The 57,671-nt window shown below is 32.4% G+C and carries 51 protein-coding genes, 20 tRNA genes and 1 riboswitch (1 of these 72 only partly in view); of the genes, 64 read left to right on the forward strand and 7 right to left on the reverse strand.

The genetic code is table 11. The annotated features are described in order from the left end of the window. Positions 1 to 225 precede the first annotated feature (225 nt). The 29 genes from ACREWB_RS06150 (at position 226) to ligA (ending at position 32,572) form a co-directional block, all read left to right on the forward strand. Positions 226 to 351 carry a hypothetical protein gene (locus tag ACREWB_RS06150; protein ID WP_431546604.1) on the forward strand — a complete coding sequence of 42 codons (126 nt, stop codon included), beginning with the start codon at positions 226 to 228 and terminating at the stop codon, positions 349 to 351. Positions 352 to 366: 15 nt separating this feature from the next. Beyond that, positions 367 to 888 (forward strand): dCTP deaminase, encoded by a 522-nt coding sequence (gene dcd / locus ACREWB_RS06155; protein WP_431546605.1) that lies wholly within the window; start codon positions 367 to 369, stop codon positions 886 to 888. A gap of 23 nt (positions 889 to 911) precedes the next feature. After that, positions 912 to 1,409 carry a GNAT family N-acetyltransferase gene (locus tag ACREWB_RS06160; protein WP_431546606.1) on the forward strand — a complete coding sequence of 166 codons (498 nt, stop codon included), beginning with the start codon at positions 912 to 914 and terminating at the stop codon, positions 1,407 to 1,409. 133 nt (positions 1,410 to 1,542) lie between these two features. Continuing rightward, positions 1,543 to 3,105 carry a MutS-related protein gene (locus tag ACREWB_RS06165; RefSeq protein ID WP_431546607.1) on the forward strand — a complete coding sequence of 521 codons (1,563 nt, stop codon included), beginning with the start codon at positions 1,543 to 1,545 and terminating at the stop codon, positions 3,103 to 3,105. A gap of 90 nt (positions 3,106 to 3,195) precedes the next feature. Then, positions 3,196 to 3,663 (forward strand): tRNA (cytidine(34)-2'-O)-methyltransferase, encoded by a 468-nt coding sequence (locus ACREWB_RS06170; RefSeq protein ID WP_431546608.1) that lies wholly within the window; start codon positions 3,196 to 3,198, stop codon positions 3,661 to 3,663. A 56-nt stretch (positions 3,664 to 3,719) separates the two neighbouring features. Then, positions 3,720 to 4,559, forward strand: a complete 840-nt coding sequence (locus ACREWB_RS06175; protein WP_431546609.1) for a DegV family protein — start codon at positions 3,720 to 3,722, stop codon at positions 4,557 to 4,559. A 175-nt stretch (positions 4,560 to 4,734) separates the two neighbouring features. Then, positions 4,735 to 4,885, forward strand: a riboswitch (glycine riboswitch). A gap of 181 nt (positions 4,886 to 5,066) precedes the next feature. Beyond that, positions 5,067 to 5,444, forward strand: a complete 378-nt coding sequence (locus tag ACREWB_RS06180) for a GrdX family protein (RefSeq protein WP_431546610.1) — start codon at positions 5,067 to 5,069, stop codon at positions 5,442 to 5,444. Between the two features lie 20 nt (positions 5,445 to 5,464). After that, positions 5,465 to 6,391, forward strand: coding sequence for a thioredoxin-disulfide reductase (trxB, locus tag ACREWB_RS06185; protein WP_431546611.1), 927 nt, complete (start codon positions 5,465 to 5,467; stop codon positions 6,389 to 6,391). A 117-nt stretch (positions 6,392 to 6,508) separates the two neighbouring features. After that, the gene (locus tag ACREWB_RS06190) at positions 6,509 to 6,838 is read left to right on the forward strand and encodes a thioredoxin family protein (protein ID WP_431546612.1); all 330 of its coding nucleotides are present in this window, start codon (positions 6,509 to 6,511) and stop codon (positions 6,836 to 6,838) included. A 12-nt stretch (positions 6,839 to 6,850) separates the two neighbouring features. Further along, entirely contained in the window at positions 6,851 to 8,137 is a 1,287-nt protein-coding gene (locus ACREWB_RS06195) for a glycine/sarcosine/betaine reductase component B subunit (RefSeq protein ID WP_431546613.1), read from the forward strand. A gap of 26 nt (positions 8,138 to 8,163) precedes the next feature. Then, positions 8,164 to 8,640, forward strand: coding sequence for a glycine/sarcosine/betaine reductase complex selenoprotein A (gene grdA / locus ACREWB_RS06200; protein WP_431546614.1), 477 nt, complete (start codon positions 8,164 to 8,166; stop codon positions 8,638 to 8,640). Positions 8,641 to 8,758: 118 nt separating this feature from the next. Next, positions 8,759 to 10,066 carry a glycine reductase complex selenoprotein B gene (grdB, locus tag ACREWB_RS06205; protein ID WP_431546615.1) on the forward strand — a complete coding sequence of 436 codons (1,308 nt, stop codon included), beginning with the start codon at positions 8,759 to 8,761 and terminating at the stop codon, positions 10,064 to 10,066. A gap of 119 nt (positions 10,067 to 10,185) precedes the next feature. Further along, on the forward strand, positions 10,186 to 11,718 hold the full coding sequence (grdC, locus tag ACREWB_RS06210; protein ID WP_431546616.1) for a glycine/sarcosine/betaine reductase complex component C subunit beta: 1,533 nt from the start codon (positions 10,186 to 10,188) through the stop codon (positions 11,716 to 11,718). Positions 11,719 to 11,768: 50 nt separating this feature from the next. After that, a complete protein-coding gene (gene grdD, locus ACREWB_RS06215) occupies positions 11,769 to 12,932 on the forward strand; it encodes a glycine/sarcosine/betaine reductase complex component C subunit alpha (protein ID WP_431546617.1) in 1,164 nt (387 codons plus the stop codon). Between the two features lie 351 nt (positions 12,933 to 13,283). Beyond that, complete coding sequence (locus tag ACREWB_RS06220) at positions 13,284 to 14,393, forward strand: BMP family lipoprotein (protein WP_431546618.1); 1,110 nt, start codon at positions 13,284 to 13,286, stop codon at positions 14,391 to 14,393. A gap of 210 nt (positions 14,394 to 14,603) precedes the next feature. Continuing rightward, a complete protein-coding gene (locus tag ACREWB_RS06225) occupies positions 14,604 to 16,145 on the forward strand; it encodes an ABC transporter ATP-binding protein (protein WP_431546619.1) in 1,542 nt (513 codons plus the stop codon). After that, positions 16,138 to 17,244, forward strand: a complete 1,107-nt coding sequence (locus ACREWB_RS06230) for an ABC transporter permease (protein WP_431546620.1) — start codon at positions 16,138 to 16,140, stop codon at positions 17,242 to 17,244. Before ACREWB_RS06225 ends, ACREWB_RS06230 begins: the two co-directional genes overlap by 8 nt. Further along, entirely contained in the window at positions 17,237 to 18,169 is a 933-nt protein-coding gene (locus tag ACREWB_RS06235; RefSeq protein ID WP_431546621.1) for an ABC transporter permease, read from the forward strand. The genes ACREWB_RS06230 and ACREWB_RS06235 overlap by 8 nt, the downstream gene beginning before the upstream one ends. Before the next feature lie 162 nt (positions 18,170 to 18,331). Next, a complete protein-coding gene (gene rpoN / locus ACREWB_RS06240; protein ID WP_431547154.1) occupies positions 18,332 to 19,702 on the forward strand; it encodes an RNA polymerase factor sigma-54 in 1,371 nt (456 codons plus the stop codon). A gap of 144 nt (positions 19,703 to 19,846) precedes the next feature. Next, the gene (locus tag ACREWB_RS06245; protein WP_431546622.1) at positions 19,847 to 20,881 is read left to right on the forward strand and encodes a sugar-binding transcriptional regulator; all 1,035 of its coding nucleotides are present in this window, start codon (positions 19,847 to 19,849) and stop codon (positions 20,879 to 20,881) included. Positions 20,882 to 20,959: 78 nt separating this feature from the next. Beyond that, on the forward strand, positions 20,960 to 21,967 hold the full coding sequence (gene gap, locus ACREWB_RS06250; protein WP_431546623.1) for a type I glyceraldehyde-3-phosphate dehydrogenase: 1,008 nt from the start codon (positions 20,960 to 20,962) through the stop codon (positions 21,965 to 21,967). 160 nt (positions 21,968 to 22,127) lie between these two features. Further along, positions 22,128 to 23,324, forward strand: a complete 1,197-nt coding sequence (locus ACREWB_RS06255; RefSeq protein ID WP_431546624.1) for a phosphoglycerate kinase — start codon at positions 22,128 to 22,130, stop codon at positions 23,322 to 23,324. Between the two features lie 40 nt (positions 23,325 to 23,364). Beyond that, entirely contained in the window at positions 23,365 to 24,111 is a 747-nt protein-coding gene (gene tpiA, locus ACREWB_RS06260) for a triose-phosphate isomerase (protein WP_431546625.1), read from the forward strand. 24 nt (positions 24,112 to 24,135) lie between these two features. Next, positions 24,136 to 25,668 (forward strand): 2,3-bisphosphoglycerate-independent phosphoglycerate mutase, encoded by a 1,533-nt coding sequence (gene gpmI, locus ACREWB_RS06265; RefSeq protein WP_431546626.1) that lies wholly within the window; start codon positions 24,136 to 24,138, stop codon positions 25,666 to 25,668. 117 nt (positions 25,669 to 25,785) lie between these two features. Further along, complete coding sequence (gene eno, locus ACREWB_RS06270; protein WP_431546627.1) at positions 25,786 to 27,081, forward strand: phosphopyruvate hydratase; 1,296 nt, start codon at positions 25,786 to 25,788, stop codon at positions 27,079 to 27,081. 221 nt (positions 27,082 to 27,302) lie between these two features. Beyond that, positions 27,303 to 27,539 carry a preprotein translocase subunit SecG gene (gene secG / locus ACREWB_RS06275; RefSeq protein WP_431546628.1) on the forward strand — a complete coding sequence of 79 codons (237 nt, stop codon included), beginning with the start codon at positions 27,303 to 27,305 and terminating at the stop codon, positions 27,537 to 27,539. 171 nt (positions 27,540 to 27,710) lie between these two features. Next, complete coding sequence (locus ACREWB_RS06280; protein ID WP_431546629.1) at positions 27,711 to 28,013, forward strand: YerC/YecD family TrpR-related protein; 303 nt, start codon at positions 27,711 to 27,713, stop codon at positions 28,011 to 28,013. Between the two features lie 179 nt (positions 28,014 to 28,192). Beyond that, entirely contained in the window at positions 28,193 to 30,442 is a 2,250-nt protein-coding gene (pcrA, locus tag ACREWB_RS06285; protein WP_431546630.1) for a DNA helicase PcrA, read from the forward strand. Positions 30,443 to 30,577: 135 nt separating this feature from the next. Further along, positions 30,578 to 32,572 carry an NAD-dependent DNA ligase LigA gene (gene ligA, locus ACREWB_RS06290; RefSeq protein WP_431547155.1) on the forward strand — a complete coding sequence of 665 codons (1,995 nt, stop codon included), beginning with the start codon at positions 30,578 to 30,580 and terminating at the stop codon, positions 32,570 to 32,572. Positions 32,573 to 32,841: 269 nt separating this feature from the next. On the opposite strand, the gene ACREWB_RS06295 is transcribed toward ligA, so the two are convergent. Next, entirely contained in the window at positions 32,842 to 33,090 is a 249-nt protein-coding gene (locus ACREWB_RS06295) for a hypothetical protein (protein ID WP_431546631.1), read from the reverse strand. 218 nt (positions 33,091 to 33,308) lie between these two features. Here ACREWB_RS06295 and ACREWB_RS06300 point away from each other — a divergent pair, with 218 nt between their 5' ends. After that, positions 33,309 to 34,919 (forward strand): peptide ABC transporter substrate-binding protein, encoded by a 1,611-nt coding sequence (locus tag ACREWB_RS06300; RefSeq protein WP_431546632.1) that lies wholly within the window; start codon positions 33,309 to 33,311, stop codon positions 34,917 to 34,919. 19 nt (positions 34,920 to 34,938) lie between these two features. On the opposite strand, the gene ACREWB_RS06305 is transcribed toward ACREWB_RS06300, so the two are convergent. After that, the gene (locus ACREWB_RS06305; RefSeq protein WP_431546633.1) at positions 34,939 to 36,318 is read right to left on the reverse strand and encodes a hypothetical protein; all 1,380 of its coding nucleotides are present in this window, start codon (positions 36,316 to 36,318) and stop codon (positions 34,939 to 34,941) included. A gap of 93 nt (positions 36,319 to 36,411) precedes the next feature. On the opposite strand from ACREWB_RS06305, the gene ACREWB_RS06310 reads away from it, so the two are divergent. The 23 genes from ACREWB_RS06310 to ACREWB_RS06420 all read left to right on the forward strand — a co-directional run bounded on the left by ACREWB_RS06310 (position 36,412) and on the right by ACREWB_RS06420 (position 40,553). Beyond that, positions 36,412 to 37,386: an AIR synthase family protein gene (locus tag ACREWB_RS06310; RefSeq protein ID WP_431546634.1), complete on the forward strand. Its 975-nt coding sequence runs from the start codon at positions 36,412 to 36,414 to the stop codon at positions 37,384 to 37,386. A gap of 36 nt (positions 37,387 to 37,422) precedes the next feature. Then, positions 37,423 to 38,019 carry an XTP/dITP diphosphatase gene (locus ACREWB_RS06315; RefSeq protein WP_431546635.1) on the forward strand — a complete coding sequence of 199 codons (597 nt, stop codon included), beginning with the start codon at positions 37,423 to 37,425 and terminating at the stop codon, positions 38,017 to 38,019. A 38-nt stretch (positions 38,020 to 38,057) separates the two neighbouring features. After that, a complete protein-coding gene (locus ACREWB_RS06320) occupies positions 38,058 to 38,528 on the forward strand; it encodes a metallophosphoesterase (protein WP_431546636.1) in 471 nt (156 codons plus the stop codon). Between the two features lie 189 nt (positions 38,529 to 38,717). Next, positions 38,718 to 38,793, forward strand: a tRNA-Pro gene (locus tag ACREWB_RS06325). Between the two features lie 14 nt (positions 38,794 to 38,807). After that, a tRNA-Gly gene (locus ACREWB_RS06330) sits at positions 38,808 to 38,881 on the forward strand. A gap of 31 nt (positions 38,882 to 38,912) precedes the next feature. Then, positions 38,913 to 38,989, forward strand: a tRNA-Arg gene (locus tag ACREWB_RS06335). 4 nt (positions 38,990 to 38,993) lie between these two features. After that, positions 38,994 to 39,069 (forward strand) — tRNA-His (locus ACREWB_RS06340). A gap of 8 nt (positions 39,070 to 39,077) precedes the next feature. Continuing rightward, positions 39,078 to 39,152: transfer RNA gene (locus ACREWB_RS06345), tRNA-Gln, on the forward strand. Between the two features lie 4 nt (positions 39,153 to 39,156). Beyond that, a tRNA-Lys gene (locus ACREWB_RS06350) sits at positions 39,157 to 39,232 on the forward strand. Between the two features lie 15 nt (positions 39,233 to 39,247). Further along, positions 39,248 to 39,331: transfer RNA gene (locus tag ACREWB_RS06355), tRNA-Leu, on the forward strand. A gap of 28 nt (positions 39,332 to 39,359) precedes the next feature. Continuing rightward, positions 39,360 to 39,434, forward strand: a tRNA-Gly gene (locus ACREWB_RS06360). A 27-nt stretch (positions 39,435 to 39,461) separates the two neighbouring features. After that, positions 39,462 to 39,538, forward strand: a tRNA-Arg gene (locus tag ACREWB_RS06365). 4 nt (positions 39,539 to 39,542) lie between these two features. Beyond that, a tRNA-Lys gene (locus ACREWB_RS06370) sits at positions 39,543 to 39,618 on the forward strand. A 15-nt stretch (positions 39,619 to 39,633) separates the two neighbouring features. Beyond that, positions 39,634 to 39,709 (forward strand) — tRNA-Pro (locus ACREWB_RS06375). Between the two features lie 14 nt (positions 39,710 to 39,723). Next, a tRNA-Gly gene (locus ACREWB_RS06380) sits at positions 39,724 to 39,797 on the forward strand. A 31-nt stretch (positions 39,798 to 39,828) separates the two neighbouring features. Further along, positions 39,829 to 39,905: transfer RNA gene (locus ACREWB_RS06385), tRNA-Arg, on the forward strand. A gap of 4 nt (positions 39,906 to 39,909) precedes the next feature. Continuing rightward, a tRNA-His gene (locus ACREWB_RS06390) sits at positions 39,910 to 39,985 on the forward strand. 8 nt (positions 39,986 to 39,993) lie between these two features. Next, positions 39,994 to 40,068: transfer RNA gene (locus ACREWB_RS06395), tRNA-Gln, on the forward strand. A gap of 4 nt (positions 40,069 to 40,072) precedes the next feature. Further along, positions 40,073 to 40,148: transfer RNA gene (locus ACREWB_RS06400), tRNA-Lys, on the forward strand. A gap of 15 nt (positions 40,149 to 40,163) precedes the next feature. Next, positions 40,164 to 40,247 (forward strand) — tRNA-Leu (locus ACREWB_RS06405). A gap of 28 nt (positions 40,248 to 40,275) precedes the next feature. After that, positions 40,276 to 40,350: transfer RNA gene (locus ACREWB_RS06410), tRNA-Gly, on the forward strand. 5 nt (positions 40,351 to 40,355) lie between these two features. Continuing rightward, a tRNA-Gly gene (locus tag ACREWB_RS06415) sits at positions 40,356 to 40,429 on the forward strand. A gap of 47 nt (positions 40,430 to 40,476) precedes the next feature. Next, positions 40,477 to 40,553, forward strand: a tRNA-Arg gene (locus tag ACREWB_RS06420). Between the two features lie 115 nt (positions 40,554 to 40,668). Here ACREWB_RS06420 and ACREWB_RS06425 read toward each other — a convergent pair. From ACREWB_RS06425 to ACREWB_RS06435, 3 genes are all read right to left on the reverse strand, one after another. Next, on the reverse strand, positions 40,669 to 43,251 hold the full coding sequence (locus ACREWB_RS06425) for a cell wall-binding repeat-containing protein (protein ID WP_431546637.1): 2,583 nt from the start codon (positions 43,249 to 43,251) through the stop codon (positions 40,669 to 40,671). Between the two features lie 194 nt (positions 43,252 to 43,445). Beyond that, complete coding sequence (locus tag ACREWB_RS06430; RefSeq protein WP_431546638.1) at positions 43,446 to 43,571, reverse strand: hypothetical protein; 126 nt, start codon at positions 43,569 to 43,571, stop codon at positions 43,446 to 43,448. A 28-nt stretch (positions 43,572 to 43,599) separates the two neighbouring features. Next, positions 43,600 to 44,274: a YARHG domain-containing protein gene (locus ACREWB_RS06435; RefSeq protein WP_431546639.1), complete on the reverse strand. Its 675-nt coding sequence runs from the start codon at positions 44,272 to 44,274 to the stop codon at positions 43,600 to 43,602. Between the two features lie 189 nt (positions 44,275 to 44,463). Here ACREWB_RS06435 and ACREWB_RS06440 point away from each other — a divergent pair, with 189 nt between their 5' ends. The 8 genes from ACREWB_RS06440 to pyrE all read left to right on the forward strand — a co-directional run bounded on the left by ACREWB_RS06440 (position 44,464) and on the right by pyrE (position 51,596). Next, entirely contained in the window at positions 44,464 to 45,525 is a 1,062-nt protein-coding gene (locus ACREWB_RS06440; protein WP_431546640.1) for a hypothetical protein, read from the forward strand. A gap of 329 nt (positions 45,526 to 45,854) precedes the next feature. Further along, the gene (pyrB, locus tag ACREWB_RS06445; RefSeq protein WP_431546641.1) at positions 45,855 to 46,781 is read left to right on the forward strand and encodes an aspartate carbamoyltransferase; all 927 of its coding nucleotides are present in this window, start codon (positions 45,855 to 45,857) and stop codon (positions 46,779 to 46,781) included. Beyond that, complete coding sequence (locus ACREWB_RS06450; RefSeq protein WP_431546642.1) at positions 46,781 to 47,212, forward strand: aspartate carbamoyltransferase regulatory subunit; 432 nt, start codon at positions 46,781 to 46,783, stop codon at positions 47,210 to 47,212. The genes pyrB and ACREWB_RS06450 overlap by 1 nt, the downstream gene beginning before the upstream one ends. A gap of 31 nt (positions 47,213 to 47,243) precedes the next feature. After that, positions 47,244 to 48,446, forward strand: a complete 1,203-nt coding sequence (locus ACREWB_RS06455; protein WP_431546643.1) for a dihydroorotase — start codon at positions 47,244 to 47,246, stop codon at positions 48,444 to 48,446. 37 nt (positions 48,447 to 48,483) lie between these two features. Next, complete coding sequence (gene pyrF, locus ACREWB_RS06460; RefSeq protein WP_431546644.1) at positions 48,484 to 49,359, forward strand: orotidine-5'-phosphate decarboxylase; 876 nt, start codon at positions 48,484 to 48,486, stop codon at positions 49,357 to 49,359. Positions 49,360 to 49,451: 92 nt separating this feature from the next. Continuing rightward, on the forward strand, positions 49,452 to 50,135 hold the full coding sequence (locus tag ACREWB_RS06465; RefSeq protein WP_431547156.1) for a dihydroorotate dehydrogenase electron transfer subunit: 684 nt from the start codon (positions 49,452 to 49,454) through the stop codon (positions 50,133 to 50,135). Beyond that, complete coding sequence (locus ACREWB_RS06470) at positions 50,122 to 51,018, forward strand: dihydroorotate dehydrogenase (RefSeq protein ID WP_431546645.1); 897 nt, start codon at positions 50,122 to 50,124, stop codon at positions 51,016 to 51,018. Before ACREWB_RS06465 ends, ACREWB_RS06470 begins: the two co-directional genes overlap by 14 nt. A gap of 8 nt (positions 51,019 to 51,026) precedes the next feature. Then, the gene (gene pyrE, locus ACREWB_RS06475) at positions 51,027 to 51,596 is read left to right on the forward strand and encodes an orotate phosphoribosyltransferase (RefSeq protein WP_431547157.1); all 570 of its coding nucleotides are present in this window, start codon (positions 51,027 to 51,029) and stop codon (positions 51,594 to 51,596) included. 39 nt (positions 51,597 to 51,635) lie between these two features. Here pyrE and pflA read toward each other — a convergent pair whose 3' ends face one another. Continuing rightward, positions 51,636 to 52,385 carry a pyruvate formate-lyase-activating protein gene (gene pflA, locus ACREWB_RS06480; RefSeq protein ID WP_431546646.1) on the reverse strand — a complete coding sequence of 250 codons (750 nt, stop codon included), beginning with the start codon at positions 52,383 to 52,385 and terminating at the stop codon, positions 51,636 to 51,638. Positions 52,386 to 52,433: 48 nt separating this feature from the next. Then, the gene (pflB, locus tag ACREWB_RS06485) at positions 52,434 to 54,662 is read right to left on the reverse strand and encodes a formate C-acetyltransferase (RefSeq protein ID WP_431546647.1); all 2,229 of its coding nucleotides are present in this window, start codon (positions 54,660 to 54,662) and stop codon (positions 52,434 to 52,436) included. A gap of 472 nt (positions 54,663 to 55,134) precedes the next feature. Between pflB and ACREWB_RS06490 the strand changes: the two genes are divergently transcribed. From ACREWB_RS06490 to clpP, 3 genes are all read left to right on the forward strand, one after another. Further along, positions 55,135 to 55,953, forward strand: coding sequence for a hypothetical protein (locus ACREWB_RS06490; protein WP_431546648.1), 819 nt, complete (start codon positions 55,135 to 55,137; stop codon positions 55,951 to 55,953). Positions 55,954 to 56,157: 204 nt separating this feature from the next. Beyond that, positions 56,158 to 57,450: a trigger factor gene (tig, locus tag ACREWB_RS06495; protein WP_431546649.1), complete on the forward strand. Its 1,293-nt coding sequence runs from the start codon at positions 56,158 to 56,160 to the stop codon at positions 57,448 to 57,450. 153 nt (positions 57,451 to 57,603) lie between these two features. Continuing rightward, a protein-coding gene (gene clpP / locus ACREWB_RS06500) for an ATP-dependent Clp endopeptidase proteolytic subunit ClpP (RefSeq protein ID WP_291643603.1) crosses the window boundary here: on the forward strand, positions 57,604 to 57,671 show its 5' end (the start). It continues 517 nt past the right edge of the window; only the first 68 of its 585 coding nucleotides appear in the window; its start codon is at positions 57,604 to 57,606; its stop codon lies beyond the right edge, outside the window.

Genomic DNA, 57,671 nt, shown 5'->3' on the forward strand with positions numbered 1-57,671 from the left:
TAAGAAATTCTAATAGTCCCTTCGCTTCGCATTGCAAGCCACTGCTGAGAAATGTAATACACTGTAATATCTCTACAATGAGATGAGAAAAGATTTTTTGAAAATACGAAGGGAATTTATTTTTGTTAGCATCATCTAAAAAAAATATAATTTATTATTAATATAAATATAAACTGCTTTTAGTAGAATCGTAGAATATTAAATACAAATAAAGGGGGGTAAAAAATGGCTGGATTGGCTTCTTTGGGCATGATTTATGTACTGTTTTTGTTAGGAATGATAGGGCTCGGAATATACACAACACTTTTATTTATTAAAGCTTTAAGAATATATATCAATAAAAATTCCTAAAGGAGAGATGAACATATGATATTATCTGGAAAACAGATTAGGAGTAAGCTGGGAGAAGAGATTAAAATACAACCATTTAATGAAAATCAATTAAACCCTAATAGCTATAACCTAAGATTGTATAATGAACTTCTTGTATATGAGGATTTAACTTTGGATATGAAAAAAGAGAATATGTGTAAAACTCTAGTTATACCACCTGAGGGGATAGTTTTAGAGCCTAATAAACTTTATCTCGGTAGGACTATAGAATATACAGAAACGGATAATTTTGTTCCGATGCTTGAGGGGAGATCTTCAGTAGGAAGACTTGGTCTATTTGTACATGTGACAGCTGGCTTTGGAGATGTTGGATTTCGTGGATACTGGACATTAGAAATTCATTGTATTCAACCTATAAGAATATATGCTGATGTTGAGATATGCCAAATATACTATCATTGTATAAAGGGTGATTATGATAAATATACAAGTGGTAAATACCAGAATAACAAGGGAATTCAACCGAGTTTATTATATAAGGATTTCGATAAGTAAGCATGAAATGAGGGGATATATCTATGATAGAAACGAAGCGTCTATATATATTAGATGCAATAGAAGAGGATATTGAAAATATTATTAAGTTGGAAAGCCATAAGGATAATCAGGATTTCGTATGGAGTGGTACATTTGAGGAACATAAAGCTGAAATTTACGATAAAAATCACTTACTTTTTGTCTTCAAACAAAAATATGATAATTTAATTATTGGATTTGCACTTATAAGATTAGATTTTAAATCTGAAATCTTTGAACTTCGAAGAATTGCTATTTCTCATAAGGGAATAGGATATGGAAAGGAAGCGCTTGCTGCATTATTAAAATATGCATTTGAAGAACTAAAGAGTAACCGCTTTTGGTTGGATGTATATCCGGATAATGTCATAGGAATTAAACTTTATGAAAGAATGGGAATGTATTGTGATGGAGTACTAAGGCAGAACTATAAATCTGAACGAGGGTATTTGGATCAAGTCATATACTCTATGATAAAAAGCGAATACTTTAAATCATGAATAAGTGAGTATTTTATTTCACTATAGTATATAATTAATATAAAGAGAAATATTATAAAGTCCCATTATTAAATTATAGTGGGGCAATTTTTATGATTGAATTTCAAAATATGGTATGAGGGAGTATATTTAAATGAAGCAAATGGTTTTAAATTCAATAAGAAGTGAGTATCACAAAGATTTGGATAAGAAAAGAGATTTTGTGAAGATTAAAAAACTTTTTACTCTGAGAGAAAAAAATGACTTTACTTTAGATGATCAAACTTGGAGCGATTTAGATATGGATAAGGTGTATGAAAAATTAGATAGAGCTTATAGCAGTCCGGGAGAAGCAGCACTATATTCAATTCTGAGAAACCCTTTAATGGAGGAGAAAAAGTTAAAAATAAGAGGGGGGTTAATTGATTTATTTGAAAAAGATGGTAAGTTAAGGGAAAGTCTTCAATGTATTTTTTTTAACTTAAATAATGATTTTAAAAATTCTTTTCTTGACATGATAGAGAACCATCTTATTATAAATAAAGCTAAACATTATATATACACTGTTCTAGGTAAATTAGTACCAATGATATTGATTCTACTTTCAATATTTGTAAATACAAAATATATGATAGCGCTAGTTGGTATGGCATCTATTAATATGCTTATAAACAATAGTGAAGTAAGGTCCATTAAATCTAATGGAATATTTTATTTGAGGAAGAATATTGTGGCTGCTAAAAAAATTGCAAGTATAGATAATAAAGATATTATCTATTATACTGACAAGATAAAAGGAATACTTAAGTCTATAAAAGATATAGACAGAGGTACTAGATTAATAGGGTTTGTAAATATGTGGGGAGGGTTTTTTGAATCTGTTTCTGTAATTTTTCTGTTGGAAGAAAGTGCATATTATTCTATATCTAATAAAATAAAAGAGCAAAAAGAAGTATTGATGGATCTTTATTATACGGTTGGAGAATTAGAAGCATTAATCTCTATTTCGGGGTATAAGCATAATCTAGGGGAGCAATTTGTAAAACCTAAGTTTATAAAGGATATTACTTTAGATATAGTGGAAGGAGTACATCCTCTTATAGAGAATGCTGTTAGTAACTCTATTAACATAGAAAATGGAGGTATTGTACTTACAGGCACAAACATGGCTGGAAAGTCTACTTTTTTAAGAATGCTTGGGGTGAATATAATTTTAGCCCAAAGTTTTTATTTTGTTTTAGCTAAAGATTATCATGCACCTTTCTTTAACATAGTTTCATCAATTAGCCCCAGCGATGATGTAACAAAAGGGAAGAGTTTCTTTATGGCTGAGGTAGAAGCAATTCTTCGGATAATTAAAGCTTTAGAAAAGGATGTGCCACTATTCTGTCCTATAGATGAAATCTTTAGGGGGACAAACCCAATAGAGCGAATTTCTATGTCAGCAGAAATATTAAAATATATAAACAATGGGAAAACCATTTCAATTGTAGCCACTCATGATAGAGAATTAGTGCAAATTTTAAAAGAAAACTTTAAATTTTATTACTTTAGTGAAAATGTTAATAAAAGTAAAGGGTTGTGCTTTGATTATAAAATTAAAAAAGGTGTATCTCAAACAAGAAATGCTATTAAACTTTTAGAATACATGAGTTATCCAAAAGAAATAGTAGCAAAGGCATATAAGAGGGCTGAGATAATAGAAAAGGTAATGTAGTTTTTTATATTAATTTGGTATATCTTTATTATTTAATGTAAATAGGGTAATATAGCTTTAGGGACTTGAAAGAAGTTGAGGAGGAAGATTGTGAATTTAAATATAGTTTTATTTCAACCAGAAATTCCACAAAATACTGGAAACATAGGAAGAACTTGCGTGCTTACTGATTGTAAGCTTCATCTTATAAAACCATTAGGATTTAGTTTAGAAGATAAACAGGTTAAAAGAGCGGGACTCGACTACTGGCCTTATTTAGATTTAGAAATACATGAGTCTTATGAAGCACTTAGAGAAAAATATAAGGACTCTACATTCTACTATTCTACAACAAAAGGTTCGAAATTTTATTCGGATGCAGAGTTTAAAAGTGGAGATTTTATAATCTTTGGGAGAGAGTCCTCAGGGCTTCCAGACAGTGTTCGGGATAGTGACCCTGAAAGATGCATAAGAGTGCCTATGATAAGTAGCTCAACAAGATCGCTTAATCTTTCTAATACAGTGGCTATTATGACATATGAAGCTCTTAGGCAGATAGGGTTTCCCGCAATGAAATAAGTAATTTAAAATATAATAATTATTTTATCCCCCACAAGCAATTAAGGAGGAGTTAAATGCAAAAGATTAAAATAATAACAGATAGCACCTGTGATTTGAATAAAGGTGTTATCGATATGTATAATATAGAAGTTTTACCGTTACTTGTAAAGATAGAGGATGTAACTTATAGGGATGGGGAGGATATTGATCTTCAAGAATATTTAAATAAAATGAAGAATTCTGACGAGTTTCCCACTACAACTCAGGTAATCCCACATAGGTTCCAGGAGTGTTATAAAAAATATATAGATGAAGGATATAAGATAGTTTCCATTCACTTGTCTTCAAAAATGAGTGGAACGTATCATTCAGCCTGTATGGCTAAAGACATTTTAGAGACAGAAGATATTGTGGTAATTGATAGTTTAAATGTTACTTCAGGTCTTGGAATATTAGTTTTAAAAGCTTGCAAATTAAATGAAGAAGGGTATAATATATTTCAAATAGAAGAAAAAATAAAAGAAGCTGTACCCCATGTAAAAAGTGCCCTTGCGTTTGACTCATTAGATAATTTAGTTAAAGGTGGTAGACTTTCTAAAACTGCTGGAGCTATAGGAGGATTACTTGGGATAAAATTAATTCTAACTATAAAAGATGGCGAAATGGCTGTAATAGATAAAGTTCGTGGGAGTAAAAAAGCAATAAAAACCATTTTAAAGAATTTAGATAAAACTGGAATCAAAAGCAGAGAAACAAGTATTTTGCTTAGAGCTAGTGATAAGAATATTCTAGAGAGCTTAAGATTACATATGAATGATCGGGAAATAGATTTTATAGAGTGCGAGGTTGGATGTGTTGTAGGAACACACGCTGGTGAAGGTGCCTGTGGTATATTTTATGTAGAAGATTATTAAGGTTTGTTAAAAAAATTATTATACAAAATGCAATTATTAGAGTTTTACTTTTTAAAAAAGATCTACATAAATGATAAATAAATAGATAATATTTCGAAATGTATGGTTGAAGTTAAAAAAGTAGTATATAATGTAGATATATGATTGTTAAAAATAAAATTAAATATACAAATGGATGATATTTTAGGGAGATAATCTTAAAAAAACAATGTTGAACCTTTATAAGCGTAAAATATAAAGATCTAACTATTTTAAGATAGCCGTAGGAGTAAGTTTTGCAGCCCATGCAACATGAATCTCTCAGGCACAAGTACCAAAAATGGACATACCTCTGGAAAGCGAATAGCACCGACGGAGTAAACCTCTCAGGTAAAAAAGACAGAGTATAAAGGCACATGGGGCTTTTATACCTGTCTTTTTTGGTGCAATAAAAATATAGGCTATATTTACATGAGCATAACAATCATTAGTTCTTATTCTCATAAATAGTGATAAGGAGGGAATGAATTGATAGAACCACTAATTATTGTAACCAATAATCCAATGTCAAAAGAACAATTTAAAAATAAATATAAGATGATATTTATTGAAGGGACAATGATGGATATTTTAAAAAATGTTAGGAATAATATTCATGAAGGGCATAAATTATTAACGCACCCTTTAATGAGTAGTGTAAAGCCTAATGAAACACCCTATAGAACAATTTGTATTTCTAAAGAGAAATTGTGTGAAGTAGATCTGCAATCGTTAACTATAATAGAGGAAAGTATTATGAGCACAGAAAAATTTTTAAATGATTTTAAAACGCCAGAGTGGAATGAAAGAATATTACAAGATTTTCAACTTATAGATTATGATTTAATATATCATGCGTTAAATTAAGGGAATGAGGAGGCTTTATTATGGAACATATTTACGATACTATAATTATAGGTGGAGGTCCTGCTGGATTATCTGCTGGACTTTATGCATCGAGATCAAGAATGGACACTTTAATAATAGAAAGAGCAAAGTATGGTGGTCAAGTGACTACAACAGATGAACTAGATAATTACCCAGGTTCTATTGAAAATTGTACAGGAGCATCATTAAGCAAAAGAATGAAGGAACAAGCAGAAGAATTTGGAACACAATTTGTAAAAGAAGAAGTTATTGATGTTCAACTTGAAGGTGACATTAAAGTGATAAAATGTAAAAAAGCAAATTATAGTGCTAAAACTATTATAATAGCTACAGGAGCTTATCCAAGACTTGGTGGATTTAAAAATGAATTAGAGCTAAGAGGAAAAGGTGTTTCTTATTGTGCAACTTGTGATGCTGACTTCTTTACAGATTTAGACATTGCAGTACTAGGAGGCGGAGATTCAGCACTGTCTGAAGCTATATATTTAGCCAAGTTTGGTGAAACTGTTACAGTAATACACAGAAGAGATGAGCTTAGGGCTACTAAGTCACTTCAAGAAAAAGCTTTCAAAAACCCTAAAATTAAGTTTATTTGGGATTCAGTAGCGCAGGAAGCTGTAGGCGAAGAAATTTTAGAAGGATTAGTTATTAAAAATGTTAAAACAGGAGCACTTAGTGATTTAAAAGTAGATGGTTGTTTTGTATTCGTAGGATATCTTCCGATTTCGGAATTATTTAAAGGGAAAATTACTATGAATGACAGAGGTGACGTTATTACTGATGAAGAAATGAGAACTAATATAGAAGGTGTATATGCAGCAGGAGACATAAGAGAAAAATTACTAAGACAAGTAATTACGGCAACGGCAGATGGGGCAATTGCAGCAACCCATGCAGAACACTACATTGAAGATAAATTTAACTAGATTATATTAAAACATATAATTGTTTTATGTAATATATATCCAATAAATAAGATTTCAGGAGGCATAAAGATTAATAATCTTTATGTACAGAATGAAAAAAACAGGAGGTAATTAGTAATGTTAGAATTAAATAAAGATAATTTTGAAGCGGAAGTATTACAATCAGAAAAGCCAGTATTCGTTGATTTTTGGGGCGATAAATGTGAAATTTGTGTAGAACTTATGCCAGGAGTGCATGCCTTAGAAGAAAAATACTCTGATAAAATTAAATTCGCTTCTTTAAATATTGGCGGAGCTAGAAGGACAGCTATAGGCCAAAGAGTACTAGGCCTTCCAACAATGATTTTATATAAGGGTGGAGAAAAAGCTGCTACAATAACACCAGATAAAATATCTTCATTAGATGATGTGGAGACTTTTATAAAAGATTACTACAATAAATTATAGGAGGTGAATGTTTTGCGTCTAGAAATTGGAAACATATTTATTAAAGATATTCAGTTTGGACCAGAAACAAAGGTTAAGGGTGGAGTTCTTTATGTAAATCAAGAGGAGTTATTAAAAGAAATATCTGGGGACGAAAGGCTTCAAAGCATTAGTTTTGATATAGCAAGACCTGGTGAAGAAGTGAGGATAATTCCAGTAAAAGATGTAATAGAACCAAGAGTTAAAGTTAGTGGTAGTGGTGGAATATTTCCAGGGTTTATTAGCAAAGTTGATACAGTAGGTTCAGGAAGAACTCATGTACTTAAAGGTGCAGCTGTTGTAACCACTGGTAAAATCGTTGGATTCCAAGAAGGAATAATTGATATGTGTGGAGAAGGAGCTAAATACACACCTTTCTCAAAATTAAATAACTTGGTAATTACTTGTGAGCCAAAAGAGGGGACTTTACAACATGATCATGAAGAAGTTGTAAGAATGGTAGGATTTAAAGCTGCTACTTATCTTGGGCTGGCTGGAAAAAATATTGAGCCCGATGAAGTGAAAACGTTTGAAACATTACCAATACTGGAGCAGGTTAAAAAGTACCCTGAATTACCAAAAGTAGTATATGTATACATGCTTCAAACACAAGGACTACTACATGATACTTATGTTTACGGAGTAGATGCTAAGAAGATAATACCTACTTTTATGTATCCAACAGAGATATTTGATGGTGCAGTAGTAAGTGGTAACTGTGTTTCAGCTTGTGATAAAAATCCAAGTTATGTACATATGAATCATCCAATAATTGAAGATTTATATGCAAGACATGGAGTGGATTTTAACTTTTTAGGATGTATCATAACAAATGAGAATGTATACTTAGCAGATAAAGAAAGATCTTCAAATATGGTTGCAAAATTAGTTGAATTCATGGGAGCAGATGCTGCAATAATTTCAGAAGAAGGGTTTGGTAATCCAGATGCTGACCTTGTTATGAATTGTAATAAGATAACTGCAAAAGGAGTTAAAACTATACTTTTAACTGATGAATATGCAGGTCAAGATGGAAGTTCTCAGTCACTTGCTGACTCAACATCACATGGTGATGCAGTTGTAACTAATGGAAATGCTAATGAAGTAATTACTCTAAAACCAATGAAGAAAATCATTGGACATATAGAATACGCTGATATAATAGCTGGTGGACATATGGGAAGTTTGGGAGCAGATGGCTCTATATATGCTGAAATTCAAGTTATTACAGGTGCAACTAGTGAAGTAGGATTTAACAATTTAACAGCAAAAGCATACTAAAAATAAAATATGAAAATGAGAGGAAGATGAAAATGTTAGAAGGAAAAAAAGTTATAGTTATTGGAGATAGAGATGGAATACCAGGACCTGCAATAGAAGCTTGTGTGAAATCTGCTGGAGCAGAGGTAGTGTTTGCATCAACAGAATGCTTTGTCTGAACAGCTGCGGGAGCTATGGATCTGGAGATCCAACAAAGAGTAAAAGACCTTACCGAGAAATTCGGTGCGGAAAATATGGTAGTAGTTATTGGTGGAGCTGAAGCAGAAGCATCAGGACTTTCAGCAGAAACGGTTGCTGCAGGGGACCCAACATATGCTGGACCACTAGCTGGAATTGCATTAGGACTTGCAGTGTATCACATAGTTGAACCAGAAATAAAAGATTTATGCGATGCGACGATTTACGATGAGCAATGTGGAATGATGGAAATGGTTTTAGAAATAGATGAAATAATTGGAGAAGTAAAACCAATTAGAGAGGAATTTTCTAAATATAGTGTTTAATTCATAAATTTAATCTGAATGGTAAATTAGTATAAATACTATAAGATTGTCAATTGCAAATTATTTTATCGAAAATAGTTAAAGATTGTAAATTGACGTTAGAAAGGTGGAGAAATACTTGTTAAAAATCGTTCATTATATAAATCAATTTTACGCAGGAATAGGTGGAGAAGAAAAAGCAAATATTAAACCAGAGATTAGAGAAGGCGTTGTGGGACCTGGTATGGGATTAAATGGTTTATTAAAGCAGGGTGGCGCAGAAATAGTTGCTACTGTAATCTGTGGTGACTCATATTTTGCTGAAAACATAGATGAGGCTAAAGCTGAAATAATTGAAATGGTGAAGAAATACAATCCGGATTTATTTATAGCAGGACCTGCTTTTAATGCAGGAAGATATGGTATTGCTTGTGGAGCTATGGCAACAGAAGTAAAACAGAAATTAAATATACCTGTTATGTCTGGAATGTACGTTGAAAATCCAGGTGCTGATATGTATAAAAAACAATTATACATTGTTTCTACTAGAAACAGTGCAGTTGGTATGAGAGACGCGTTGCCTAAAATGGTATCATTAGCACTAAAATTAGCTAAAGGCGAAGTAATAGGAATGCCATCTGAGGATAATTATATTGAAAGAGGTATAAGAAAGAACTATTTTGCTGCTGAAAGAGGATCAAAAAGAGCAGTTGATATGCTTGTTAAGAAGTTAAAAGGAGAAGAATTTGTTACAGAATTCAAAATGCCTAGCTTCGATAGAGTTGAGCCAAATGATCCTATAACTGATATAACTAAAGCTAAAATAGCAATAGTTACGTCTGGTGGTATAGTTCCAAAAGGAAATCCAGATCATATAGAATCATCAAGTGCTTCTAAAATATGCAAATATGATATAGAAGGAATAGATGATTTAACTTGTGAGACTCATGAAACAGCACATGGTGGACACGATCCAGTATATGCTAATGAAGATCCGGATAGAGTTATCCCAGTAGATGTATTAAGAGATTTAGAAAAAGAAGGTAAAATAGGATCTTTACACAGATATTACTATTCAACAGTGGGTAATGGTACTGCAGTTGCATCATCTGTGAAATTTGGAAAAGATACTGCTAGAGAGTTAATTGCTGATGGAGTAGATGCGGTTATATTAACTTCTACATGAGGAACTTGTACGCGTTGCGGAGCAACGTTAGTTAAAGAAATAGAAAGAGCTGGCCTCCCAGTAGTTCATATGTGCACTATTACACCAGTTTCAGTAACCGTTGGTGCTAATAGAATTGTACCTACAGTAGCTATTCCACACCCACTTGGAAATCCTGCACTTAGCAAGGAAGATGAGTATAAATTAAGAAGGAAGTTAGTGGAAAGAGCATTAGTTGCTCTACAGACACCTGTAGATGGCCAAAAAATATTTGAAGATTAATTTTTAAATTGCAATAGATAAAATAATTAGGGGACTCTTATGTTCCCTAATTATTTATGTACATAATTAATAATTGTTATGTGTTGTCAACAAGGAAGAAATAAGGAGGATGAATAATTATGAATTTTCCAGTTATAAAAAAAGCATCTTATATATTAGTTAATACACCAGATATGGTAATTCACAATGGAAGTACACAAACAGTAGAGAGAAAGGCGAACCCAGATTCTGAGTATTTAAGAGATATGAATAGCCATTTAAGAGGATTTGAAGAGGTTATGGCATATGCGCCTAACCAAACATATATAGGAAACTTGACTCCAGAAGAATTAACAGAACTACCAAGACCTTGGTATGGAAAAAACATTGAAAGTGCAAATAGATTTGGTAAATTTGGTGAAATTATGCCGCAGGATGAATTCTATGGTTTAATGAAAATTGCAGATGTATTTGATCTTGTATTATTAGAGAATTCTTTTGCAGAAAAAGTAAAAGAAAAATTATCCGAACATCCATTATTAGAGAGTAAAGTTGAAAAAATAGTTGGCGAGAGTTTAGAAAAAATAAACGACCTTGTTTTAAATAGTGCTGCAGAAGGACTATTTGAAGGGACACATTTAGTAGGTTGCGTAAGACGTGCTCATGAATTTGACCCCAACCTGTCAGCACATTATATGTTAGAAAACATAGCAGTTAAAGCTTCAGGCGTTCTTGCCGGACTACATTTAGTTGATAATTTAGATGTAAAAATAGAGGAAATTGGATACATATTTGAATGTTCAGAAGAGGCTGTAGGAGATATGAATCAAAGAGGCGGCGGAAATTTAGCTAAAGCTATAGGCGAAGTTGTTGGACTTACTGGCGCAACTGGATCGGATATAAGAGGATTTTGTGCAGCTCCAGCTCATGCAATAGTAAACGCTGCGGCACTCGTTAAAGCAGGAATATTTAAAAATGTAGTAGTTATTGCTGGAGGAGCCACTGCAAAACTCGGTATGAATGGTAAGGATCATGTTAAAAAGGGATTATCGATACTTGAGGATTGTTTAGGTGGATTTGCTATACTTATATCAGAAAATGATGGAGTTAGTCCGATTCTAAGAACAGACGTAATAGGAAGACATACTATAGGACATGGAGCGGCTCCACAAGCGGTGCTAGAAGCATTAGTTATGGACCCATTAACTTCTATTGGACTTAAAATTACAGACGTGGATAAATATGCACCAGAAATGCAAACTCCAGATATAACTGAGCCTGCAGGTGCTGGTGATGTACCAACTCAAAACTATAAAATGATTGGTGCATTGGCAGTTAAAAAAGGCCAATTGGATAGAAAAGAATTACCAAACTTTATAAAAGAACATGGATACCCAGGATTTGCACCTACTCAAGGACATATACCATCAGGTGTGCCTATTGTTGGTCATGGTATAGATCGAATTAAAGAAGGTGTGCTCAAAAACTTTATGATAATCGGTAAAGGAAGCTTATTCCTAGGAAGAATGACTAACTTATTTGATGGCATTTCGATTTTAGTAGAAAAGAACACAGGAAAAGTAGAAAGTAAATCAGAAGTTAGTAAAGAAGAAGTTAAGGCTATGGTGGGAGACGCAATGAGTGATTTTGCTAATTATTTAATGACTAAATAAAGCAGTGCCAAAGGTAATGATTAATTTAGTGTTAGAAAAGGGGTGTAGATATGAGTGAAAACGCAACTAAGCAAATGATTGCTGAAGTATTTAATGATATAGCTTACGGCATAAAGAGTGGGAAATTTAAAAATAATGTTAGAATAGGATTAACCCTACTTGGATCAGAGCATGGTATAGATGAAATGGTAAAAGCAGCAGAAATAGCTAAAAATAAATATGATGATTTTGAAATTGTCTTAATAGGACCTAAAGTGGAAGCAGACTTTGAAATTATAGAAGTCCAGACTGCAGAGGAAGGTCATAAAAAAATGACTGAACTTTTAGAGAATCATAATTTAAGCGGATGTGTTACTCAACATTTTGATTTTCCAATTGGAGTGTCTACTGTTGGGAAAATAGTAACACCTGGTAAAGGTCGTGACATGATACTTGCTACTACTACCGGGACTACATCTGTAAATAGAGTAGAGGGGATGGTTTTCAATGCGATTTCTGGTATTGCAGCGGCTAAAGCTATAGGTATCAAAAATCCAACCCTTGGAATATTAAATTTAGATGGAGCAAGACAAGTTGAAAGAATATTAAAAGAAATACAAACTAATGGATATGATTTTAAATTTGCAGATTCATTAAGAGCAGATGGAGGTTCCGTTATGAGAGGGAACGATTTACTTTCTGGAACACCAGATGTTATGGTTTGTGATTCGCTTACTGGTAACCTTTTAGTTAAAACTTTCTCAGCGTTCACTACAGGGGGTAACTATGAAACTGTAGGTGCTGGTTATGGACCTGGTGTTGGAGAAAATTATGATAAACTTGTAAACATAGTATCGAGATCCTCAGGAGCTCCATTAATAGCTGAAGCTTTAAAATATTGTGCTATTTGTGCAGAAAACGCAGTTTTAAGTATAGCAAAAGATGAATTTGCTAGAGCTAATAATGCAGGTTTAAAAGATGCTATAAATAAGGTTATTAAAAAAGAAGGAAATGTAGCTAGTGAAGAGCAAATAGTGATGCCAAAGAAAGTGGTTGTAACATTTGCTATCGCTGGAATAGATATACTAGAGCTTGAAGATGCATGTAAATGCTTATGGAAAGAGGGAGTCTATTCAGAAAGTGGCATGGGTTGTACAGGACCAATAGTTTTAGTTCCAGAAGAAGCTGGAAGCATAGCAATTGAAATTTTAAAAAAAGCTAAATTTATGGACTAAAAATTATTTAGAGTTTTAATAAATTGAAATTATAAAAGGAAACTCAAACTAAACTAATAGTGACAGTTTCTTTTTATTTTACAAAAAAAATGTTGAAATAAAAATATTTTAATATTTATATAATAAGTAGTTGCTATTAATAAAAAACTCGTATATAATCTAATTTAAGTAGTAGAAGGAATATATTTATAATTTAAATGTTTTGAAAAATAAGTAACCGTTAACATGTATAAAAAATTAAAAAAATTTATGTAAATAAAGAGGATTTTTTTAACTTTTATAGAATAGTATAGTTGCTACACAATAACATGTTTTAATCATCAATTAATTATTTATAGGGGGGAAATTATTATGAATAAGAAAAAGGTAATTGCAATACTAACAACGGTGGCTCTAGTTGCAACATTGTTTGTGGGATGTGGAACAAACAAGGAAGATCCAAAAACAGAAACACCAAAAGTAGAAGAGAAAAAAGCAGCAGGAGATGGTATAGTAATAGGACTTTCTACTGATGAAGGTGGATTAAATGATAAATCATTTAACCAATCAGCAAACGAGGGTGTTAACAAGGCTATGGCTGAAGATGGTTTCGCTTACAAGCCTATCGAGTCTAAAAAGAAAGAAGATTATACACCTAATTTAGAAGCATTAATTGAAGAGGGTTCAAATTTAACTTTTGCAATTGGATTCCAAATGTCAGATGCAGTGACAGAGGTTGCTAAAGCTCATACTGACAAAAACTTTGCAATTATAGACTCAGTTGTTGAATTGCCAAACGTAGAATCAATTGTTTTTAAAGAGCAAGAAGGTTCTTTCTTAATGGGAGTTATTGCAGGAAAAATGACTAAAACTAATAAGATTGGATTTATTGGTGGAAAAGATTTCGATTTAATAAACAGATTTGAAGTTGGATTTGCAGCTGGTGTTAAATCAGTTAATCCAGAAGCTGCTAAAGGTTTATTAAGCGCAGATGGCAAGAGTACAGGAACAACTGTAAAATATGCAGACAGTTTCGATGATACAAATAAAGGATATGAATTAGCAAAATCACTATATCAAGATGGTTGCGACGTAGTTTATCATGCAGCAGGTGGTGTTGGTATTGGTTTATTCAAAGCTGCTAAAGAATTAACAGATGGTGGAAAAACAGTTTGGGCTATCGGAGTTGATATGGATCAATCATTAACAGTTCCAGAATATGCTTCCGTTATACTTTCAAGTATGATGAAAAGAGTTGACACTGCAACTTATAACGCATCTAAATCTATAGTTGATGGTACATTTAAAGGTGGTTCAGTTATTACTCTAGGATTAAAAGAAGAAGGCGTAGGAATAGCTGCAACATCTGATAAAAACGTACCAAAAGATGTTTTAGACATAGTTAAAACATATCAAGATAAAGTTATAGCTGGAGAAATAGTTGTTCCAGTAAATAGACAAGAAGCAATGGATTTCAAATAAAAATAATATTGCAGCATCGCAGATGATGATTTAATATCCGATAAGAGCTAGATGTCTTACATCTAGCTTTTTCTAATAACAATGCTGGATTAATAATATTACAGTACCAAAGGTGATGATTAGATTTGTTTGAAAATAAAATCCTCCACCTCTACAGGTGGTGATGGCAGCACCGTAGGTGATAATTAATCTTTTTAAGGAGGAAAGCAAATGGAAAAGGTAGTAGAAATGAAGGGCATAACCAAGGTTTTTCCAGGAACCATTGCTAATGACAATGTAGATTTCGAACTATTAAGAGGAGAGACACATGTTCTTCTTGGTGAAAATGGTGCAGGGAAAACAACTCTTATGAATATTCTTTATGGTCTATATAAACAAGAAAAGGGAGAAGTTTATGTAAGCGGTGACCTAGTAAATATAACAACTCCAAATGACGCAATAAAACTCGGTATAGGAATGGTTCATCAACATTTTATGCTTGTACATAATTTTACCGTGACGCAAAATATAATTTTAGGCATTGAACCTAAAAAAGGTTTGAAAATTGATATGGAAAAAGCTATACACGATGTTAGAGAAATTTCAGAAAAATATGGTTTTGCTATTAATCCGAGTTCTATTATAGAAGATATTTCCGTAGGACAACAGCAAAGGGTAGAGATACTAAAGGCACTATACAGAGGTGCTGAAATTCTAATATTGGACGAGCCTACAGCAGTTTTGACGCCTCAAGAAATTGAGGAACTGGGTACTATAATTAAAAATCTTGAAAAAGAAGGGAAATCAGTAATACTTATAACACATAAGTTAAAAGAAGTTATGAGTATGAGTGATAGAGTTACTATAATAAGACGGGGTAAGGTAACGGGCACAGTAAAAACTAGTGAAACAAGTATAGATGAATTAGCTGAACTTATGGTAGGTAGAAAAGTTAACTTAACTGTAGATAAGAAGCCGGCCGTAATCAAAGGAGAAATATTAAAAATTGAAAATCTTTGTGCCAATGATCAAAGAGGACTACCGGCTGTAGATAATTTGAAATTATCAATATATGGTGGAGAAATTCTTGGTATAGCTGGTGTTGATGGCAATGGTCAATCTGAATTTTTAGAGGTTCTAACTGGGCTTAGGAAACCTAAGAGTGGAAGCATTACAATAAATGGTAAAAGCATATATGGCAAGTCACCAAGAACTATTATGTCGGCAGGTGTTGGTCATATACCAGAGGATAGACAAAAAAGAGGGCTTATATTAGATTATTCTCTATTTGAAAACTCAGTGCTTGGAATCCATAAGAATGCACCTTTTAGTAAAGGTATAGTCATGAATTATAGTGAAATTAGAAAACACTGTGATGAACTTATTCGAGAATTTGATGTTAGAACTCCAAATGCAGACGTAAATGCGGAATCGCTATCAGGTGGTAATCAACAAAAACTTATAGCAGCTAGAGAAATTTCGAAAAATCCGGAACTATTAATAGCAGCACAGCCTACAAGAGGACTTGACGTTGGTGCAATTGAATATATTCACAAAAGATTAGTACAGGAGCGTGATAAGGGCAAGGCAGTGCTTTTAATGTCCTTAGAACTTGATGAAATACTATCGTTATCAGATAGAATAGCAGTAATGTATGATGGCAAAATAGTGGATATACTTGATAGGTGCGATGCCACAGAGAAAAAACTTGGTATACTTATGGCTGGTGGTACTCTTCAGGAAACACCGGAAGGAGTTAAAGATAATGAATAAAGTAGAAAATAAAAATAGTACTTTTATAAATTTAGTAAAGAATGCTCTTAAATCTCTTGCGTTTCCTTTTTTTTCTATAATAGTTTCCATATTTGTTGCTGTGTTCTTTGTAATGTGGGCAAAAGGGTACTCTATATTGCAGTATTTTTCAGCTCTGGGAGATTTATTTGGACTTATATATAAAGGCGGGTTTGGTAATGAGAGAGTAACCTTTGTTACTGTTTCAGAAGTTACTCCACTAATATTTACAGGAGTTGCAAATGCCGTAGCATTTAAATGTGGCCTATTTAATATAGGTGTTGCTGGTCAATTTATACTTGGAATGCTAGCAGCTGCATTTGTAGGAACTATCCCAGGACTCACTCCAGTAATTCATATATCATTAATGATTATTGCTGGGTTTGCAGCCGGTGGATTATGGGGAGCAATCCCAGGATATTTAAAGGCTAAAGTAGGTACTCATGAAGTTATTAATACAATTATGATGAATTATATATCTATGGCCCTGGCTAATTTCCTTATTCTAAGAACTAGTTTTGGAGTGGCAGGGAAAGCAAGTACACCTACTATACAAGATAGCGCACAGCTTCATAGGTTTGTTTCGGGTAGTGGAGCTAATATTAGTATATTTCTTGCAATAGCAGTAGCTATCTTTATATTTTGGTTATTATGGAAATCCACTGTTGGGTATGAAATAAGAGCAGTTGGTATAAATCCACATGCAGCAGAGTATGGTGGAATTAATGTAGCAAAAAATACTATTTTGGCTATGGTGCTTTCTGGTGGAATAGCAGGAGTGGGTGGAGCAACACATGTAGCAGGTGTTCTTCATAATGTAAAAGACTTTATGGTACTTCCTTCTTATGGGTTTGATGGTATCGCTGTTGCACTACTAGCTAAGAGTAATCCTATTGGGTGTATAGCCTCAGCTTTATTATTCGGCACATTAAACAGTAGTGCTAGAACTCTTCAACTAAATGGAATACCAAAAGACATAGTTTATTTAATCCAAGCTATAATTATTATATTTGTAGCCACAGATTATATTGTTAAATACTTCTCTGAAAAGAAAAAGAAGGGGGCGATTACAAATGAGTAGTGTTATTTTAATAAATTTGTTAGCGCAAACCTTAAGAATAGCTACACCTCTAATTTTTGCTGCCCTGGGTGGTATATTTTCTGAAAAATCAGGTGTGGTAAATATTGGTCTTGAAGGTATGATGGTAATAGGCGCATTCTTTGGAGTATACGGAAGCTATGTTACTGGAAATCCAGTAGTAGGGATAATTTTCGGTGTGGCAGCTGGTGGGGTTTTAGGGCTATTGCATGCAGTGCTCAGTATACATTTGCGTGCAGATCAAGTAATTTCTGGTACAGCCATAAATCTTTTGGCCACGGCCCTTGCTAGTTTCTTAATATTTAAGTTATTTGATGGTAAGGGTGGACAAACAGATATAGTAAAAGGGCTTTCATATAACATACCAGAAGGAATTAAAAATATACCATATATAGGTAAATTTATAGCTGGTTTAAATTGGTTTGTTGTATTAGCAATTATTTTAGTATTTGTTTCGCATTATATACTATATAAAACACCACTGGGACTAAGAATTAGAGCTGTAGGAGAGCATCCAAAGGCTGCTGATACACTAGGAATAAATGTTTATAAAATAAGATATATGTGTGTAATTTTATCAGGAATGCTTGCAGGTCTTGGCGGAGCAGCATTATCCCTTGGAATAACTCCACTTTACAGAGAAGGTATGGTAGGAGGACGTGGGTTTATTGCCTTAGCTGCTGTTATCTTTGGTAATTGGAAACCTTTTGGAGCTCTAGGTGCTAGTTTATTATTTGCCTTTGGACTTGCATTTAATATTTTTGCACAGGGACTTAGTTGGAATTTACCTTCAGAAGTATATTCGGTTATACCGTATGTACTGACTATGCTTGCACTTGCAGGATTTGTTGGGAAAACAACAGGACCTTTAGCTAGTGGTAAGCCATATGATAAAGGATCAAGATGATGATTTAACTTTAATGATTAAAAGACTCAGTATAAGTTTCTGCTACGTCAGAAACTTATACTGAGTTTTTTTAATTCTAGCTTGTAGCATAATCTATATTTATGTTATGGGCTATGGTATAATTATTTATATTGGTCAAGATGGGGTGAAGGATGAATGAACATTAATTTTGGTTTGAATTTAATCCAAGAACAAAAATTAATAATGACGCAAGAAATGCAGTTATCAGTTAAACTTCTTCAAATGTCCTCATATGAGCTAGGGCAATATGTGGATAAAGAGATGCAAGAGAATCCGGTACTTGAAGAAAAAGATGTTGAAAATAACAAAAACAATAAAAATGATGTAAAGGATTTTAAAGAAATAATTAAGTACCTTGAGCAAGATGATTATAAAGGAAAGAATTACGGTGTAAAGATTGAAAAAGAAGAAGTTTCACCCTTTTATTATATTGCTCAGGAAAAATCACTTAAAGATTATCTTAATGAACAAATAGGTCTAATCACTGAGAAAAATAATGTATTGAATATATGCAAATATATGATTGAAAATTTAGATTCAAAAGGGTATTTACCTGTAAAATTATCTGATATATGCAGTGAAATGGCAATATCAATTGAAAATGCTGAAAATGCACTGAAAATTCTTCAGTCTTTAGATCCACAAGGAATTGGAGCTAGGGATTTAAAAGAATGCCTTAGGATTCAATTATGCAATCTGGGTAACAATGATGAGAATATTTATAAAATTGTAGATAATTATTTAGAACTTTTGGCAGAAAATAAATATACTGCTATAGCAAAGTTATTAAAAGTTACAACATCTGATGTTCAAAAATATGGAGATATTATAAAAACACTAGAGCCTAAGCCATCAAGAGGATTTTATACTGGGGAGACTGTTAAATATATTATACCTGATGCCTACATAAATAAGATAGATAATGAGTACTTTATTTCTATGAATGAAGATGTGCTTCCAAAATTAAATATAAATTCATTGTACAAAGAAATTATTAAAGAAGAAAAAGATGTGGAAGCTGTAGAATACGTAAAAGATAAACTTAATAGCGCAATGTTTCTTATTAAAAGTATTGAACAAAGAAAAAATACTGTATATAGAGTTTTAGAAGAAATTTTATCAACACAAAAGGATTATTTTGATAACGGCGCAGAATATTTAAAACCAATGACACTAAAAATTATTGCTAATAATTTGGAAATGCATGAATCGACTATAAGTCGCGCAATTAGAGAGAAATATGTAAGCGTAAATAATGGTAAAATAATCAAAATAAAAGATTTATTTATTAATGGAATAGCATCAGCTGTAGGTGGAGAGGATATATCTACAATTAACATTAAGACTTCTATTAAAGAGATGGTGAATAATGAGGATGCAAAGAAGCCACTATCGGATCAAATTATTTGTAATCGATTAAATATAGAAGGAATGAATATTTCAAGAAGAACTGTAGCAAAATATAGAGAGGAACTTATGATTAAAAGTTCAAGTAAACGAAAAAGATTTTAAATATATGCATACAAAAGGGATCCGTTAACAAAATGTTAACATGTTTTTTCAAATACTAATTTAAAAAAGTTAGTATTTGAGTTATAATATAGGTGGGAGCAAAAATTGTATGCTGGGACTCATAAAGTCCAGAGAGGTGTTTAAGTGCAGGATATATTAAAATTACAGCAAAAGGTAGTGCCAGAATTAATAGAACTTCTACAAAAAAGATATAACATACTAAGGACCATATATTACAATCAGCCCATAGGACGCAGAATCTTAGCAAGTGATTTGTGTATAGGGGAAAGAATAGTAAGAAATGAAATAAATTTTTTAAAATCTCAGAACTTAATTGAGATTAATGCGTCTGGTATGTTTGTTACAATTGATGGAGAAGAAATAATAAGTAAGCTAAAAGATTTTATTCATGAAATTAAAGGATTGTCTAAAATTGAAGATTTTATTCAGAAGCATTTAAAGCTTTCGCAAGTTATAGTTGTTCCCGGAAACGTAGAAATTGATAAAAGTGTACTTAAAGAACTAGGTAAGGCAGGTGCAAGTTATGCTTCGAGTATTATAAAAGATAATACTATAATTGCATTAACTGGCGGATCCACAGTTAAGGAAGTTGTTGAAAATTTTCCTAAAACAAGTAAATTTAATAACGTCTTAGTGCTTCCAGCAAGAGGTGGTATGTCTAGAGATGTTGAAATTGAGGCTAATACCTTAGTTTCAAGACTTGCAAATAAGATTTGTGGAAATTACGAATTACTTCATGTACCTGATAATTTGAGTAATGGAGCACTGGAAACCATATTAAATGAAAAAGGTATAAAAGACATAATGAGTAAAATTAAAAATGCTGAAGTTCTTATTTATGGTATAGGAATTGCTAAGGATATGGCTATGAAAAGAGGACTTTCTGAAGAAATTATAAATGAGCTGGAAACTTTAGGCGCCGTAGGAGAAGCTTTTGGTCATTACTTTGATGAATCAGGGAAAATAGTTTATTCTACTCCTACTATTGGTGTAAAAAACGAAGATATTAAAAATATCAAAATATTAATTGCAGTAGCGGGTGGAAAAAATAAAGCTAGAGCTATTATAGCAACTGAAATCAATGCGTCAAGCACAGTTCTTATAATTGATGAAGCAGCAGCAGAAGAAATCATAAATATTATTGAGAAAAGAGAGTAAACTATGTAATGCTTTGATTTTAAAGAATTATATATTTACATATAATTATTTTATTAAAACATAGGAGGTTTTATCAATATGATAAAAGTAGGTATTAATGGATTTGGAAGAATAGGAAGAAACGTATTTAAAGCACTAGTTGCAAACTATGCTACAGAATTACAGGTAGTAGGAATCAATGACTTAACAGATGCTGCTACACTTGCACATCTTTTAAAATATGATTCTCTTTATGGAAAATTTAACGGAACTGTAGAACCAAAAGAAAATTCAATAGTTGTTAATGGAAAAGAAATTAAAATATTTGCAGAAAGAGATCCAAAAAACATTGATTGGAATTCTCTTGGAGCAGAAATAATAATAGAATCTACAGGATTCTTTACAGATGCTACTAAAGCAAATGCACATTTAGGTGGAACAGTTAAAAAAGTACTTATATCTGCACCAGCTAAAAATGAAGATATAACAATTGTTTTAGGCGTTAACGAAGAAAAATATGATGCAGCAAAACATAACATAATATCAAATGCTTCATGTACAACAAACTGTTTAGCACCTTTTGCTAAAGTTTTAGATGAAGAGTTTGGAATAGTTAAAGGTCTAATGACTACAATTCATTCATATACTGGAGATCAAAGATTATTAGATGCTCCACATAGTGATATGAGACGTGCTAGAGCAGCAACTGTATCAATGATTCCAACTACTACAGGAGCAGCAAAAGCAGTAGCATTAGTTTTACCACAATTAAAAGGAAAATTAAACGGATTTTCATTAAGAGTTCCAACTCCAACAGTTTCATGTACAGATTTAGTTTGCGAACTTTCAAAAAATGTTACTGCAGAACAAGTAAATGCAGCATTTAAGAAAGCTTCTGAAACTACAATGAAGGGAATTCTTGGATACTCTGAAGAGCCTCTAGTTTCAATTGATTACAGAGGAGATGAAAGATCTTCTATAGTTGATGCAATGTCAACTATGGTTATTGGAGATAACATGGTTAAAGTTGTTTCTTGGTATGATAACGAATGGGGTTATTCAAACAGATTAGCAGATTTAACTAAATTTGTTGCAGATAAACTATAAAATTTAATTTTTTTTCATAAAATTTAATTTTACCATAAAACTGTAAATATAATATCAAGGACTGGTTTTATAGTTACTCTATGGAACCAGTCCTTTTTAAATGTATTTTGCAATAAATACAAATATAATGTAAGATCTACCACAAGAGAGGAGACTGTGTATGCAATTCAATAAAAAAACAATTGAAGATATTGAGGTTAAAGGTAAAAAGGTTCTAGTGAGATGTGACTTTAATGTACCATTAAAAGATGGGGCAATTACAGATATAAATAGGTTAGTAGGAGCAATGCCTACAATAAACTATTTAGTTGAAAAAGGTGCAAAAGTTATTTTATGTTCACATCTTGGGAAACCAAGTGGACAGCCAAAGCCAGAGCTTTCACTAGCGCCAGTTGCTAAAAAATTAAGTGAAATGCTAGGAAAACAAGTAGTTTTTGCTGCAGATCCAAATGTAGTTAGTGATAGTGTGAAATCGGCTGTATCAAAAATGAAAGACGGAGATGTATTACTATTAGAGAATACAAGGTATAGAAGTGAAGAAACTAAAAATGGTGAAAATTTCTCGAAAGAATTAGCATCTCTTGCAGATATATTTGTAAATGATGCCTTTGGAACAGCTCATAGAGCTCACTCATCTACAGTTGGCGTAACGCAGTTTATTAAAACTTCGGTATGTGGATACTTAATTCAAAAGGAATTAAAATTCTTAGGAGAAGCAGTAGATCATCCTGTTAGGCCTTTTGTTGCAATTTTAGGTGGAGCTAAGGTAACAGACAAAATAGATGTTATTGCTAATTTGCTTGATAAGGTAGATACTTTAATTATTGGTGGAGGAATGGCTTATACATTCTTAAAAGCCGGTGGTTATTCTATAGGAACTTCACTAGTTGAAGAAGATAAGGTAGAATATGCTAAAGATATGATGCAAAGAGCACAGGCAAAAGGAGTTAAATTTTTACTCCCAGTGGATAATATTGTTGCAAATAAATTTTCTTCTGAGGCAGAGGCTATAGTTACTGAAAATCAAAACATTCCAGATGGGTATATGGGACTTGATATTGGACCTAAGACTTGTGAAATATATGAAGGTGCTATAAGTATAGCTAAAACTATCGTTTGGAACGGACCAATGGGAGTATTTGAATTTGTGAATTTTGCGAATGGTACTATTGCAGTAGCAAAGGCTATGGCGCAAGTTGATGGAACAACAGTAATAGGTGGTGGAGACAGTGCAGCAGCTGTTAATCAACTAGGTTTTGGAGATAAGATGACTCATGTATCTACAGGTGGTGGAGCATCTCTTGAATTCTTAGAGGGGAAACTTTTGCCAGGGATTGAAGCGCTAACAAATAAATAAATAAATAAGATACTATAAAGAAATATTAGGAGGGGTTATCATGAGAAAAGGTATAATTGCAGGAAATTGGAAAATGAACAAAACTGTAGCAGACGCTATAACTTTAGTAGAGGGAATAAAACCACTAGTTAAAGATGCAAAATGTGATGTTGTAGTTTGTCCTACATTTTTATGTTTAGATGCAGTAATAAAAGCAGCTAAGGGAACAAATATAAAAGTTGGAGCTCAAAATATGCATTTTGAAGAAAATGGAGCTTTTACAGGTGAAGTTTCACCAGGAATGTTAAAAGACATGGGTGTTGATTATGTAATACTTGGACATAGTGAAAGAAGACAGTATTTCAATGAGACTGACGCAACTGTAAATAAAAAACTTAAAGCTGCTTATAACCATAATATATTGCCTATCCTATGCGTTGGTGAAACTCTTAAAGATAGAGAAGGAAATATTACAGAAAAAGTCTTAGAAAATCAATTAAAATTAGATTTACAAGGACTTACAAAATTACAAGTGGAAAACTTAGTTATTGCTTATGAACCAATTTGGGCTATAGGCACAGGAAAAACTGCAACTGCTGATCAAGCTAATGATACAATTGGCTTTATAAGAAGAGTAGTTGGTGCTATGTTTGGTTCTGATGTATCAAAAAAACTTAGAATTCAATATGGCGGTTCAGTTAAACCATCAACTATAAGTGAACAAATGGGTAAATCAGACATAGATGGCGGATTAATCGGCGGAGCTAGTCTTAAAGCAGAAGATTTTGCAGGAATAGTAAATTATTAGCTGCAATGGGTGGGAGGAACAAAAATGCAAAAGAAACCAGTAATGTTAATGATTCTAGATGGATTTGGAATATCAAATAATGTAGATGGAAATGCAGTAACTGCAGCAAATAAACCCAACTATGATAAAATAGTAGAAAAATACCCAAGTACACAATTAAAGGCTAGTGGACTAGACGTAGGACTTCCAGAAGGTCAAATGGGTAATTCAGAAGTTGGCCATTTAAACATAGGTGCTGGTAGAATTATATATCAAGAGCTTACAAGAATAACAAAAGAAATTGCAGAAGGAAACTTCTTTAAAAATACTGCTTTTACTGAAGCAATAGATAAAGCCATAGAATCAAATTCTTCAGTGCATCTTTTAGGATTATTATCTGATGGGGGAGTTCACTCTCATATTGATCATTTAAAAGCACTTATAAAGCTTGCTAAGGATAAGGGTGCTAAAAATGTTTATGTTCATGCATTCTTAGATGGCAGGGACGTGCAACCGGGTTCAGCACTAGAATATATAGCAGAAATTGAAGAATATATGAATGAAATTGGAATAGGAAAAATTGCTACTGTTTCTGGTAGATATTATGCTATGGATAGAGATAAGAGATGGGAAAGAGTAGAACTTGCCTATAATGCAATGGTTTTATCTAAAGGTGAGGAGAATTCATCAGCAATAGAAGCGGTTAAAAGTGCTTACCACGATAACAAGACAGATGAATTTGTTCTTCCAACTGTTATTATGGAAAATGATAAGCCGGTGGCAGCTATAAAGAATAATGACAGTGTAATATTCTTTAATTTTAGACCAGATAGGGCAAGAGAAATTACTAGAGCAATAAATGATAAAGAGTTTTTAGGATTTGAAAGAAAAACACTAAATTTAAATTATGTATGCATGACACAATATGATATAACTATGAAAGATGTAACTGTAGCATATACATCGGATAGTTATAAAAATACGCTAGGTGAATATGTTAGTAGCCTTGGCAAAAAACAGCTTCGAATAGCTGAAACTGAAAAATATGCTCATGTGACATTCTTCTTCAATGGTGGTGTTGAGGCTCCAAATACTAATGAAGATAGAGCACTTATTCCATCCCCAAAGGTAGCTACTTATGATTTGCAGCCGGAAATGAGTGCGTATTTAGTTACTGAAGAATTATTAAAAAGACTTGATTCTGACGACTATGACATGATTATACTTAATTATGCTAATCCAGATATGGTAGGACATACAGGAGTTTTTGAAGCTGCTAAAAAGGCTATAGAAACAGTAGATGAATGTCTAGGTAAAATTGTTAAAAATGTTTTAAGCAAAGATGGTACAGTATTTATAACTGCAGATCATGGTAATGCTGAGCAAATGATCGACTTTTCTTCAGGAAAACCTATGACAGCACATACTACGAATTTAGTTCCGTTTACATATGTTTCAAACCATGGTAAAGGGCTAAAGGACAGTGGAATACTAGCTGATATTGCTCCAACTATTTTAGATGCTATGGAGCTACCTGTCCCTAAGGAAATGACAGGGAAATCACTAATAACAGTTTAAAAAACTAGATAAATCTATCAAATTATCCAAGTAAATTGTATTTTTACGTATTATAAGGTTATTTTATTTTAACTTTGGAGATAATAACATAGAAAAAAATTTTGGAGGTATGAAATTATGAAAAACTATATTGAAATTATTGATGTATTTGCAAGACAAATATTGGATTCGAGAGCATTCCCAACTATTGAGGTTGAAGTTACACTAGAAGATGGAACACTTGCAAGAGCATCAGTGCCATCAGGCGCATCTACTGGTATGTATGAAGCGGTAGAACTCAGAGATGGGGACAAAGATATATATAATGGTAAAGGCGTTTTAAAAGCTGTTGATAATGTAAACAATGAAATAGCTGATGAAATAGTTGGAATGAATGTTTATGATCAAGTAGCTATAGATAAAGCAATGATAGCTCTTGATGGAACAGACAATAAGGGGAAACTTGGTGCTAATGCAATGCTTGGAGTGTCACTGGCTTGTGCTAGAGCCGCTGCAGAATCATTAGGACTTGGATTATACCAATATATTGGTGGAGTAAACGCTAAAGTTTTACCAGTTCCAATGATGAACATTATGAATGGTGGAAGTCATGCTGACAACAATGTAGACTTACAAGAGTTTATGGTTATGCCAGTTGGAGCAACTTCATTTAGTGAAGCATTAAGAATGAGTGCAGAAGTTTACCATACATTAAAAGGATTATTAAAAGCTAAGGGTTTATCAACTGGTGTTGGTGATGAAGGTGGATTTGCTCCAGACTTATCATCAAACGAAGAAGCTATAAAAATTATAGTAGAAGCTATAGAAAAAGCTGGATATGTTCCAGGTAAAGATATATTTATAGCTCTTGATCCAGCATCTTCTGAATTCTTTGAAGATGGAAAATATAATTTAGCTTCAGAAGGAAGAAAATTAACTCCTGAGCAAATGGCTGATTACTATGTAGAGCTTGTTAATAAATATCCAATTATATCTATTGAAGATGGAATGGCTGAAGAAGATTGGGAAGGTTGGAAATACTTAAATGATAAAATAGGTGATAGAGTTCAATTAGTTGGAGACGATTTATTTGTAACTAACACTAATAGATTAAAAATGGGAATTGAGAAGAAAGTTGCAAATTCAATTCTTATAAAATTAAATCAAATAGGTACAATAACTGAAACATTAAATGCTATAGAAATGGCTGAAAGAGCTGGATTTACTGCAGTAGTTTCTCACAGATCAGGAGAAACTGAAGATTCATTTATAGCTGACCTTGTTGTAGCTGTGAATGCAGGACAAATTAAAACTGGTGCTCCAGCTAGAGGCGAGAGAGTTGCTAAATACAATCAGTTATTAAGAATAGAAGAAGAATTAGAAGGTGCAGCTGAATACAGAGGCATGAAAGCATTTTATAACATCAATAAATAACTGTTTTTAATAAGAGTATAGTCTTTAAAGACTATACTCTTATATTTTATTTAGAGTGGTATTGCGAGTGAAATTGTGTTAAACTTAACTAAATAATACAAAATTCATAATGTTTAAATTAAATAGCATATTATAATGTTAGTGTATGAATTGCATTGCGTTGTAAAGTGCTTTAGAATGTGCTAAAATAATTAAGTATTCGATAAATAGGGGGTGTACATATGCATAATTTTCTAATGGTTTTAGAGGTTATATCTTCAATTGCTATAATTGTATCAGTTATGATGCAACCTAGTAAATCAGATGGCTTAAGTGGTCTTGTAGGAGGAGGCGGAGCTTCTGAGACTCATTTTACAAAAAATAAAATAAAAACTTTTGAATCAGTAATGGTAAAAGTTACAACAGTTTCTGCAATTTGTTTTGTTATAACTACAGTGATGTTAAATTTAGTTAAATAATATTATTATCTAAATCATAATTAAATAAATATTTTACAATACATCGCAGTTTATTTAAATAATTTTTAATAAACTGCAATTTTTTTTATTTATTTAAGTTCTAATAGTATAAATGCAATATAAATGATAGAATTGTATAAAGTAATCTATGATTATTAGAGGTGAAAGATGATGAGCGAATATAGTTCTAAATTACAAAGTAAAAATATGGATTTTCTTTTTGAGGGAGTTTTAAGTTTGAAATCAAAAGAAGAGTGCTATAGATTTTTTGAAGATATATGCACTATAAATGAAATTAAAGCATTTGAGCAAAGACTACAGGTAGCAAAAATGTTAGCAGATAAAAAGACATATTTGGATATAGCGAGTACTACAGGGGCCAGTACTGCCACTATAAGTAGAATAAATAGATCATTAAATTATGGTAGTGATGGGTATAAGCTTATATTAGGGCGTTTGGAGAAAAATAAATAATTATACTTATTTTTATGTGATTGCAAATTTAATTAAAAGAGACGGTTAACATAACCGTCTCTATTTTTAAAAATGTTTAAGTTTTGTAAATTTGTGATATAATTATAGGTATGTTTGTAGTTAAATAGTAGTAATGCTAAATGTAGCTAGTATTACTATAATATATAAGGAGTGGTTTCGTGGATTTACAAAGTTTGTTAAATAAAGAGCAGTGTGAGGCTGCAATAACAGTTGAGGGTCCGCTTTTAATACTAGCTGGTGCAGGATCTGGGAAAACAAGGGTTTTAACTTATAGAATAGCACATATGATACAAGATTTGAATATATATCCATCACAGATTTTAGCAATAACTTTTACTAATAAAGCAGCTGGTGAAATGAAAGACAGGGTACGATCACTTGTAGGAAATATTGCCGATAATATGTGGATTTCTACTTTTCATTCAAGTTGTGTTAGAATTCTTAGGCGCGAGATAGATAAACTAGGATACAATAAGAATTTTACTATTTACGATAGTTATGATCAAAAAAGTTTGGTTAAACAGTGTACAAAGGAACTTAATATTAATGATAAAGATTTAACTGATTCAGAAATATTAAATAAGATATCAAATGCTAAAAATGAACTTATTTCACCGGAAAAGTATAAAAAAGAAAATGAACATGATTTCAGAAAAAATAAAGTGGCTGATGTTTATCTTCTTTATCAAAAAAAGATAAAAGCTAACAATGCATTGGATTTCGATGATTTAATTTTTAAAGCGGTAGAACTTCTTAAAAATAACAAAGACGTTTTGGACTTTTATCATTCAAAATTTAAGTACGTTATGGTGGATGAATACCAGGATACTAATAAAGCGCAATATGAGCTGGTAAGACTTTTAGTAGATAAAAATGAAAATATATGCGTAGTTGGGGATGATGACCAATGCATTTACGCTTGGAGAGGCGCGGATGTTACCAATATCTTAGATTTTGAACAGGATTACCCAAGGGCAAAGGTGGTTAAACTTGAGCAAAATTATAGATCTAAAGGGAATATACTTATGGCAGCTAATGAAGTTATAAGAAATAATTCTCAGAGGAAAGATAAAGCGCTAAGAACTGAAAAAGATGCTGGAGAAAAAATAAATTTATATAGAGCCTTTTCAGATAGAGATGAGGCGAATTTTGTAGCAACTCAGATTAAAACAATTATGAAGGAAGAGAATAGGAGTTATAAGGATTTTGCAATTTTATATAGAATGAATTCACAATCTCGTATTTTTGAGGAGAGCTTCAGGAAAAATTTAATTCCCTATAAAATAGTAGGTGGATTAAAGTTCTACGATAGAAAAGAAATAAAAGATATAATGGCGTATTTAAAAGTTATAAATAATCCACTTGATGATATTGCATTAAAAAGAATTATAAATGTACCTAAAAGAAATATAGGCGATGCAACTATAGAAAAGGTTCAAGAATTTGCAACTAGTATAGAACAATGTTTGTATAGTGCAATACTAGATGTAGATACAATACCAACACTTACAACTAGAAATATATCATCCATAACTAAATTTGTTAGCCTTATGAATAGTTTTATGGCTAAAAATGAAGAGGTACCTGTGTCTGAACTAATTAAGTCTATTTTAAATGATACAGGATATCTAAAACAGTTAGAAAATTCCAAGGAACCAGAGGATGAGAGCAGGGTTCAAAATATAAAGGAATTAGTATCGGACGCAGTAGAATTTGAAAAAACTTCTGAAGATAAATCACTATTAACTTTCCTAGAAGGGGTAAGTTTAGGATCAACAACTGATGATCCAGATGAAACTATTGAAACTGCGGGAATGATGACGGTACATAGTGCCAAAGGGTTAGAATTTCCAGTAGTATTTATGGTAGGTATGGAGAATGGTTTGTTTCCAGGTATGTCTTCTATAAATAATCCTACTGAAATGGAAGAATCAAGGCGTCTATGTTACGTTGCTATAACAAGAGCAGAAGAGAAACTTTATATAAGCTCAGCAGAGAGTAGAATGGTGTTTGGAAGAATTGTCGGATATCCGCCTTCTGATTTTATAAGTGAAATTTCTCCGAATTTAAAAGAAATTGTTATGGGAGCTAATAATAGGACTGTGGAAGTATTAAGGAGAAAGAAAACTAAGGCTCCGGCAGCTTATAATCCTCATGGTCTTTTAAGTCATCCTGCTACAGAAAATAAAACATCTGTAAATGATTACCTTTCAGTTACTGCGCAAGAAAATAGTTTAGGACAGCAAAGGGAAGTTACTGTAGGTAGAAAAGTAAGACATAGTAAATTTGGAATAGGTACCATTGTGTCAATTTCAAAATCTAGTGGAGATGCTTTAGTTTCAATAGCCTTTGATAATATGGGAATTAAAAAATTAATGTTAAATAAAGCACCTATAGAAATGTTATAGGTAATGTTGGGTAGAATAACTAGTGAGTGTGCTAGTTATTTTATTTGTATTATCAAAATTATTATTTGTATTTTGTGGGAAAGGGTGTAATTTATGGATAAAAATAAAGAAATGCAGTCTAAGGCCTCAAGTATTATGAATGTAGAAGATAAAATTAACGAAATAAAAAAGATAATTAAATATCATAGTGATAGATATTACAACGAAGATGAACCGGAAATATCAGATCATGAATACGATACATTAATGCTTACTCTTAAAGAAATGGAGAGTGAGCATCCAGAACTTATCACATTAAATTCCCCAACTCAAACAGTAGGTGGAAGTGCTAAAAGAAAAGCTGGAGTACTGGTAAAGCATAATGTCCCAATGCTCAGTTTGCAAGACGTATTTACAAAAGAAGATGTCTATGCTTATGTAAATAAAAAGATTGAAGAGCTTAATGATCCAACCTTTGTTGTTGAACTTAAAATAGATGGTTTGTCAATTGCCTTGCGTTATGTCGATGGTAAATTAACAGTAGCTGTGACTAGGGGAGATGGAATAATTCAAGGAGAGGATGTCACTGAAAATGCTAAAGTGATTGCGGATGTTGTAAAGAAGCTGAAAGAGCCTATTCCGTACCTGGAAATTCGTGGTGAAGTATATATGTCAACTGTTGCTTTTAATAAGGTTAATGAACAGCAGGAGTTATTAGAAAAAAAGATATTTGCCAATCCAAGGAACTGTGCTGCAGGAACACTCAGACAGTTAGATAGTAAAATAACAAAGGAAAGAGAATTATCTCTATTTATTTTTAACGTTCAAGATGCCAAGGGAATTCAATTTGAAACACATACCAAAAGTTATGAATGGTTAAAAAAACAAGGTGTAAAAGTTATTGAGAACTATGTGAAATGTAAAACAGCCCATGAAGTGTGGAATGCTATTGAGTCTATAGGAGAGGAAAGAGGTAATTTAGCATATGACATTGATGGAGTTGTTATAAAAATTGATAACCTTAAAGATAGGGAAGAACTTGGAAATACTTCTAAAGTTCCGAAATGGGCTATAGCTTATAAATTTCCTCCAGAAGAAAAAGAAACAAAATTACTAGATATTGAAGTGTCGGTAGGAAGAACTGGTAGAATTACCCCTACAGCAATATTTGAGCCAATTCGTTTATGTGGAACATCGGTATCTAGAGCAATCCTTCACAACCAAGATTTTATCGATGATTTAGATATAAGAGTTGGAGATATAATTGTTGTATATAAATCAGGAGAGATTATACCTAAAGTAAAGTATGTAGTCAAAGAAAAACGTACTGAAGAATTAATTAGATTTAAGATTCCTGACATATGTCCTGTATGCGGTACACCAACTGTACGTGAAAAGGATACAGCTGATATTAAATGTACGAACCCTAGTTGCCTTGCGCAATTAGAAAGACACATCATTAATTTTGTTGGCAGGAATGCTATGGATATAAAAGGTTTTGGGGAGGCGTACATTAAGGAACTTATTCGCGCGGAGTATATCAAAAATATTGCGGATATATATTCACTCTTTAATTACAGAGAAGAACTTATAAATCAGGGTATAATAGGGAAAGAAAAGAATACGGATAAGTTGCTAGAAGCTATAAATAAATCCAAAAGTAATGAAGCTCAAAAACTACTTACGGGCCTTGGGATTCCTAATATTGGAAAAGTAGCAGCGAAAAGTATAATGAAGAATTACAAGTCTATTGAAGATTTAAAAAATACATCTTTGGAAGAATTGCAAAATGTCTCGGATATAGGTGAAATAAGTGCCTTATGTGTACTAAAGTTTTTTGAGGATGATAAAAACCTAGAAATAATTGACAGGTTAAAAGATTATGGCGTAAATATGGCCGTAGAAGAGTCAAGTAAGGTAGATATTGTGTTTGATGGAATAACCTTCGTTGTAACTGGTACACTTGCTTCTATGGGGCGAGATGAGGCTACAGTGATGATAGAAGAGCATGGTGGGAAAGTAGCAGGTTCTGTATCCAGTAAAACTAATTATGTGTTAGCTGGAGAGAATGCTGGAAGTAAGCTTACAAAGGCTCAAAAGCTTGGAGTTACAGTTATAACTGAAGAGGAACTTATAAATATGTTAAAATAGGGGGATGTTCAAAGTGGATTTATCCGAAGGGCCTTGCATACGAACTCCAAACTAGAAAATCCATTAAGCAATTCTAATAGTTTTGTCGTTTCTTCTGCAAGTCACTTCAGATAAATTCACTTTCGTTGTGGTAATGTGTAGTTCAAATAAACAAGGGATATTCTATTTCAGTGAAAATAATTATAATGAAAATATTTAGGGAGATATAAGAAAAGAACATCGAGGTTAATCGATGTTCTTTTGTGCGTCTAAGGTAGATGCTTTCTATGTTAGGATGCTGAAATTTCTTTTTCGTTTGGTATAAGAGTATCTTTTACTTTAACATCAGCTTTGTTACATTCGCTATTATCATGGTTTAAAGATAATTTAGATGTGTTATGTATAAGTTTTTCCATTAAATAATTTTTATATCTTAACTGGTCATATATTTTAATTAAAAGAATAAAACCCCATATTGCGGTAAACATAAAAGTTAACATGGTAAGTATAGCCATTATTTGAATAGTTATGATTAACATAGAAATACCTCCCTTTACAACTTGTGATTACATAAATTATGTAAATGAATAAGTATATTATAACATAATTAAAGTGCAAAAAGCTAACATAGTTAGGAGAATTCATTGCCAAATTCGCTTACTACCATAAATAATTGTGCTCTAATTTTTATTATGCTATTGATTATTTCATATATAACAAGTCAATACTTTGAGTAGTGGGAAAGTAGGAGATATATATGAAAAAAATATTATGTGGAATGTTAGCATTTATGATGATGTTAACTAGTGGATGTGTTGAAAAGAAAGTTAAACCTTCAACTTCAAGAAAATACTTGGTTTATAATTTAGGAGAGTTGCCATCTGATTTGTCTATGGCAGATAATGATAATGCACGACAAAAGGATTTGTTATTAGCTTTATTTGAGGGATTAGTTCGAGAAGATAAATATGGAAAGATAGTACCTGCTATGGCAGAATATTATATTTCAGAGGATAAAATAGGATATACCTTTAAATTAAGAGAAAATATTCATTATAGTGATGGCACCGTAATAAAAGCTAGAGATTTTGTAAAGTTTTTTCTCGATACACTATTAGAAAAAGATAATATTTACGCTAAAGAGTTGTATTGTATATTTGGAGCTAAGGATTTTAGTATGGGGAAAGTAAATGTTGATGGAGTTGCTATTGCTGCAAAGGACGATTTCACCTTAGAGATAAGGCTAAATAGCCCTAATGATTATTTCTTAAATATTCTTAGTAATCCGGTTTTCACCTTAAGGGAAAATAATTTAAATTTAAAAAACTGGAAAGATAATTATGAAGAAATTAAATATAGTGGTCCATTTATCATAAAAGATGTAAATCAAGATGGGGAGATAACTTTACGTAAAAATGAAGATTATTGGAGAGCTAAACAGATTGTTAGTAATGAAATGCTCTTTACTTCCATAAAAGATGAAGAGAAAGCCTTAGCAGACTTTGAAACTACTGAGATTACTTCTACATCAAAAATCGATGTATTTGTAAGTCCACCAATAAGTGAGGTGATTTCCCTTAGTATGGAAAATAAAACTGAAGTAATACCATCGCAGACTATGTATTATTTAACGTTTAATTTAAAAACTAAAAATGAAGCAGATGAAAAAGATATATTAGATTTGAATTTTAGAAATGCAATTAGCTCTACAATAGATAGGGAACTGATTATACAAACTGTATCAAAAGATTTAGCAGTTCCAGCTATAAACTACACGCAGTTTAGTGGGGGAGATGTAGATAACAGTAAATTAATTTTTAATGTGTTTGGAGATAGAGATAAAGGGAAAGAGTATTTAAAGAACAGTACTTTTGATAAAAAGAAATTAACTATCATTTATGAAAGTGAAAACTTTGATACTAAGATAAGTAAGGAAATAGCACAATATATTGATGATAATTTAGATATAGATGTAGTTTGTACTGGCTATGAAAAAGATGAGCTTGTAAAGGTAATTATGAGTGGCAATTATGATATAGTATTTTCAAAAATTGACGATGAGTATGGAGATGTTTATAAATTTTTTAGTAGATGGACATCAAATTCATCATATAATATTTATGGATATAATAATTTAGAATATGATAAAATTATTGAAAGTGCAATTATGGAGAATAATAATAAGAATAAAATAGAGATGTATAAAGATGCACAACAAATATTAGCGAAAGATTTGCCATGCATACCCGTATATATTGGAAATACAATTATATGCAAAAAAGAAAATATTAAAGATATATATACCACTAAAAATGGGAATTTAGTATTTGATTATGCTTATAAAGAGGAAGGGACTACTGTTAAGTAATCCCTTAATAGAATTAATGTTATTTGTTTCGGAAAAATATTGTTAAAAAGAAAATAAACATATTTTTGCTACTATCAAAAGAGGATTTACTTTGCTTGAAGCTCTCCTTTTTTTTGTTGTATACAATATTTTTAATAAATATAGAAGCGAGTTCGTTATTTTCAGGGGCTGGTATACTAGGCATTCTGAAATCTTCATCTCCTATTAAATCTTCTGATTTTAATGAAGAATTTCTGTAATGCTCTACATTATCTAAAGAAGGAACATCTGGCCAACTTAAAACCAAACCCGAATCTAAAATTTGGTTCTTGAAAATATCTTGAAGCATGGAAGAATTATCTTCCGGATTATTAAAATCAGAATATATCATTAGGCTGTACATGTATAGTAGTAGTTCATCACAGGTATAAGTTATTTCTTTATCATTACTTTCCTTTAGGATAATACCTTTATTATTTTCATATAATTTTGTAAGCTTTTCATATAAATCGTCACTAGTTTCTTTGAATTTATGAAAGTGAGTATTATTATACATAAGCATACAATTTATAAAAAGCATACAGGAATAATCCAATTTAGCGTTAATTATTATAGATGGTTTGGAATTGTATTGTTCCATTATCAAATCCGAAAAATCTTTTAATAAATCTTCGCATTGTTTAAGGCCGGAGTACTTGTAAAAAACATTTAATGCCAGACATATTTTATTGAGTTCTTCAAAGGAGGAATTATAAATTTCTTCTTTATACTGAACAAACATATTTAAGATATCTAGAGCGAATTTTTTGTATTCTTCCTCTTGTTTGCTTTTATCATTACAAGAATATTTGTAGTAAGCTGACATCATAAATGCTTGATCAGAAAATTTGAATTTATTGTTTTTATCTTCAAAATTAAATTCTTGGTTTAGAGGATCTGTTAAATCTTTTTTATCAACAAACAGACCATCTTTGTTTCGAAAATAAGAAGCATAAAATTCTAATTGTTCTTTGCATAGTTTAAGGTAAGTAGAGCTTAGAGCATATATATTGTCGTCAATGTCTTTAAAGCTACTATAATAGTCTACCAGTTCTAATAGTGATAAGGTCATGAATGCATTACTATTAATTGTTATTTCTTTTTTTACCTTGTTTTCATTCCAAGTTAAGATACTTTCCTGAGATTTTAATTTAGCATCTGCTTTTCTGTAAACACATAAAAGTGGAGAATTTAAACTAATTGTGTTAATATCAATCTTAGAAAAGGATTTAGATTTTAAATCACGCGCTGGAATGTATATTCCACATTTTGATCCAAAAACTATATCTTTTAAAGATTCTTTTGATAAGTGGAAAAATTGATTTTTTATGTTTTTTTTGTTTAATGTATTAGTTCTTAAAAAAGGTCCTATAAATTTCAAAATATCACCACCATATATTAGTCCTTATATAAATAATATGATTTGGTTTGTTAAAATGTGCTAGTTTTATTAAATTAGAGAGGAAGAATTTAAATGGAAATTGGAAAACTTAATTGGGATGATTTAAAACAAATAATTGAGGTTAATAAAAGTGTTGTACGATCTGATGTAAGAATTAGAAGTGGAATAGGAGAAGACTGTAGTGTCATAAATTTTGGTGAGTATGAATGTATCGTTTCTACAGACCCAATAACAGGCGCAGATATAAATATAGGTAAACTGGCAGTTAATATAAATTGTAATGACATAGCTTCTTGTGGAGTTGAGCCTGTGGGTATTTTAGTCACAATTCTAGTACCCCCAACTGCTACGCTTCAAGATATAAAAAATATAATGGCAGAAATAGATGAAGAGACCAAGAAACACAATGTGGAAATATTAGGTGGGCACACTGAGGTTACAGAGGCTGTTAATAGAATAGTAGTTTCCTGCACTGCCATAGGAAAAGGAAAGGCTGGACGTGCAGTAGCAACATCAGGAGCAAAGATTGGTGATGATATTGTTGTTACCAAATTACTCTGTATGGAAGGAACTTCAATTATAGTAAATGACCATATCCATAAAGTGAAAGATGTTTTAACCCTTAAAGAGGTAAAAATAGCAAAAGAATATATTAATAGTATTAGTGTAATTAACGAAGGTCGTATAGCTGGAGAGCATGGAGTTAATGCAATGCATGATATAACAGAAGGGGGAGTGCTAGGAGCACTCTGGGAGGTAGCTGAGGCTAGTAATTTGGGATTTAAGGTATATAATCATAAAATGCCAATTAGCGATATAACTTATAAAATATGTGGGAAACTTCATATTGATCCTCTGAAATTTATATCATCGGGAAGTATGTTAATAACAGTTGCTAGTGGTAAACAGTTAGTAGACAAATTAAATAGTAAAGGCATAAAGGCTACAATAATAGGAAATATCACTGGGGCTAGAGGTATACTAGTAACTGATGATACTGAAAGAGACGTTTTGCCACCTACTAGAGATGAATTATTTAGTATATAATTATTATATATAAAAGAGAGGTAAGGATAGATAATAATGAAAAAAATAATAGTTGCTAGCAATAATGAACATAAAATTAAAGAGATAAAACAAATATTATCACAATTTCCTTTTGAGGTGTTATCTTTGAAAGAAGCTAATATCAATATAGATGTAGAGGAAACCGGAACTACATTTATGGAAAATGCAGAAATAAAGGCTAATGAGATTTTTAAAATAGCTAATGGGGATATGGTGCTTGCAGATGATTCGGGATTATCAGTAGAACTTTTAAATGGAGCGCCAGGAATTTTTTCAGCAAGGTTTGCAGGAGAACATGGAAATACTAGCGAAAATAATAATAAATTACTATCTCTTTTAGATGGCACAAGAGAAGAAAAGCGAAAAGCTAAATTTATTTGTGCAATGGTACTTATAATAAATCAAAATCAAATAGTAAAAGTTCAAGGGGAAACTGAAGGGATAATAACAGCTGAGTTTAGAGGAGAAGAAGGATTTGGATATGATCCCTTATTCTTTGTAAAAGAAGTAAATAAAACTTTTGCTCAAATGAGCCCAGAAGAAAAAAATGTTATTAGTCACAGGGGAAGGGCACTTAGTAAATTAAAAAGTGAGATGGAAAGATTAATATAAGAAATGTAATATACTATTAAAGGACAAGGTGGTTTTAAATGCGTATAGGTGTTATAAGTGATACACATAGGAATGCTAGCAGTATAGAGCTGCTAGGAGAGAAAATAAAGGCAGTGGACGTACTAATTCACTTAGGTGATAATGTAGATGACATATCAATTCTAAAGAGGTACTACAAGGGTAGAATAATTAATGTGAGAGGTAATTGTGATTTTTGTACTAAAACACCATATGACCTGGTAGAAGATATCGGTGGGAAAAAGATTTTTTTAACTCATGGTCATAAATATAGTGTAAAAGAGAATTTGTGCAATTTAAGATATAAGGCATTAGAAACAGGATCTAGCATAGTTTTATATGGTCATACTCACATTGCAAAAATAGATTTTGAGGAGGGTATATGGTATATAAATCCTGGTAGTGTATCTGAGCCAAGAGATGGAGCTGGGAGTTTTGCTATTATTAATATTGATGGAGAGGTTATAAATCCAACTTTAATAAGATTTTAGCATAAGCTAATACCATGGGACAATTTATTGCAATATTCAACAGGAAAACTTTGAAAAAAGTATTGACGTATTAGCATATATGGTGTAGAATAATCCATGTCGTCACAAAAAAACATTCATTTTAAATCTTTGTGAGGTTAAAGGTAATTTAGAACATTAAACATTATAATATAAAGGTTTAATGGATATCGGGGTGTAGCGCAGCTGGGAGCGCGCGTGGTTTGGGACCATGAGGTCGCAGGTTCAATCCCTGTCACCCCGACCATTTTAAATTAATATGCGGGTATAACTCAATGGTAGAGTGTTAGCCTTCCAAGCTAATTACGAGGGTTCGATTCCCTCTACCCGCTCCAAATATGCTTAGGCGTATTATAATGTACATAAGTGTCTTTAGCTCAGTTGGATAGAGCAACGCCCTTCTAAGGCGTGGGCCGGGGGTTCGAATCCCTTAAGACACACCATATGGTGGGAGTAGTTCAGTTGGTAGAGCGCCAGATTGTGATTCTGGTTGTCGTGGGTTCGAGCCCCATCTTTCACCCCATTTAATGCTGGGATGTCGCCAAGCGGTAAGGCACCACACTTTGACTGTGGCATTCGTAGGTTCAAATCCTGCCTTCCCAGCCAATAAGGTTTACTAGCTCAGTTGGTAGAGCACATGACTTTTAATCATGGTGTCCGGGGTTCGATTCCCCGGTAAGCCACCAAAATAGTAATAACTGGCAGGTGTGGCGGAATGGCAGACGCACTAGACTTAGGATCTAGCGCCTCACGGTGTAAGGGTTCAAGTCCCTTCACCTGCACCATTACTATTCATTATAAAGAAGGAAATATGCGGGGGTGGCTCAGTGGTAGAGCGTCACCTTGCCAAGGTGAACGTCGCGAGTTCGAATCTCGTCTCCCGCTCCAAATATGCTTAGGCATATAAATATGTAAGTGTCTTTAGCTCAGTTGGATAGAGCAACGCCCTTCTAAGGCGTGGGCCGGGGGTTCGAATCCCTTAAGACACACCAATATGCGTCACTAGCTCAGTTGGTAGAGCACCTGACTCTTAATCAGGGTGTCCAGGGTTCGATTCCCTGGTGTCGCACCATTTTTTAAATAATGTCGGGGTGTAGCGCAGCTGGGAGCGCGCGTGGTTTGGGACCATGAGGTCGCAGGTTCAATCCCTGTCACCCCGACCATTTTAAATTAATATGCGGGTATAACTCAATGGTAGAGTGTTAGCCTTCCAAGCTAATTACGAGGGTTCGATTCCCTCTACCCGCTCCAAATATGCTTAGGCGTATTATAATGTACATAAGTGTCTTTAGCTCAGTTGGATAGAGCAACGCCCTTCTAAGGCGTGGGCCGGGGGTTCGAATCCCTTAAGACACACCATATGGTGGGAGTAGTTCAGTTGGTAGAGCGCCAGATTGTGATTCTGGTTGTCGTGGGTTCGAGCCCCATCTTTCACCCCATTTAATGCTGGGATGTCGCCAAGCGGTAAGGCACCACACTTTGACTGTGGCATTCGTAGGTTCAAATCCTGCCTTCCCAGCCAATAAGGTTTACTAGCTCAGTTGGTAGAGCACATGACTTTTAATCATGGTGTCCGGGGTTCGATTCCCCGGTAAGCCACCAAAATAGTAATAATCGGCAGGTGTGGCGGAATGGCAGACGCACTAGACTTAGGATCTAGCGCCTCACGGTGTAAGGGTTCAAGTCCCTTCACCTGCACCATTACTATTTATTATAAACAAGGGAATATGCGGGGGTGGCTCAGTGGTAGAGCGTCACCTTGCCAAGGTGAACGTCGCGAGTTCGAATCTCGTCTCCCGCTCCAAACATGCGGGTATAACTCAATGGTAGAGTGTTAGCCTTCCAAGCTAATTACGAGGGTTCGATTCCCTCTACCCGCTCCAATGAAAGTCTTTAGTATTTATACTAAAGACTTTTTATAAATTATTTTGCGCCCATAGCTCAGCTGGATAGAGTGGCAGACTTCGAATCTGTAGGCCGTGGGTTCGACTCCCTCTGGGCGCACCATGAAAGCCATACAAACATTATGTTTGTATGGCTTTTATTTTTGACTTGCAAAGAGTCTTGTAGCATTTTCACAGAAAATAATTAAATTATTTGTTTTTATTATATATTATAAATGTTATTTTTGTATTAAAGAAGTTGCTATCGCCTTACTTACTACTCCTTCTCCACCAAATAGGATTACGTTTGTTATCTTTTGTTTAATTATTAGCTCTTTCTGTTTAGTTATATCCTTATTGTCCACAAGTAGCACGCTACAATTATTTCTTGCAGCTAATACTGAGCCACTTAAAGCATCAGGGAAATCTATTCCTGTAGCCACGGCTATAGTAGTTGTGGTTAGATTAAAATGCTTCACTATATTCATTGAAGTTTCATATCTATTCTTTCCACCTAACCTTACTATAGTTATTTCCTTATTTAGGTTTTTAATTTGTGTTTCAATATTAGTGCTAAGCACTCCTGTTCCACCTATTAGATAGACAGTTGTTGGTTGTATATTAGTTATGTCCCGGCTAACACTAGCAGATAAATTATCTTTACCATTTAATAGCATTGAATATCCGTTTATTGCAGCTATACTCGATATACTTAGTGCATCTGCAAAGTCACTGCCTGTAGCGATAACAATACTTGTACCTTTAGGTGTATTTAGATTATTAACTATTTTATGATTTGTTTCATAACGATCCTTACCGCCAAGTCTAATTATTTTATACCCTTGCACCGTTAGATAATCTGAAATGTCTTTGCTAACTGCACCAGTACCACCTAATATATATATGTTTTTATTTTTACCTAAGTTTGATGTAATATAATCTAATACATTTTTGCTGTTACTAATAGTCTTATTAACTAATAAGAGTGGCGCATTATACTTATAAGCTAGTCCTGAACCAGCTAAGGCATCAGCAAAATCATTTGCTGTAGCGAGTACTACTGCATCTGGTGCTTTATCAGTATATTGCTGTTTAGCTATGGATAGAGAAGTCTCTATTCTATTAAGTCCGGCTAATCTTTGTAGTGTAGGTAATTTTAAAATTACTGGAATGGTTTTTGCAATATTTTTTAGTCTTATGTTTAGTACGTAATTAATACCATTATTTGCTTTTATGTTTGCAATTAGTGCATCTCTAACTAACACGCCTGTTTTCAAAATTGTATTGCTTACGTTAGCATCTAAGAATCCTTTAAAACCATCCCCTCCAGTTAGTATATAGTCAGGTCCAGCTAATTTAAGAATTTCTGTGTCGCTTATTGCTGTGCCATCCTCTCTTGTTATATTTAATACTCTAGAGCCAGTTGGTTCTGTAGAATCATACGTAAACTTAATGCCAGATGTTTGTAATCCCTTGCCACCATCTTTTACAGCTTGTTCTAATATAACTTTTAATTGTTCCTTTGTTAGTAAAACTGTATTTATTTCATAATCATATGGCATAAGAAAAAATATGTTTCCAACATTGATAGGTCCAGATTTAATATCAGATCTTAAACCACCATTGTTTTGTATACCTATATCAGAAGTTGCATTTAATCTAATTGCATCGGCGGTCCAATTGCCAAGTATACTTTCACCATATGGTGAACCAATGTGAGTTCTTGTTAAAGTTTTTTTAGTAGTTCCAATAACTTCAGAAAATGTAGGAGCCGCTGCATCTATAATTGCCTTAACTTCTGGGTCTTGTACTGGAGTACCAGCAACATAATTTGGATCTCCAGGTTTTAAATTTGGGTTTCCTATTTTATATCCATTTAAAGAAGTTGTATCCAGGGCTTTATAATCGGATATGCTTGGAACTGCAAAACTAACTTTATTGTCTAGTTGTACTGTCATTTTTGCATCAATATAGCCTCTTCCACTGTAATTTGCTATGTATACAGGTATTCCGTTAGCAGCAGTTGCTGTAACTAATGTATGGGAATGTCCACCAAATACTGCATTAACATTTGTTAATTTATTTGTTATAGTAAATATTTCTCCAGTAGTTGGAGTCTTATAGTCGTTCCCGGCGTGTATTATTGCAATAATTACATCAGCAGTTTGTGCTGCCTTTATTTCAGCTGCACAAGCATTTACTTCAGTAGCAGCATCAGTAAAAATATAATCCTTTCTATATGCTGGAATTATTAATTGTTCTGATAAATTAGTAATTGCGCCAATGAATGCAATTCTAACACCATCTTTGACTATTATCTTGTAAGGAGCAAATTTTCTATTACCCTTAGTTCCATCAACATTCTTATTGTATAAGTTTGCTGCAACAATTGAGTAACTAGCATCTCTCATAGTTGTGTTGACTACGGTATCTAATTGCCAGTCAAATTCATGGTTTCCAAGGGCAGTTACTTCCATACCAATATTACTAAGTGACTTTTGTACTGGTACCCCTCTAAGCACAATTGAGATTGGAGATCCTTGATATAGGTCTCCGCCACCAATTATAATTGTTCTGTCTGGATTTGTAGCTTTTGTATCTTTTATGTTTTTAGCAAGAACCCCACCAATAGGTAGGGGTATTGCATCGTTACTTATAAGTGCTCCGTGTAAGTCAGTAATCTCAATAATATCAAATACCTTGTCACCTATATCTGCTTTCGCTGTCATTGTAAAAGTAGAAAATAAAGTAAGAGTCATAAAGAATGTAATAACTAAGGTTGTCCCTATTTTTGCATTGTGATATTTAAATGTTTTTAACAAGACGTCACTCCCTATTTTTAAATTTGCTCTAATGCATAACTTAAAGCCTGTACACATGTAAGCAATATTGATATGTATATTATTATATTACCATACTAATATTTTGTAAATAATGAATATTTAGTTTATTTTGATCCTTTCACATAATTCAGTACCTTTTGAGATAAGCTAGTTTAAAACCCCACTTCTATAATCTATAGAAGTGGGGTTTTGTATTGAGTTGCTGCTGTTGTGCTAACTTGTCCATCATCTTCAAGTACTTTTGCTGAATCATAAGTAACTAAGGATGCATCAGTGTTGATTATTCCTTCGGCTGTCATTAATCCTCCACCACCGTTGAATCTATAGTTATTTATTTTGATGTTTTAAAATCAAATTTATGTTATATGATTCTATAGTATTAAATTCAGTATTAGAAGCTTTAAAGTTTGGGTCTGGTTTATACCATGATTTACTATTAAAATAACTTTTAAATGGTTCCGATTTAAATACGTACCCATGTCTGCCATAAATCTCATTCTTAGCTAAGGCTAAGTTATCTTTACTTACTAGAGCTACATCAGATTCTAAAAGTTTTTTACTTCCGCTTTTAGGAAATATATAATCATTATCCGCTGCCTTAGTTTTATCAGTGACGTCTGTAGATGCAGGAACATTCGCATCTTTATCAGAGCTGGTCTCTTTATTCGGAGTTATATTGTCATTTAAAGGAGCCTTGTCTGATTTTTTTGGAGTAACAGTGGAATATTTTGAAAATGAGTAATAATAACTTATACAACCAACAGAAAATAATATTAGTACAAGTAAAAAAGTAATTAAAATTGAACGTACAATTCTATTTTTTTTAGGAGTACGTTTTTCTAGAGTATCATTCTCTGGAGTATCTTTTTCAGCAGTGCCATTCTCGTAAATAGTTGAAATTTTTTCCTCAGATATTAAACTGTTTTGTATTATTTCATTACCACAGTTTGGGCAAAATTTTGTACGAGAATCTATTTGAAAACCACATTTAGAACAATTCATAAATTAAAGTCTCCTTCTTTAAGCTTTATAATAAGTATTATACTAAAATATAGACAAGTTTTAAAGTTTTTAGAATAAATAAATCCTGATTTGTACTGAATTTATAAAAAGTTAATAAATTTTAGGATTTGCTAATTTGTAAAAAAGATGTAATAATATAGTGATACATATTATAGGGGGGATTAATAAATGAAAAAATCAATTTTAACATTTTTCTTGTCATTAACCTTACTTGCTTCAATTACCGGTTGTAGTAGACAAGTAGAGTTGAAAACTGGTGTTGTGAACAGTTCAACTATTAAGTCATGTGCTTATGACATTACATTGTCTGCTGAAGTAACGGGGGATATGAATAGCGTCTCAGAACCAGGTGATCTATCGAGTATATTAAGTGCTGGTAAAGTATCTTTGAATTTTAACGGCAAGATGTTAACGGATAAAGAAAGATCAAAGATGAGTAGTAATGTAAAAGTATCATCTGCAGGAGTTTCTTTTGAAGCACCGATGTATATTGATAGTTCTAGTTCCAAATTAGACTTTGATATGATTATAGGATTGCCTGAAATACTAAAAAGTATGATGGGTGATCAACTAGCAAATACATCATACTTACGTTTAGCTTCAAAGGATTTAGAGAGTTATATGAAGAGTATTAGCTCTCCTGAGGATTATAAAAAGTTTCAGGATTCAATGACAAAAGCAATGGACACTAAGAATAATAAGAATACTCAAGTTTCAAAAGACATCTTGGATACAATTAATTCTTATTTAGATAAGAACGAGAAGAAAGTACAAACATTTGAAAAGCTTGGTGATAAATCAACTTCAAAGAATGGTGTATATACAATTAAGTTTTCAAAAGATGACATAAAAGCTATTATTTCTAATTACTTAAGTAATGAAAAATATTTTAGTAATTTAAAAGAGGTTATTAAAGAAGCTCAGGGAGCAACTGAAACAGGATCTGTAAACCTGGAAGATGCAACAAAACTTATTGAAGAAAGTAATAAAGCTATTGATGCTGCCCAAGTATTAGATATAGTATCAACATTTACAATAGAAGACAAATTAATAACTAAAACAAATGTTAAATTTGATGTTACTGTGGAAGGTAGTAATGTAAAAGTTGAAATTGATAGTAAATTAAGTGAAATTAATAAAATAACTTCTTTAGCTCCTCCAGAAACTACTAAAGAGAATACATTAAATATTATGGAATTTATACAACAACAACAACAAATTCAATATTAATTAAAGCTTAATTATAAAAATAAAAAAAGCTACCTTAAAGTATATTTTAGGTAGTTTTTTTATATGTATTGAAGTATAAATTTACTGACTTTTTTATAAAATTGGGTTGACATGAACTAGAATATATAGTAGTATAAATCAAAGAATAAATAAAAATTACCTTTAATTTGGTCCGAGAGGCTGAGAAGGAAGCAAAGATTAAACAGGTATTGCTACGCCTTCTCATAATTGAGATGGCGTTTTTATTTTTTTAAAGAAATATGAAACCATAAAACTACTATAGTACCTTTAAATGTAGTCCCGAGAGGCTGAAAAGGAGAGGATTTAATATGTTAAAAGGAAGACACTTAATCGAACCAATGGATTTTACACTACTAGAACTGGAGGAAATTTTTGATTATGCAGATGAAATAATAAAGAATCCTACAAACTTTTCTCATAAGTGTGATGGAAAAATTTTGGCAACATTATTTTATGAACCAAGCACACGAACGAGATTAAGCTTTGAAGCTGCAATGTTAAGACTTGGAGGCCAGGTATTAGGTTTTTCTGAGGCAAAATCAAGTTCAGCATCAAAAGGAGAAAGCGTAGCAGATACTATAAGAACCGTAGAATGTTATGCAGATATCGCAGCAATGAGGCATCCTAAAGAAGGAGCTCCTAAAGTTGCATCTATGCATTCTCAAATGCCAGTAATAAACGCCGGTGATGGCGGACATCAACATCCAACTCAAACACTAACAGATCTTTTAACTATAAGAAAAATCAAAGGGACATTATCAAATTTAACCATAGGAATTTGTGGAGATTTAATGTTTGGCAGAACAGTTCACTCATTAATAAAAGCCATGTCAAGATATGAAAACATTAAATTTGTACTAATTTCACCAAAGGAATTAATGATTCCAAGTTACATTAAAACAGAAGTACTTGATAAAAACAACATAGAGTATATGGAAACGCAAAAACTAGAAGATGTGATTGGTGATTTGGATATATTATATATGACAAGAGTTCAAAAGGAAAGATTTTTTAATGAGGAAGATTATATAAGGCTTAAAGATATTTATATACTAGATAAAGAGAAAATGAAAAAGGCTAAGAGCGATATGATAATACTTCACCCACTTCCTAGAGTTAATGAAATATCTGTAGAGCTTGATAGTGACCCAAGGGCCTGTTATTTTAAACAAGCAAAATATGGCATGTATGTAAGAATGGCACTTATTGCTAAACTTTTGGGGGTGGATAAATAATGGTAACAATAAATAGTATAAAAAGAGGAATAGTGATAGATCATATTAAAGCAGGCGTTGGACTTAAAATATTCAATTATTTAGGTCTTGATAAGGCTGATTTTACTGTGGCACTTATTATGAATGCACCTAGCAAGAAACTTGGTAAAAAAGATATAATAAAGATAGAAAATGAGATTGATATAGATTTTACAGTGTTAGGCTTTATAGATCCTAATATAACAATAAATATAATATCTGGAGAAGAAATTGAAACTAAAGTCAAATTAAAATTGCCGGATAAAATTGACAAGGTTATAAAATGTAATAATCCAAGATGTATCTCTTCTATAGAACAAGAAATTTTGAATAGCTTTTACTTATCAGATAGAAAAAAGGGTGAGTACAGATGTATGTACTGTGATGAAATTAATAATCAAGCTACTAAGTAAATATCAGGCAATGTGAGAGGATGGTAGGACTATGGAATTATTAATTAAAAGTGCAAGAATAGTTGATTCATCACAGGATTTTATTTCTGATGTTTATATAAATGAAGGAATAATATATGAAATAGGAAAAACAATAGATAAAGACTGTGAGGTAATAGATGGGAAAGGGTATGTTTTAGCACCCTCTTTCATAGATCTTCACAGCCATTTTAGAGAGCCGGGATATACTTATAAAGAAGACTTATTATCTGGAAGTAAAGCTGCAGCACGGGGTGGATATACTGCGGTAAATCTTATGGCAAATACAAACCCAGTATGTACGAGCATGGAAATTATAGACAAGGTGCTTAAAAAGGCTAAGGAAATAAATCTGGTGGATATTCATCAGTGTGCATCTATTACAGAGGACTTAAAAGGAAATTCCATAGACCACTTAGATAAGTTAACCTCTAAAGTTAAATTTATATCTGATGATGGTAAGGGAGTTTCTAATAGTAAAATAATGCTCTTGGCAATGGTAAAAGCAAGTGAAATGAATTTAACAGTAATATCTCATGCCGAAAATGAAGAATTAGTTGAGTTTGATACTAGGCTTGCTGAAAATATGATGACCTGGAGGGACATAACTCTTTCAAAATTTACTGGGTGTAAACTTCACTTAGCTCATGTTAGTACAAAAGAAGCTATGAAATACATTATAGAAGCGAAACAGCAGGGAGCAAAAGTAACCTGTGAAGTCACGCCTCATCACTTAACAGATACTTCTGAAACTAGTTATAGAGTAAATCCACCTATAAGAGAGACTGACGATGTAAGTTTTTTAATTAATGCTATAAAGGGCGGGTTTGTGGATGTTATATCTACAGACCACGCACCACATAGTACATCCGATAAAAAAAATGGGGCACCGGGTATATCTGGCCTTGAAACAGCATTCCCTATATGCTTTACTAAACTAGTAGGAGAAGGACATATTACTCTAAACAAACTTTCTGAAATTATGTCTAAAAATCCATCTAAAATTATGGGATTAAATAGTGGCGAAATTAAAATAGGGCTAGATGCAGACTTAGTACTCTTAGATGTTAAGACTAAATATAATATTGATATTTCAAAATTTTTATCAAAGGGAATTAATTCTCCCTTTGATGGAAAAACTGTAATAGGCAGCGTAATGTGCACTATTAAGGCGGGAAAAACAATATATAAAAATCCTGAATTCAAAAGTAAATAATTGGTTTGTATAAATGAAAATGGAGGAGGAGTAACCTTTGATTATTGATAGATTATATGAAAGTGTAGAAAATAAGGGTAATGTGTGTATAGGACTTGATACTGCTATAGAATATTTACCACTAGAATTTAAAAATAAGTTTTCATATGAGGATCATGCGCTGTATAGATTTAATCAACAAATAATTGATGCTACTTTTGATGTATCAGCTTGTTATAAGGTACAAATAGCATATTATGAAGCTCTTGGGCTAAAAGGTTTAAAAGTATACAAAGATACTCTAAGTTACATAAAAAGTAAGGGTGGCATAGTTATTGCGGATATTAAAAGAGGAGATATTGCAAAAACAGCAGAAATGTATGCTAAAGCTCATTTTGAAGGAGATTTCGAAAGTGATTTTATAACTGTAAATCCATATATGGGCATGGACAGCATAGAGCCATATCTTCCTTATGTAAAAAACAAGGAAAAAGGACTATTTTCACTAGTAAGAACCTCTAATAAAGGGGCAGAAGATATTGAATATATAGAGAACAAAGAAAATAAAAAAGTTTATGATATAGTAGGAAAAAAAATATTGAATATTGGAAGCGAATTCAGAGGACAATGTGGATATAGCTCAATAGGAGGAGTCGTTGGATGTACTCATATGGATGAAGGATTAAAGATGAGGAAAGATTTAGAAAATATGTTTTTCTTGATACCTGGGTATGGAGCACAGGGTGGTGCAGCAAATGATGTAGCCATTTATTTAAATAATGGAAATGGTGGGGTTGTAAATGCTTCTAGAAGTATTTTGCTTGCTTACAAGAAGAAGGAACAGGGCGAAACTCATTTTGAAGAATGTGCTAGGGAAGAGGCAATAAAAATGAGAGATGAAATAAGAGCAGCAAGCACTAGAAATGTGAAATAATTCGTAATTTTACATGAAGTACTGGAGGGGTTTAGTTGATATGTTCAGTAGAAAAAACATATGAAAATGTTGAAATAAGTGAAGGTGTGTATATGCTTTCTATAAAGGGCAAGTTTAACGTAAAGCCAGGCCAATTTTTTATGATAAAGGTAGAAAGCCTAGAACCATTATTACCAAGGCCTATAAGTGTGTATGATGTGTGTGAGGAAAAAATAAGCTTTTTATATCAAATAGTAGGTCAAGGTACGAAACTTCTTAGCAAGCTAAAAGAAAACGACGAAATTCAGATAATGGGACCTCTTGGAAATGGATTTGATATAGAAAAAATAAAAGGTAATATTGCTGTAGTATCTGGAGGGATTGGGATAGCTCCACTTTTGTACCTCATAAAAAAGCTTACAGATTGTAACGTGGATTTGTACGCAGGGTTTAGAACTGTGGATTATTCTGCAGATACTGTGAGTAAATTTGTAAACGAAACTTATATATCCACAGAAAGTGGTGCCATTGGTCACAAAGGATACGTAACAGATTTAATTAATCCACAAAAATATAATACAGTTATATGTTGCGGACCAGAAATTATGATGAAAAAAGTTGTGCATAAATGTAATGACACAAATGTTCCTGTATTTGTATCTATGGAAAGTCATATGGCCTGCGGTATAGGTGCATGTCTTGTATGTACTTGTAAAACTGTAGAGGGAAACAAAAGAACCTGCAAGGATGGTCCGGTTTTTTTAGGGAAGGATTTGATTTTTAATGATGAGTGTTAAGTTATGTGGTGTTAATCTGAAAAATCCTGTTATAGCTGCATCAGGAACCTTTGGATTTGGAGCAGAATATGGACAGTATTATGATATTTCAAGACTAGGAGGTATATCCTCTAAAGGTCTTACAATTAATGAGAAACAGGGGAATGATGGCATACGTATTTATGAGACTAGAGGTGGAATGTTAAACAGTGTAGGACTTCAAAATCCAGGAATTGAAAAATTTATAAATTCTGAACTGACCATGATGCAGGAATATAACACAGCTATAATAGCAAATGTTGGAGGCGGAAATATAGAGGAATATATTGCAGCTATAGAAAGATTAAATAATGAGGCTGTAGATATAATAGAATTAAATATATCTTGTCCTAATGTAAAATGTGGAGGTATGGCTTTTGGAATCAATTCAAACGTAGCTTATGATGTAGTACGACAGGTGAAAAGCATATGCAAGAAACCACTTATGGTTAAGCTCTCACCAAATGCGCAGGATATAGTAGATATGGCATACAAATGTTGTGAAGCTGGAGCAGATGCATTGTCCCTTGTAAATACTTTTAAAGGCATGGCAGTGGATATACATCAAAGAAGTGCAGTTTTTAGTAATATATATGCAGGGTTATCAGGCCCAGCTATAAAACCTATGGCCCTTCGAATGGTTCATGAGGTATGCAAGGCTGTTAATATACCAGTTGTTGGTATGGGTGGTATTTGCTCATATGAAGATGCTATACAATTTATAATGGTGGGAGCAACGGCAATTCAAGTTGGAACGGCTAATTTTATAAAACCTGATATATGTATAGATATAATAGAAGGAATGGAAGACTATATGTTGCGTGAAGGCATTAAAGATATAAGTGAGATACGAGGGATTATTTAGGAGGCGATATTATTAATATTAATGTTTTAGATATATTAAAAGAGTCGGGCGCACTACTAGAGGGACATTTTCTGTTATCCTCAGGACGACACAGTAACAGATATTGCCAATGCGCAAAATTACTTCAGTATCCAGATAAGGCTGAAAAGGTGCTAAGTGTAGTAGCTCAAAAACTTAAGGATATAGATTTTGATGTGGTTGTAGGCCCGGCTATGGGTGGTATAATAGTAGCTTATGAAGTAGGTAGACAAACTGGAAAGCCTGCTATTTTTACAGAAAGAGTTAATGGCACTTTTGAACTGCGAAGGGGTTTTGAAATTACTAAGGGGCAGAAGGTTTTAATTACAGAGGATGTAGTAACTACTGGTAAATCTTCACTAGAAACAATAAAGGTTTTAGAGGAGCTTGGTGCAGAGGTAGTTGGAATATGTTGCATTGTGGACAGAGGAAGTAGCAAGATTGATTATCCTATTTATAGTTCTATAAAACTGGAAATTGAAAGCTATGACCCAGTAGATTGTCCTCTTTGTAAAGAGGGAACACCCTACATAAAACCAGGTAGTAGGAATATAAAGTAGAAAAGCAGAAGGTTATTGTAACCTTCTGCTTTTGCTTTGTTATGCTGTTTGTGATTTTGATTTTTCTTTAGTTATTAGCAAATTATCAATTAACAGTTGAAGCTCTTTAGTTTTATCTTTATCCATGGGTTCTACACCTTTTAATTTATAAGGGATAGATAGTTCTTCATATTTATGTGCTCCTAGAACATGATAGGGAAGAAGTTCTACTTTATCTACATTTGGAACCTCTTCACTTATAATTTTAGACATTTTAGTTATATGTTCCACGGAATCTGTAATTCCTGGCACAACAACGTGTCTTACCCAAACCCTGGATTTGGATTTTCTCAAAGCGCCTAAAAATGAATTAATACCTTTAGTATCTTTGCCGGTTAAGTTAACATAACCAAGGCTTGTTGTATGTTTTATATCTAAAAGTACTAAATCAGTATATTTTAATATATCATCATAATTACCACTTCCAAAGCCAGATGTATCTAAGCAAGTATGAATGCCATTAAGTTTACATAATTTTAGGCACTCAAGTAAAAATTCTGGCTGCATTAATGGGTCGCCACCAGAGAAAGTAACTCCACCGGAAGAACGATCAAAATATGGTTTAAATCTAATAATCTTTTGGACAATTTGGGCGGATGTCATTTCCATACCACCACTGAGATTCCAAGTATCTGGGTTATGACAGTAGGCACATCTTAATTTGCATCCTTGAAAGAAAACCACTACTCTTATTCCAGGACCATCAACTAGTCCCATTGTCTCTATAGAATGAATATTACCTTTTATCATATATACTCCTCCTCAACTTAGGTATAAAAATATTTAAAGTATCTTTTGTTATAATTTTTTATGGAAAGTTCTGCTAATAACTTCAAGTTGTTGTTCTTTTGGTAGTCTGTTGAAATGAACGGCATATCCGGATATTCTTATTGTTAATGTTGGATATTTATCTGGATTCTCCATTGCATCAATTAGAACTTCTCTATTTAGTACATTTACATTTAAATGGTGTGCACTTTGCGCGAAGTAACCATCTAAAAGGAAAACAAGGTTGTTTATTCTTGTAGATTCATCTATTCCAAGTGCAGCTGGTACTATTGAAAAAGTATTTGAAACTCCATCTTGGCAATAATTTCTATAAGGAATCTTAGCAACTGAATTTAGTGATGATAATGCTCCGTTTTCATCGCTACCTTGTGTTGGGTTTGCTCCAGGGGCAAGTGCTATACCTTGTTTCCTTCCATCTGGAGTTGATCCTGTCTTCTTACCATAAACAACATTGGAGGTAATGGTAAGTGCTGACAAGGTATGTTCTGCACCTTTATAAGCTGGATGTTTCTTAAGTTCATTGCTAAATTCCTTAATAAGATTAACAGCTAAATCATCAGCTCTGTCATCATCATTTCCGTATTTAGGAAAAGTTCCTTCAATTTCAAAGTCTATCGTTATGCCTTTTTTATTTCTTATTGGTTTTACCTTAGCAAATTTTATAGCACTTAAGGAGTCGGCTGCAACTGATAGTCCAGCTACTCCGAAGGCCATGAAGTATTTAAGGTCTGTATCATGTAGTGATAATTGACCAGCTTCATAAGCGTACTTATCATGCATATAATGTATAGTGTTCATTGTATTTACATACATATCCGCAACATAGGCGAGTACTTTTGAATACATTGCTCTAACTGATTTGTAATCAAGAATCTCATCAGTATTTTTTGGAATTCCAGGTACTACAAGCTTACCTTTTAATTCGTCTATTCCGCCGTTAAGTGATAGTAATAATGATTTAGCAAGGTTTGCCCTAGCCCCAAAGAATTGCATCCTCTTACCAATTTCCATTGCAGAAACGCAACAAGCTATTCCATAGTCTTCACCATAAATAGGTCTCATTATATCATCATTTTCATATTGTAATGCATCCGTTTCAATGGACATTTTAGCACAGTATTTTTTAAAGGGTTCTGGTAATTTTTCTGACCAAAGTACAGTCATATTTGGTTCTGGAGCTGAGCCTAAATTAGTTAGTGTATGAAGGAATCTAAAGGAATTCTTTGTTACCATTGGTGTACCGTTAAGGGCTACTCCTCCGATTGATTCAGTAACCCAATTTGGATCACCGCCAAATAACTCATTGTATTCAGGAGTTCTAAGATGTCTAGCCATTCTAAGCTTAATTACAAATTGATCAATGATTTCTTGAGCCTCATCTTCAGTTATTATACCTTCTGCTAAATCCCTTTCGAAATAAATGTCTAAGAAATTAGTAGTTCTCCCAAGAGACATTGCAGCGCCATTATTTTCTTTTATTCCTGCAAGATATCCCATATAAACGGCTTGAACAGCTTCGCATGCGCTGTTAGCTGGCTTTGAAATATCAACATTATATTTTAGGGCCATGCTTTTTATTGAAACAAGTGCTCTTATTTGCATACTTATTTCTTCTCTATGTCTTATCAGATCATCATAGGCGTGTCCTGTTAATTCATTTAAATCTTTTTTCTTCTCATCAATTAAAAAATCTATACCATAAAGGGCTATTCTTCTATAGTCTCCAATTACGCGACCTCTTCCATAGGCATCAGGAAGTCCAGTTAGGAGTCCTACAGTTCTTGCAACCTTTGTAGCATCAGTGTATGCATCAAAAACACCTTCATTATGAGTTTTTCTGTACTTGGGAAAATATTCTTCTATATCTTTATTTAATTTATAACCGTAAGCTTCTAATGATTGCTCTACCATTCTAAAGCCACCAAATGGGTTTACTATTCTTTTGAGTGGTGCATCTGTTTGAAGTCCAACAATAACCTCGTTTTCTTTATCTATGTAGCCAGGAGCGAAATTATCTATTCCCGAAACTTCATTAGTTTCTACATCTATAATACCTTTTTTTATTTCTTCTATTATAAGTGAATTAGCCTTATCCCAAACACTACTAGTCTTAGCAGTTTTTCCTACTAAAAAACTATCATCACCTTCATATAGCGTATAATTTTTTTGAATAAAGTCACTTACATTAGTTTCGTCTTTCCACTGATCGCCTTTGAAACCGTTCCATTGTTTAAACATTTGTTTTCCTCCTTATGTAGTGTTTGCTAAAATTTTTAAATATCAAATATATGTGAATATCATGCAATATATTTTGGATTTGCTAATACTTAAACCTAAAATTTATAACAGATTAATAGTGTATTTACATTATGTTACCAAAACTTAAAATACAATCTGCTAATATAATATATTATAATATTAATAATGAAACAGTTCAAGTAATTTATAAAAGTTGTAATATTAAAAATATTCTAATAATTATACAAACGTTGGTATATAAAGATTTAACAATGCTAAAAAAAAAACAAGATTACATAACAGATTTTTTTAAAAATGAAACACATCAAAATTATAGTGATGCAATCAGCTTCTTAATGTGAATAAATTGTAAAAAGATTATTAAATATACAATATTAAAGAAAAACCTTATTATTTACATATATAATAAGGTATAATGAATATTGTATGTATTTTATTGGAGGTGGATTCTATGAGAAGGCCTAGCATATTTAGCAAGGATTATGAAAAACAAGTAAAGAAACGAAGAAAGAAAATATTTTTAATGATTTTAGTGCCTATAATAGGCTTATCCATATTTTTAATTACAGATTTCGATTCTATGTTAAATAAAGGAATAAGCGTGAAGGAAAGTATAAACAATATCTTCACAAATAAATCAAAACAGGATACAGTGGATGGGGAAAATAAAGCTGCGGAAGTACAAAAAAAAGAAGAAGTAATTAAACAACAACCTGAGGTTACTGAAAAGGTTGCTATAGAGAATGAAATCTTCGCTATTACATTGTCTGATGGCCAAAAAATTAGTGTTAAATATAATGTGAAGGCAGCAGTGAAAAGTATAGAAGGTATATCAGATTCTAAAGGTATATCTTATGATATAAGTCCAAGTAAAAAATCAATAGTTATACAAAGTAAGATAAATCAGGATATCCTATACTTTGATGTTAACAAAATCAGTAAAGACATTACCAAGAAATCACATACCTCTAGCAAAGGTAAAGTATTTTATAAAGAAGACAAAATCAAAAAAGATCCAAATTATGTTTGGTCAATTATGCCTAAATTCATCGATGAAGATAATATTGTGTATGTTAGTGAATTACCCTGGATGAATGAAGAGGCGACGCAATATATATGGAAAGTAAATTTAAAAAGCAATGTTCATTCACAGGTGAAACCGGCAAAGGGTAAAAGTATTACTTTTAAAAATATAACATCTAAAGGGTTGGAAACGATAATAGATAGTGAAGCTTATCATATTACATCCACAGGTAAAATACTAAATTAGGTAAGAAAAATTGTGTTAGCTAAAAAAGAACTTAAATTATATTGTAGATTGTGTTGTAAATTATAAAGAAATTAGTTATAATCAGTACTATTGGACCATATAAGCAGATAAGTACTATAAAATTTGTAAATACCTTGAAAGTTGTGTTATAATATATAATGGTTAAGTTAACAAGCATTTGTGGTAATTAGGAGGAGAAAATTAATGAACGTTAAAATGGAGAAATTAGAAAAAAATATTATTAAATTAGAAATAACTGTAGAAGCAAAAAGATTTAATGAATCCCTTAAAAAATCCAGTGTAAAAAATACAAAAACAATAAACATACCTGGATTTAGAAAAGGTAAAGCACCAATGTCTATAATAAAGAAAATGTATGGTGAAGGTGTTTTCTTTGAAGATGCTATAAACTTCTGTTGTGATGATACATACCCAGAAGCACTAAAAGAGTATGATATAAGTCCACTAGATTATCCTAAAATCGATATTATAGAAATAGGAGAAGGAAAAGATTTTATTTATACAGCGTCTGTAGTGGTAATTCCAGAAGTTGTACTTGGAGAATATAAAGGCGTAGAAGCTAAAAAAATTGAATATAATGTAACGGATGAAGAAGTTGAAAAAGAACTAAAAGGCATGCAAGAAAAAAATGCTAGAATAGAAGAGAAACTTGATGGTACTGTTGCAATGGGTAATATAGCTATTATAGACTTTAAGGGATTTATTGAAGATGTACCTTTTGAAGGTGGAGAAGGAAAAGATTTTGAACTTGAAATTGGTTCGGGATCATTTATTGATACTTTTGAAGAGCAGTTAATTGGCTTAAAAGTTGGAGAAAATAAAGAAGTTAAAGTTAATTTCCCAGAGAAATATGGAAGAGAAGAGTTGAATGGAAAACTTGCTACATTTAATGTAACAATTAAGAGTATGAAGGAAAAAGAATTACCAGCTATTGATGATGAATTTGCTAAAGATGTTTCAGAATTTGACTGTTTAGAGGAATTAAGAAACGATATTAAATCATCACTTAAAAAAACAAGCGAGGATAGAGAAAAGAAAGAATTTGAAGAATCTGTTATGGATGCAGTTTGTTCAAACGTTGAAATGGATATACCAGAAGTTATGATAAAAAGAGAAACTGATGTAATGCTCAAGGATTTAGAAATGAAGTTAAAATATCAGGGGTTAGATCTTGAATCATATTATCAGTATACTAATAACACTGAAGAAAAAGTTAGAGAATTTATGAAAGAAGCGGCAGAGAAAAGAGTTAAAACGGACCTAGTAATTACAGAAATAGCTAAAATAGAAAAAGTTGACGCTACTGATGAAGAAATGTTAGAAAAAGCTAAACAAGTTGCCACTCAATATGGAGAAAAAGATATAGAAAAAACAGCAGATTTAATTATGAATGCACAAAAACAATATCTAAAAATTGATGTTGTAAATGAAAAAGTAATAAAAATGTTAGTCGAAAGCGCTAAAGTTATTGCATAATATATACTAGAATTAATTGCCAGATACTTTTCTGGCAATTAATTTTAAATATAGGATAAAATCATATGTTTAAAAAATAATTATATAGGATAGAATTAAATAATAGATCGTCTTTTGAAGTAGTTCTATTACAAGAGTAGAGGAGGGAATTATATGAGTTTAGTGCCAATGGTTGTTGAACAAACTAATAGGGGAGAAAGATCCTATGATATTTATTCAAG

Source organism: Clostridium sp., from assembly GCF_050717635.1.
Classification (GTDB): domain Bacteria; phylum Bacillota; class Clostridia; order Clostridiales; family Clostridiaceae; genus Clostridium_AD.

Excerpts from the sequence above, each read along its gene's own strand:
- ACREWB_RS06315 (WP_431546635.1), top strand. The coding sequence starts at position 37,423 with ATGAAAAAAATAATAGTTGCTAGCAATAATGAACATAAAATTAAAGAG.
- tig (WP_431546649.1), top strand. The coding sequence starts at position 56,158 with ATGAACGTTAAAATGGAGAAATTAGAAAAAAATATTATTAAATTAGAA.
- tpiA (WP_431546625.1), top strand. The coding sequence starts at position 23,365 with ATGAGAAAAGGTATAATTGCAGGAAATTGGAAAATGAACAAAACTGTA.
- trxB (WP_431546611.1), top strand. The coding sequence starts at position 5,465 with ATGGAACATATTTACGATACTATAATTATAGGTGGAGGTCCTGCTGGA.
- ACREWB_RS06295 (WP_431546631.1), bottom strand. The coding sequence starts at position 33,090 with ATGTTAATCATAACTATTCAAATAATGGCTATACTTACCATGTTAACT.
- ACREWB_RS06490 (WP_431546648.1), top strand. The coding sequence starts at position 55,135 with ATGAGAAGGCCTAGCATATTTAGCAAGGATTATGAAAAACAAGTAAAG.
- ACREWB_RS06255 (WP_431546624.1), top strand. The coding sequence starts at position 22,128 with ATGCAATTCAATAAAAAAACAATTGAAGATATTGAGGTTAAAGGTAAA.
- gap (WP_431546623.1), top strand. The coding sequence starts at position 20,960 with ATGATAAAAGTAGGTATTAATGGATTTGGAAGAATAGGAAGAAACGTA.
- ACREWB_RS06230 (WP_431546620.1), top strand. The coding sequence starts at position 16,138 with ATGAATAAAGTAGAAAATAAAAATAGTACTTTTATAAATTTAGTAAAG.
- ACREWB_RS06310 (WP_431546634.1), top strand. The coding sequence starts at position 36,412 with ATGGAAATTGGAAAACTTAATTGGGATGATTTAAAACAAATAATTGAG.
- eno (WP_431546627.1), top strand. The coding sequence starts at position 25,786 with ATGAAAAACTATATTGAAATTATTGATGTATTTGCAAGACAAATATTG.
- gpmI (WP_431546626.1), top strand. The coding sequence starts at position 24,136 with ATGCAAAAGAAACCAGTAATGTTAATGATTCTAGATGGATTTGGAATA.
- ACREWB_RS06440 (WP_431546640.1), top strand. The coding sequence starts at position 44,464 with ATGAAAAAATCAATTTTAACATTTTTCTTGTCATTAACCTTACTTGCT.
- grdC (WP_431546616.1), top strand. The coding sequence starts at position 10,186 with ATGAATTTTCCAGTTATAAAAAAAGCATCTTATATATTAGTTAATACA.
- ACREWB_RS06220 (WP_431546618.1), top strand. The coding sequence starts at position 13,284 with ATGAATAAGAAAAAGGTAATTGCAATACTAACAACGGTGGCTCTAGTT.
- ACREWB_RS06190 (WP_431546612.1), top strand. The coding sequence starts at position 6,509 with ATGTTAGAATTAAATAAAGATAATTTTGAAGCGGAAGTATTACAATCA.
- pyrB (WP_431546641.1), top strand. The coding sequence starts at position 45,855 with ATGTTAAAAGGAAGACACTTAATCGAACCAATGGATTTTACACTACTA.
- dcd (WP_431546605.1), top strand. The coding sequence starts at position 367 with ATGATATTATCTGGAAAACAGATTAGGAGTAAGCTGGGAGAAGAGATT.
- ACREWB_RS06175 (WP_431546609.1), top strand. The coding sequence starts at position 3,720 with ATGCAAAAGATTAAAATAATAACAGATAGCACCTGTGATTTGAATAAA.
- secG (WP_431546628.1), top strand. The coding sequence starts at position 27,303 with ATGCATAATTTTCTAATGGTTTTAGAGGTTATATCTTCAATTGCTATA.
- ACREWB_RS06320 (WP_431546636.1), top strand. The coding sequence starts at position 38,058 with ATGCGTATAGGTGTTATAAGTGATACACATAGGAATGCTAGCAGTATA.
- ACREWB_RS06225 (WP_431546619.1), top strand. The coding sequence starts at position 14,604 with ATGGAAAAGGTAGTAGAAATGAAGGGCATAACCAAGGTTTTTCCAGGA.
- pflB (WP_431546647.1), bottom strand. The coding sequence starts at position 54,662 with ATGTTTAAACAATGGAACGGTTTCAAAGGCGATCAGTGGAAAGACGAA.
- ACREWB_RS06280 (WP_431546629.1), top strand. The coding sequence starts at position 27,711 with ATGAGCGAATATAGTTCTAAATTACAAAGTAAAAATATGGATTTTCTT.
- grdD (WP_431546617.1), top strand. The coding sequence starts at position 11,769 with ATGAGTGAAAACGCAACTAAGCAAATGATTGCTGAAGTATTTAATGAT.
- ACREWB_RS06165 (WP_431546607.1), top strand. The coding sequence starts at position 1,543 with ATGAAGCAAATGGTTTTAAATTCAATAAGAAGTGAGTATCACAAAGAT.
- ACREWB_RS06470 (WP_431546645.1), top strand. The coding sequence starts at position 50,122 with ATGATGAGTGTTAAGTTATGTGGTGTTAATCTGAAAAATCCTGTTATA.
- ACREWB_RS06160 (WP_431546606.1), top strand. The coding sequence starts at position 912 with ATGATAGAAACGAAGCGTCTATATATATTAGATGCAATAGAAGAGGAT.
- ACREWB_RS06150 (WP_431546604.1), top strand. The coding sequence starts at position 226 with ATGGCTGGATTGGCTTCTTTGGGCATGATTTATGTACTGTTTTTGTTA.
- pflA (WP_431546646.1), bottom strand. The coding sequence starts at position 52,385 with ATGATAAAAGGTAATATTCATTCTATAGAGACAATGGGACTAGTTGAT.
- ligA (WP_431547155.1), top strand. The coding sequence starts at position 30,578 with ATGAATGTAGAAGATAAAATTAACGAAATAAAAAAGATAATTAAATAT.
- ACREWB_RS06300 (WP_431546632.1), top strand. The coding sequence starts at position 33,309 with ATGAAAAAAATATTATGTGGAATGTTAGCATTTATGATGATGTTAACT.
- ACREWB_RS06430 (WP_431546638.1), bottom strand. The coding sequence starts at position 43,571 with ATGACAGCCGAAGGAATAATCAACACTGATGCATCCTTAGTTACTTAT.
- ACREWB_RS06455 (WP_431546643.1), top strand. The coding sequence starts at position 47,244 with ATGGAATTATTAATTAAAAGTGCAAGAATAGTTGATTCATCACAGGAT.
- ACREWB_RS06450 (WP_431546642.1), top strand. The coding sequence starts at position 46,781 with ATGGTAACAATAAATAGTATAAAAAGAGGAATAGTGATAGATCATATT.
- ACREWB_RS06435 (WP_431546639.1), bottom strand. The coding sequence starts at position 44,274 with ATGAATTGTTCTAAATGTGGTTTTCAAATAGATTCTCGTACAAAATTT.
- ACREWB_RS06465 (WP_431547156.1), top strand. The coding sequence starts at position 49,452 with ATGCTTTCTATAAAGGGCAAGTTTAACGTAAAGCCAGGCCAATTTTTT.
- ACREWB_RS06235 (WP_431546621.1), top strand. The coding sequence starts at position 17,237 with ATGAGTAGTGTTATTTTAATAAATTTGTTAGCGCAAACCTTAAGAATA.